The 57,671-nt window shown below is 55.3% G+C and carries 49 protein-coding genes (1 of these 49 running past the window's edge); 19 read left to right on the top strand and 30 right to left on the bottom strand.

What is annotated here, in order from left to right:
* Together DFP90_RS11185 and DFP90_RS11180 are read right to left on the bottom strand one after the other, a co-directional pair.
* Positions 1-249, bottom strand: the 5' portion of a protein-coding gene (locus tag DFP90_RS11185) for a trimethylamine methyltransferase family protein (protein ID WP_115936581.1). The gene continues 1,302 nt to the left of window position 1, outside the view; 249 of the gene's 1,551 nt are visible here — the first part of the coding sequence; it begins with the start codon at positions 247-249; the stop codon falls past the left edge of the window.
* A 108-nt stretch (positions 250-357) separates the two neighbouring features.
* The gene (locus tag DFP90_RS11180; RefSeq protein ID WP_115936580.1) at positions 358-960 is read right to left on the bottom strand and encodes a helix-turn-helix domain-containing protein; all 603 of its coding nucleotides are present in this window, start codon (positions 958-960) and stop codon (positions 358-360) included.
* A gap of 243 nt (positions 961-1,203) precedes the next feature.
* Between DFP90_RS11180 and DFP90_RS11175 the strand changes: the two genes are divergently transcribed.
* Positions 1,204-2,181 carry a GlxA family transcriptional regulator gene (locus DFP90_RS11175; protein WP_115936579.1) on the top strand — a complete coding sequence of 326 codons (978 nt, stop codon included), beginning with the start codon at positions 1,204-1,206 and terminating at the stop codon, positions 2,179-2,181.
* Positions 2,182-2,226: 45 nt separating this feature from the next.
* Here the strand turns inward: DFP90_RS11175 and DFP90_RS11170 are convergent, their stop codons facing one another.
* Genes DFP90_RS11170 through DFP90_RS11160 form a run of 3 tightly spaced genes read right to left on the bottom strand, consistent with a single transcriptional unit; the run spans position 2,227 to position 7,667 of the window.
* A complete protein-coding gene (locus tag DFP90_RS11170) occupies positions 2,227-5,427 on the bottom strand; it encodes an error-prone DNA polymerase (protein WP_115936578.1) in 3,201 nt (1,066 codons plus the stop codon).
* Positions 5,427-6,989, bottom strand: coding sequence for a Y-family DNA polymerase (locus DFP90_RS11165; RefSeq protein ID WP_115936577.1), 1,563 nt, complete (start codon positions 6,987-6,989; stop codon positions 5,427-5,429). The genes DFP90_RS11170 and DFP90_RS11165 overlap by 1 nt, the downstream gene beginning before the upstream one ends.
* 9 nt (positions 6,990-6,998) lie before the next feature.
* Positions 6,999-7,667 (bottom strand): ImuA family protein, encoded by a 669-nt coding sequence (locus tag DFP90_RS11160; RefSeq protein WP_147300993.1) that lies wholly within the window; start codon positions 7,665-7,667, stop codon positions 6,999-7,001.
* A 226-nt stretch (positions 7,668-7,893) separates the two neighbouring features.
* Between DFP90_RS11160 and DFP90_RS11155 the strand changes: the two genes are divergently transcribed.
* Complete coding sequence (locus DFP90_RS11155; protein WP_115936575.1) at positions 7,894-8,877, top strand: S1C family serine protease; 984 nt, start codon at positions 7,894-7,896, stop codon at positions 8,875-8,877.
* On the opposite strand, the gene DFP90_RS11150 is transcribed toward DFP90_RS11155, so the two are convergent.
* The 6 genes from DFP90_RS11150 to argE all read right to left on the bottom strand — a co-directional run bounded on the left by DFP90_RS11150 (position 8,874) and on the right by argE (position 15,388).
* Entirely contained in the window at positions 8,874-9,308 is a 435-nt protein-coding gene (locus DFP90_RS11150) for an acyl-CoA thioesterase (RefSeq protein WP_115936574.1), read from the bottom strand. The genes DFP90_RS11155 and DFP90_RS11150 overlap by 4 nt on opposite strands.
* 16 nt (positions 9,309-9,324) lie before the next feature.
* Entirely contained in the window at positions 9,325-10,476 is a 1,152-nt protein-coding gene (locus DFP90_RS11145) for an iron-containing alcohol dehydrogenase (protein WP_115936573.1), read from the bottom strand.
* A gap of 66 nt (positions 10,477-10,542) precedes the next feature.
* A complete protein-coding gene (locus DFP90_RS11140) occupies positions 10,543-11,313 on the bottom strand; it encodes an enoyl-CoA hydratase (RefSeq protein ID WP_115936572.1) in 771 nt (256 codons plus the stop codon).
* 139 nt (positions 11,314-11,452) lie between these two features.
* Positions 11,453-12,976 carry an alanine/glycine:cation symporter family protein gene (locus DFP90_RS11135; protein ID WP_115936571.1) on the bottom strand — a complete coding sequence of 508 codons (1,524 nt, stop codon included), beginning with the start codon at positions 12,974-12,976 and terminating at the stop codon, positions 11,453-11,455.
* 46 nt (positions 12,977-13,022) lie between these two features.
* The gene (locus DFP90_RS11130) at positions 13,023-13,454 is read right to left on the bottom strand and encodes a universal stress protein (RefSeq protein WP_115936570.1); all 432 of its coding nucleotides are present in this window, start codon (positions 13,452-13,454) and stop codon (positions 13,023-13,025) included.
* A gap of 776 nt (positions 13,455-14,230) precedes the next feature.
* The gene (argE, locus tag DFP90_RS11125) at positions 14,231-15,388 is read right to left on the bottom strand and encodes an acetylornithine deacetylase (RefSeq protein WP_245957040.1); all 1,158 of its coding nucleotides are present in this window, start codon (positions 15,386-15,388) and stop codon (positions 14,231-14,233) included.
* Positions 15,389-15,571: 183 nt separating this feature from the next.
* Between argE and DFP90_RS11120 the strand changes: the two genes are divergently transcribed.
* Together DFP90_RS11120 and DFP90_RS11115 are read left to right on the top strand one after the other, a co-directional pair.
* A complete protein-coding gene (locus tag DFP90_RS11120) occupies positions 15,572-16,507 on the top strand; it encodes a LysR substrate-binding domain-containing protein (RefSeq protein WP_115936568.1) in 936 nt (311 codons plus the stop codon).
* Complete coding sequence (locus tag DFP90_RS11115; protein ID WP_115936567.1) at positions 16,500-16,982, top strand: GNAT family N-acetyltransferase; 483 nt, start codon at positions 16,500-16,502, stop codon at positions 16,980-16,982. Before DFP90_RS11120 ends, DFP90_RS11115 begins: the two co-directional genes overlap by 8 nt.
* Positions 16,983-17,005: 23 nt before the next feature.
* Here the strand turns inward: DFP90_RS11115 and DFP90_RS11110 are convergent, their stop codons facing one another.
* Both DFP90_RS11110 and gcvA read right to left on the bottom strand, forming a co-directional pair.
* On the bottom strand, positions 17,006-18,136 hold the full coding sequence (locus tag DFP90_RS11110) for a DNA alkylation repair protein (RefSeq protein ID WP_115936566.1): 1,131 nt from the start codon (positions 18,134-18,136) through the stop codon (positions 17,006-17,008).
* 104 nt (positions 18,137-18,240) lie between these two features.
* On the bottom strand, positions 18,241-19,128 hold the full coding sequence (gene gcvA, locus DFP90_RS11105; RefSeq protein ID WP_115936565.1) for a transcriptional regulator GcvA: 888 nt from the start codon (positions 19,126-19,128) through the stop codon (positions 18,241-18,243).
* Positions 19,129-19,265: 137 nt separating this feature from the next.
* Here gcvA and DFP90_RS11100 point away from each other — a divergent pair, with 137 nt between their 5' ends.
* Positions 19,266-20,471 carry a pyridoxal phosphate-dependent aminotransferase gene (locus DFP90_RS11100; protein WP_115936564.1) on the top strand — a complete coding sequence of 402 codons (1,206 nt, stop codon included), beginning with the start codon at positions 19,266-19,268 and terminating at the stop codon, positions 20,469-20,471.
* An 11-nt stretch (positions 20,472-20,482) separates the two neighbouring features.
* On the opposite strand, the gene DFP90_RS11095 is transcribed toward DFP90_RS11100, so the two are convergent.
* From DFP90_RS11095 to DFP90_RS11080, 5 genes are all read right to left on the bottom strand, one after another.
* Entirely contained in the window at positions 20,483-21,673 is a 1,191-nt protein-coding gene (locus tag DFP90_RS11095) for an MFS transporter (protein WP_115936563.1), read from the bottom strand.
* A 15-nt stretch (positions 21,674-21,688) separates the two neighbouring features.
* Positions 21,689-22,180, bottom strand: coding sequence for a glycine-rich domain-containing protein (locus tag DFP90_RS11090; RefSeq protein WP_115936562.1), 492 nt, complete (start codon positions 22,178-22,180; stop codon positions 21,689-21,691).
* 144 nt (positions 22,181-22,324) lie between these two features.
* A complete protein-coding gene (locus tag DFP90_RS22860; RefSeq protein WP_181905306.1) occupies positions 22,325-22,465 on the bottom strand; it encodes a hypothetical protein in 141 nt (46 codons plus the stop codon).
* A gap of 141 nt (positions 22,466-22,606) precedes the next feature.
* A complete protein-coding gene (locus DFP90_RS11085; protein ID WP_181905305.1) occupies positions 22,607-23,251 on the bottom strand; it encodes a class I SAM-dependent DNA methyltransferase in 645 nt (214 codons plus the stop codon).
* Between the two features lie 117 nt (positions 23,252-23,368).
* The gene (locus DFP90_RS11080) at positions 23,369-24,733 is read right to left on the bottom strand and encodes a S41 family peptidase (RefSeq protein ID WP_115936560.1); all 1,365 of its coding nucleotides are present in this window, start codon (positions 24,731-24,733) and stop codon (positions 23,369-23,371) included.
* Positions 24,734-24,985: 252 nt separating this feature from the next.
* Between DFP90_RS11080 and bla the strand changes: the two genes are divergently transcribed.
* Positions 24,986-25,879, top strand: a complete 894-nt coding sequence (bla, locus tag DFP90_RS11075) for a class A beta-lactamase (RefSeq protein WP_218044651.1) — start codon at positions 24,986-24,988, stop codon at positions 25,877-25,879.
* 104 nt (positions 25,880-25,983) lie between these two features.
* On the opposite strand, the gene amaB is transcribed toward bla, so the two are convergent.
* Together amaB and DFP90_RS11065 are read right to left on the bottom strand one after the other, a co-directional pair.
* Entirely contained in the window at positions 25,984-27,489 is a 1,506-nt protein-coding gene (gene amaB / locus DFP90_RS11070; RefSeq protein ID WP_115936559.1) for an L-piperidine-6-carboxylate dehydrogenase, read from the bottom strand.
* Positions 27,490-27,721: 232 nt separating this feature from the next.
* The gene (locus DFP90_RS11065) at positions 27,722-28,834 is read right to left on the bottom strand and encodes a saccharopine dehydrogenase family protein (protein WP_115936558.1); all 1,113 of its coding nucleotides are present in this window, start codon (positions 28,832-28,834) and stop codon (positions 27,722-27,724) included.
* Positions 28,835-28,996: 162 nt separating this feature from the next.
* On the opposite strand from DFP90_RS11065, the gene DFP90_RS11060 reads away from it, so the two are divergent.
* The 7 genes from DFP90_RS11060 to DFP90_RS11030 all read left to right on the top strand — a co-directional run bounded on the left by DFP90_RS11060 (position 28,997) and on the right by DFP90_RS11030 (position 42,369).
* Positions 28,997-29,449 (top strand): Lrp/AsnC family transcriptional regulator, encoded by a 453-nt coding sequence (locus DFP90_RS11060; RefSeq protein ID WP_115936557.1) that lies wholly within the window; start codon positions 28,997-28,999, stop codon positions 29,447-29,449.
* 160 nt (positions 29,450-29,609) lie between these two features.
* The gene (locus tag DFP90_RS11055) at positions 29,610-30,644 is read left to right on the top strand and encodes a 2-oxoadipate dioxygenase/decarboxylase family protein (protein WP_115936556.1); all 1,035 of its coding nucleotides are present in this window, start codon (positions 29,610-29,612) and stop codon (positions 30,642-30,644) included.
* A 19-nt stretch (positions 30,645-30,663) separates the two neighbouring features.
* A complete protein-coding gene (locus tag DFP90_RS11050) occupies positions 30,664-32,082 on the top strand; it encodes an FAD-binding oxidoreductase (protein WP_115936555.1) in 1,419 nt (472 codons plus the stop codon).
* 157 nt (positions 32,083-32,239) lie between these two features.
* Entirely contained in the window at positions 32,240-36,430 is a 4,191-nt protein-coding gene (locus tag DFP90_RS11045; RefSeq protein ID WP_115936554.1) for an alpha/beta fold hydrolase, read from the top strand.
* A 21-nt stretch (positions 36,431-36,451) separates the two neighbouring features.
* A complete protein-coding gene (locus tag DFP90_RS11040) occupies positions 36,452-37,588 on the top strand; it encodes a thiolase family protein (RefSeq protein ID WP_115936553.1) in 1,137 nt (378 codons plus the stop codon).
* Positions 37,588-39,915, top strand: coding sequence for a 3-hydroxyacyl-CoA dehydrogenase/enoyl-CoA hydratase family protein (locus DFP90_RS11035; protein WP_115936552.1), 2,328 nt, complete (start codon positions 37,588-37,590; stop codon positions 39,913-39,915). The genes DFP90_RS11040 and DFP90_RS11035 overlap by 1 nt, the downstream gene beginning before the upstream one ends.
* Before the next feature lie 33 nt (positions 39,916-39,948).
* Entirely contained in the window at positions 39,949-42,369 is a 2,421-nt protein-coding gene (locus tag DFP90_RS11030) for an acyl-CoA dehydrogenase (protein ID WP_115936551.1), read from the top strand.
* Here the strand turns inward: DFP90_RS11030 and ung are convergent.
* Both ung and DFP90_RS11020 read right to left on the bottom strand, forming a co-directional pair.
* Complete coding sequence (ung, locus tag DFP90_RS11025) at positions 42,366-43,016, bottom strand: uracil-DNA glycosylase (RefSeq protein ID WP_115936550.1); 651 nt, start codon at positions 43,014-43,016, stop codon at positions 42,366-42,368. The genes DFP90_RS11030 and ung overlap by 4 nt on opposite strands.
* 93 nt (positions 43,017-43,109) lie before the next feature.
* Positions 43,110-44,210: a methyltransferase domain-containing protein gene (locus tag DFP90_RS11020; protein WP_115936549.1), complete on the bottom strand. Its 1,101-nt coding sequence runs from the start codon at positions 44,208-44,210 to the stop codon at positions 43,110-43,112.
* 316 nt (positions 44,211-44,526) lie between these two features.
* On the opposite strand from DFP90_RS11020, the gene DFP90_RS11015 reads away from it, so the two are divergent.
* On the top strand, positions 44,527-45,762 hold the full coding sequence (locus DFP90_RS11015) for a TIGR03862 family flavoprotein (protein WP_115936548.1): 1,236 nt from the start codon (positions 44,527-44,529) through the stop codon (positions 45,760-45,762).
* Between the two features lie 199 nt (positions 45,763-45,961).
* Here DFP90_RS11015 and DFP90_RS11010 read toward each other — a convergent pair whose 3' ends face one another.
* From DFP90_RS11010 to DFP90_RS10990, 5 genes are all read right to left on the bottom strand, one after another.
* Positions 45,962-46,897: a hydrogen peroxide-inducible genes activator gene (locus tag DFP90_RS11010; RefSeq protein WP_115936547.1), complete on the bottom strand. Its 936-nt coding sequence runs from the start codon at positions 46,895-46,897 to the stop codon at positions 45,962-45,964.
* A 112-nt stretch (positions 46,898-47,009) separates the two neighbouring features.
* Positions 47,010-47,588: a YceI family protein gene (locus tag DFP90_RS11005; protein WP_115936546.1), complete on the bottom strand. Its 579-nt coding sequence runs from the start codon at positions 47,586-47,588 to the stop codon at positions 47,010-47,012.
* A gap of 70 nt (positions 47,589-47,658) precedes the next feature.
* Positions 47,659-48,207, bottom strand: coding sequence for a cytochrome b (locus DFP90_RS11000; protein WP_115936545.1), 549 nt, complete (start codon positions 48,205-48,207; stop codon positions 47,659-47,661).
* A gap of 252 nt (positions 48,208-48,459) precedes the next feature.
* Positions 48,460-49,761, bottom strand: a complete 1,302-nt coding sequence (locus DFP90_RS10995) for a trimethylamine methyltransferase family protein (RefSeq protein WP_115936544.1) — start codon at positions 49,759-49,761, stop codon at positions 48,460-48,462.
* 117 nt (positions 49,762-49,878) lie between these two features.
* Entirely contained in the window at positions 49,879-50,844 is a 966-nt protein-coding gene (locus DFP90_RS10990) for an NAD(P)-dependent oxidoreductase (protein ID WP_115936543.1), read from the bottom strand.
* Positions 50,845-51,023: 179 nt separating this feature from the next.
* Here DFP90_RS10990 and DFP90_RS10985 point away from each other — a divergent pair, with 179 nt between their 5' ends.
* Entirely contained in the window at positions 51,024-51,890 is an 867-nt protein-coding gene (locus DFP90_RS10985) for a LysR family transcriptional regulator (RefSeq protein ID WP_115936542.1), read from the top strand.
* 18 nt (positions 51,891-51,908) lie between these two features.
* Here DFP90_RS10985 and DFP90_RS10980 read toward each other — a convergent pair whose 3' ends face one another.
* Positions 51,909-52,442 carry a tellurite resistance TerB family protein gene (locus DFP90_RS10980; RefSeq protein WP_115936541.1) on the bottom strand — a complete coding sequence of 178 codons (534 nt, stop codon included), beginning with the start codon at positions 52,440-52,442 and terminating at the stop codon, positions 51,909-51,911.
* A 204-nt stretch (positions 52,443-52,646) separates the two neighbouring features.
* Between DFP90_RS10980 and DFP90_RS10975 the strand changes: the two genes are divergently transcribed.
* Together DFP90_RS10975 and DFP90_RS10970 are read left to right on the top strand one after the other, a co-directional pair.
* Complete coding sequence (locus DFP90_RS10975) at positions 52,647-53,003, top strand: DUF427 domain-containing protein (RefSeq protein WP_115936540.1); 357 nt, start codon at positions 52,647-52,649, stop codon at positions 53,001-53,003.
* Positions 53,004-53,102: 99 nt separating this feature from the next.
* Positions 53,103-53,321: a hypothetical protein gene (locus DFP90_RS10970; protein WP_115936539.1), complete on the top strand. Its 219-nt coding sequence runs from the start codon at positions 53,103-53,105 to the stop codon at positions 53,319-53,321.
* On the opposite strand, the gene DFP90_RS10965 is transcribed toward DFP90_RS10970, so the two are convergent.
* Positions 53,318-54,316, bottom strand: coding sequence for an aminoglycoside phosphotransferase family protein (locus tag DFP90_RS10965; RefSeq protein ID WP_115936538.1), 999 nt, complete (start codon positions 54,314-54,316; stop codon positions 53,318-53,320). The two genes, DFP90_RS10970 and DFP90_RS10965, sit on opposite strands and share 4 nt — an antisense overlap.
* Positions 54,317-54,445: 129 nt before the next feature.
* On the opposite strand from DFP90_RS10965, the gene DFP90_RS10960 reads away from it, so the two are divergent.
* Positions 54,446-55,069: a LysE family translocator gene (locus tag DFP90_RS10960; protein WP_115936537.1), complete on the top strand. Its 624-nt coding sequence runs from the start codon at positions 54,446-54,448 to the stop codon at positions 55,067-55,069.
* 81 nt (positions 55,070-55,150) lie between these two features.
* A complete protein-coding gene (ggt, locus tag DFP90_RS10955) occupies positions 55,151-56,908 on the top strand; it encodes a gamma-glutamyltransferase (protein ID WP_115936536.1) in 1,758 nt (585 codons plus the stop codon).
* Between the two features lie 23 nt (positions 56,909-56,931).
* Here ggt and DFP90_RS10950 read toward each other — a convergent pair whose 3' ends face one another.
* Positions 56,932-57,567, bottom strand: coding sequence for a tripartite tricarboxylate transporter substrate-binding protein (locus tag DFP90_RS10950; protein ID WP_181905304.1), 636 nt, complete (start codon positions 57,565-57,567; stop codon positions 56,932-56,934).
* Between the last annotated feature and the right edge of the window lie 104 nt (positions 57,568-57,671).

Raw genomic sequence — 57,671 nt, 5'->3', positions numbered from 1 at the left:
CTCATCCACGTCGGCACCGGCTTCCTTCAAGAGACGACGGGCCTCAGGCAGCAGGAAATTAACCCCGATTTCCTCCAGCACCCTCAGGGATGCCAGATGGATATTTTCCAATTCATCGGCCGATAGGACTTCAATAAAGGGTCTGGTATGTTCCAGGTTTTGCCACGGCAACTGTTTCACACCGCAGCCCGTCACGGCTTCGCGCGCGTTACCCCTTCTGCGGGGCCGTCTGTTTCCGGCCACTGTCATCGCCTGCACTCCCAGATATCAGAGATCCGCATTCCAAAATTTCAATATAATGGAATTTAATTTAATATCCTGCGTCAATAGGGAAAATGACGGCGATGTGTTTTTTTGTCAGGATTTACCCTGATACTGGCTGGGCAGCGCCATGACCATCAACGCCTTAACGGTTTTTTTGCCCCTGTTTTCAATCTCATGTGCAACCGTCGGCCCGAATCGTATGGTATCTCCTTCCTGAACCTCCATGACCCGGTCGGACAGAGTGAGCAAAATCTGTCCTTCCTGCACCGTGATATGCTCCCAGGTGCCTTCCGGCTGTGGCACCGTATCCAGACGGCCACCTGGTTCCATGGTGACCTCATACCATTCCATAGGCAGGATTGTGCGGGCCGGACTGAGGATTTTCAGGACACATTTCCCGTCACGGCTTCTGATTTCCGGGGTCGAATAATCTTTCAGATGCTCTATTACCTGCTTGCGGCCAGCGCCTTTGCCACCCTCAACCAAATCGGCAATATCCACCCCCATGGCAAAGGTCAGGTTCCATAATACAGCAAAAGTGGGGTTCACTTTTCCGCGCTCAATTTGCGACAGCATAGATTTGGAGACACCGCTGCGGCTGGCCAACTGCTCAAGGGTCAGCTTTCGCTCCTTGCGGAGCACCTGGAGTGCCCCGCCCAAATCCGGCACATTGGGAAGCTTGAGCTCTTTGTTCATTTTATCACCGCCAGAACATCATTTCCATTATACTGAATTTTTTTAAAATACTGATCAATCAACCCGCCATCAATCTTTAACCTGCCATTCTATGATCAAGCCCCCTAGGGCCAAGCATGCCGGACCGGGCAACAGAATGGGCCAAATGGTCGTAAATTGAATGAAGAATGCGCCAAAAAGCCCTAAACGGCGGGATCATACGCATGATATGTATTTTAACCTGTACTTTATGAGGGTGGTTTGATGCCAAGTGAGATCATTCCAGAGAACAAATTGGATTGGGAATGCCGGGTCGGTTTCCTTCTGGTCCCGGGTTTTTCCATTCTTTCGCTCTCTTCCGCGGTTGAACCGCTGCGCGAAGCCAACAGGCTCAGTGGGAAACCGCTCTATGAATGGTGCCTCTATTCCTCCGATGGCCTTCCTGTCCGGTCCAGCAGCGGCATCTCCATTCCCGTGGATGCCGATATTGAAGAGGGCAGCATACCAAAAATCCTGTTTGTCGTGGCCGGTTTCACCCCCCTTGATGTGCCGGAAAAGGCCTATGGCTGGCTGCGGTCGTTGAAAGCCTATGGCACGGTCCTTGGGGGGATCAGCACCGGTGCCTTCCTGTTGGCTGATGCCGGCCTGCTCAATGGTTATCGTGCCACCACCCATTGGGAAGACGCCCCCGCCGCCGTGGAGCAATATCCCGCGGTCGACTGGACCGGTGCCCTGTTCGAACAGGACAGGGACCGGATGACCTGCTCGGGATGTTCGGCAACCCTGGATATGATGTTAAACCTGATCCTGGAAGATTACGGCAGCACACTTTGTTCCCAAGTTTCCAACCAGTTCCAGCATGAGCGGGTGCGCTCTTCCTCCGATGAACAGCAGCGCCTCGAACAGCAGCGACTGCATGTGAAATGCGAGCGTGTGCTGGCCGGGATCAAGATCATGGAACAGAATCTGGAAGAGGCGCTGCCTCTGGATGATATTGCCACCCGGATTTTCATGTCCAGGCGTCAGCTGGAGCGACGGTTCAAAACCCATACCGGCCAGTCACCGGCCGAATTTTACCGTAACCTACGACTTTCCAAGGCCCGGACCCTGCTGATCCGGACCGGCATACCGATCATAGAAGTCGCCATTGCCTGCGGCTTCACATCCCTGTCCCATTTCACCAAAAGCTATCGCCTGAAATTTGGAGTCACCCCCCGGGAAGAACGGTTTCAGGCAGTCTGATCGCCCAGAGAGTCTCCACCTTTTCAGCAGAGAGCCTAAACCTTTTTAATGGAAATCCCGACTGGGAAAGAGCCTGCGCGCACTGTCTCTGGGATGACTGCGCCCACTGTTTGAGGCCTGCGGCACCAGACGGTTGGGCCGGGGTGTCCCTTTGCGGCAGGCAAGCTCGTCCAGCATGTCGGAAAGATCCTCGACCTGGTCCGCCACCACATGGGTGACAATGCCTTCCCGCTGCAATTTACCGGAAATCCGGATCACCCGCGCGGTCAGAACCACCCGCCTGAATTGTTTGAATTTGTCCGGCCAGACGATGCAATTGGCCGTGCCGGTCTCATCTTCCAGGGTAATGAAAATGACACCGCGCGCACTGCCCGGCCGCTGGCGTACCAACACCAACCCGCACACCACCACCTTATCACCATCCTGCCGGTCCAGAAGCCCGGCCCCCGTGGTCACCCCCGGCAGGGAGGGCCGCATCAATTCCAGGGGATGGGCCCTGAGCGAAAGCTTGATCGCCTTGTAATCGGTTACCACCTCCGCGCCCAGGCTCATGGCCGGCAAAGCCACCTCCGGATCATCGCCACGCTCTGCTTCCCCCGCATTCTGAAACAATGGCAAAGGCTTGTCCCCAGCAATGCCCTTGGTCGCCCAAATCGCCGCCCGCCTATCCAGATCGAAACTGGCATAGGCATCCGCCCTGGCCAGCGCATTTAGCGCCTTGCGGCTGACACCGGCCCGCCGCCAGATATCTTCCACCCGGCGATAACCGTTGCCCCGGAAGGCCAGGATCTCTTCCGCCTCCGCCTGGGCCAGCCCCTTGATCATGCGCAACCCCAATCGCAGCGCATGGCCATGGATGCTGGGCTGCAGCGCGCAATCCCAATCGGATTCATTAATGTCAGGCGGCAACACCTCTACCCCATGGTCCCGTGCATCCCGGACAATCTGGGCGGGCGCGTAAAACCCCATGGGCTGGCTGTTCAACAGCGCGCAGGCAAAAACCGCCGGATAATGACATTTCATCCAGGCCGAAACATAAACCAGCAGCGCAAAGCTGGCCGCATGGCTCTCCGGGAAACCATACTCGCCAAATCCCTCAATCTGGCGGAAACAGCGTTCAGCAAATTCCCGGTCATAGCCGCGCTCCAGCATGCCTCGGACCATCTTTTCATGAAAGGTATGGACCTTGCCGGTATGACGGAAGGTCGCCATGGCCCGGCGCAGCTGATCGGCTTCCGAGGGCGTGAAACCGGCCGCGACAATGGCGATCTGCATGGCCTGTTCCTGAAACAAAGGCACGCCCAGTGTTTTTCCCAACACCTGCTCCAATTCCTTTGATGGGAAGATCACTGTTTCCTCGCCATTGCGGCGGCGCAGATAGGGATGGACCATATCGCCCTGGATCGGGCCCGGGCGCACAATCGCCACCTCGATCACCAGGTCGTAGAAATTCCGAGGCTTCATGCGCGGCAGAAAGGCCATCTGCGCCCGGCTTTCCACCTGAAACACCCCCAAACTGTCCGCCCGGCAGAGCATATCATAGGTCTTTGCATCCCCCTGCGGCACCATCGCCAGATTGTAATTGCGGCCATAATGGGTTTTCAGCAGCTCAAACCCTTTGCGGATACAGGTCAGCATGCCGAGCGACAGCACATCCACCTTCAGGATGCCCAGCGCATCCAGATCATCCTTGTCCCATTGCACCACGGTCCGATCTTCCATGGCCGCATTTTCAACCGGCACCACCTCATCCAGCCGGCCGCGCGTGATGACAAATCCGCCCACATGCTGGCTCAAATGGCGTGGAAAGCCCATAAGCGCGTGGATCAGGGCAATGGTCTGGCGCAGACGCCGATCCCGGGGATCCAGCCCGGCATTTTCCAACTGCTCATCAGTGATCTCATCGTCATGACCCCAACCGAAAATCTGGGAGGAAAGCAAGGTCACGCTGTCCTGCCCCAATCCCATGGCCTTGCCCACATCCCGGATCGCCCCCCGGGCACGGTAGGAGGAAACCACCGCGGTCATGCCCGCCCGGTGGCGACCGTATTTCTCATAGAGATATTGGATCACCTCCTCGCGGCGCTCATGCTCGAAATCCACGTCAATGTCAGGCGGTTCATTGCGTTCGGCAGAGATAAAGCGTTCAAACAGCAGATCCAGCTCGGCGGGATCGACCGAGGTGATGCCCAGGCAGTAACAAACCGCTGAATTGGCTGCCGATCCGCGCCCCTGGCACAGGATGTCCCGGGCCCTGGCAAAGCGCACCAGATCATAAACCGTCAGGAAATAGGGCGCGTAATCCAGCTGCTCCACCAGGGCGAGCTCATGCTCGACCGCGGCCTTAACTTTGGCCGGGATCCCGCCCGGATAGCGCCACTTGGCCCCTTTCCAGGCAAATTTTTCCAAGCTTTTCTGCGGAGTAAGCCCCTCTTCGACCACCTCGTCGGGATATTCATAGGCCAGTTCATCCAGGCTGAATCGGCAGGCCTCCATCACTTCAATGCCCGCTACCAGCGCTTCCGGCCAGTCCTCGAACAAAGCGGCCATCTCCGCCGGGGATTTGAGATGCCGTTCGGCATTTTTCTGCAACAAAAGCCCCGCCCGGTCGATCACGGTTTTTTCTCGGATACAGCTCAAGACATCCGCCAGCGGGCGCCTTGCCGCGCCATGCATCAAGACATCATTGGTGGCCAGCATCCGAACCCCCGCCTGTTCCGCCAGGACCGATATTTCGGCAATGCGGTCCCGATCCGCCCCACCCAGTCGGTGATGGGCCGCTAGATAGACCCGCGCCCCATAGACTGCCTTCAAGGCCGACAGTTGCTCTGGAAAAGCGGGTTCATCCCCGGCAGCTTCTGGCGTCAGCATGATCAGCCGCATGCCCGCGCCCCCCTCCAGGATATCCTGGAACCGCAACAGACATTCCCCTTTTTCCGCCCGTCGTCGCCCAAGGGTGATCAGCCGCGACAGCCGCCCATAGGCGGCCCGGTCTTCCGGATAGGCCAGCAGACTGATCCCTTCCTCCAGATCCAGCCTGGCACCGACCAGCAGCCGCATGTGATGCTCTTTGGCTGCCATATGGGCGCGTACCACCCCCGCCAACGTGTTGCGGTCCGCCACCCCAACAGCCGCCAGCCCCAGCGCTTTGGCCTGGATCACCAGTTCAGCCGCATGGCTGGCTCCTTCCAGAAAGGAAAAATTGGTCAGGCATTGCAGCTCGGCATAAACGGGGGCCTTTTCCATCACCGGAACAGCCCCTGAAGGAACCACCGCGTCTGCCCGGCCCTGCCCCCTTCCCGATAAAGCCAATAACGCGCACCGGTGTCATCCTCGACCCGGTAATAATCCCGCGCGCCCCGCCAGCCGGCCCGGTCCTGCCACCAATCCGGTGCGATCCGTTCCGGCCCCGCCAGCTTCATCACCCGCCGGATCCGCCCACGCCAGCGAAAGGCGGTTTCGCCCGGACGGATCATCGCCTGGTCTTCCCCCGCCAAACTGAGCAGCACCACTGGCTCTGCCGGGCTGATCAGCCGCACGGGCCGGGCCGTCTGTTGCGGCCAGCCGCCTTTAGGCAAGGCTTCCCTGGCCAGCCGGGCCCCGATCCCCACTCCCAAGGCCTGCGCCCGGTCCGGCAAATGGCTGTTGCGGGGTTCAAGGCCATAGACCGCGCCTGCCCCCAACCGGTTGCGCAACCGGTCCGCCAGTTCAATAAGCTCGGCCCCGGCCCGTGTTTTCCCCTTCTCCCCGGGGGCAGTCAAGGCCGACCCCATCGGGGCCTGGCTGGCGGCCATGGGTTCCATCCGGCTGACCGACAGCAGGAAACAATCAATGCCGAAACCGGGCTCCACCAGGGTCAGTTTTTCCTCAAACAGGCGCATTATATGCCGGGGATCACGCGCAGGCGCGCCCGTGCCGACCAGAAAATGTTGCTCGCCATTGTCGGTTTTCAAAATACGCAGGCAAAATTGTCGCGCGCCCAGCCGGTCATCCTCCAGCCGCTGGCAAACCTCCGACAGCAGATCCAGAACCGCCTGATGGATATCCTCCGCCCGACCGACCGGATCGGGAAAAGCAAGCCTGGCCGCATATGGCGATTTATGAGGCCTCGGGCTGATCGGGTCCGGCAGATCGCCCAGCATCTTGTCCAAGGCCAGGGCCGGTCCCATACCATAGCGATTGGCCAGCGCCGCCCTGGGGATCTCATAGAGATGACCCAGCGTCACCAGCCCCACCGTCATCAGACTCTCGGTCGCCGTTCTGTCCTGGTTCAAGGCAGTGACCGGCAGCGCCGCCAAGGCGGCCTTCATCCCTTCCCGCCCCAAAATCATGCCGTTGCGGCCATAGCGGGCAATCGCGCGCGCAGCCCCCGGCGTCGGCGCCATGGCCGCACAAACCAGGAACCCCTGTCCCTTCAGGCTGAGGCGGACAGTTTCCATGAAAGCCTCTTTCCCGCCATAAAGATGGGCACAGCCGCTCACATCCAACATCAGCCCATCGGGCGCATCCAGCGCCACCAGCGGGCTGAAACGATCACACCAATCCGCCATTTTTTCCAACAGGCGGGCCGTTTCCGCCACATCCTCCTCCCCATGGACCAGATCGCCGCAAATGGCGCGTGCCATGGCCAGGGGCATCTCTACGGCCATCCCTTCACGGCGGGCTTTCGGATTGGCCGCCACGATGATGGAACGGCCATGATCTTCGCGGGTCAGAACAAAGGGCTGGTCCCGGTCCACCAGACCGCGCCGATGAACATGATCCGTCGCCAGATAGGGAAACCAGAGCGAGAGGTAGCGCTTTTCCATATCCGCCCCTTATACCGCCATGCGCCAGTATCCCTGGCCACCGCCCCGGCAGCGGCGCAGATGCAGGGTCCAGGCTGCCTGTTCCCCCGTTTCCAGAGGACAAGGGGCCGCCTGCCATCGGCTTTGCAGCGCACTGGGGCTCAGCCCCTCCCCCCCGGTCTCTCCCGCCAGGATGATCCCCAACGTACGGCCACGCTCCGCCGCCAGCTGCAAACGGCGGCTGGCGGTCAGATCAACCCGTTTTCCAGGCTCGCCCACCACGGCAGCCAACAAGCCGGATCTCAGAGCCTCTTCCATGGCCCAGAGACAGTCATGGTCATCCCGCCCCCGGGCAAACAGCAATTCCCCGGTCCGGATGCCACAAAGATCAAGCCCGGGGCCATAAAGTTCACCGGTCCGGCCCGAGCGCCCCCGGCACCAGAGCACCGGTCCCGTCACCCGGGCCAATAAATGCAGCAGGAACGCATCCGCAGCTGCACCGGAAATCTCATGCACCGCCCCAATCAACAGACCTCCGTCGGGCAAGGTTTCATCAATGGCCCTCACGCCGGTTTCCAGAACGGCCTGCATATCCACCGCACCAAAAGAAGATCGTTCCAACCGCGCGACCTGCGCCCGCAAAGATGCAAGATCCACAAGATTGTCGCCACAGCCAGGATCAAGAGAGGATGATCGCACGACGCCTCCACCAGACAGTCAAAGGGAATACCAGAGCTGTTCCATATAGCATGTTCTTGTTTTGTTCTCAATGCATAATAAAAATATGGCTATGGAACATTACCAGGGCCAATAAGGATAATTTAATCATTCATCGCTAGAATCCGTTCTCACGGACCTGGGTTCCTGTGGGAGGGAACCCTGGCCCGGCTTGAAATCAACGAACAGGGCATGGAGACCGGAGGCCATGCTGTATGTGAGGATCATCTGTGGGCTGATTGCCCTATGGTTCCTGCCCGGCAATCTGCTGGCGGCAGACAGGGTGGATTGGCAATCCGCCGCCCAAGCTCACCAGAAAAAACTCATCAGCCTCTATCACAGGGGCGGTGAGGAAACGGACAAAAGCGGTAACGGTTTCATCCTGGGTCCAAACGGCCTTGTTCTTACAACCGCGCGCACTGTGCGGCATTATGGAAACATCCGGGGTCGCACCAGGGATCAGAAATGGCACAAACTCACCCTCCTGGCGGTCGACCCGATCAGCAACCTGGCCATCTTGAAAATCATATCGCCGCAATTCCCGGATCTGCCTGCACCCGAATGGATCAAAAGCACGGGATTGAAAGCCGGCACACCAGTCGCCATTGTGATACCCACTACCGGTTTGAGCGGAAAAATTGTCACCACCCTGCTCACCAACCCGGACCGGGTCATCAATTGGGGGCCACACGACCGTTTCATTGAGATATTGGACAATCTGCATGAAAGGGAACGCGGTGCCATCCTGATTGACAGGGACGGTCATTTGGCCGGCATCTTCACGGCCATGGACCTTACCGGGGATGGACACATGGCCCGGGGCGTCTTTATTCCCTATGATACGATCGAGAATGTGGTGAAGGAGCTTCGCACCTTTGGCCGGGTGCGCCGCAGTTGGCTCGGTATCGGTATTGAGCCGGTCGCCCTGGACCGGCGCCACCATCTGGGCCTCCAGAAGGAAGAAGGCGTTCAAATTTCCTATGTCACGGAAAACAGCCCCGCCGATCTTGCAGGCTTGCAAAGCGGTGATATCCTGCTGGCCTTTAACGACATTCCGCTCCTGGAAATGCGCATGCTGCCGCGCCTAGTCGCCAACAGCCAGGTTGGCAATCAATATGCGCTCTCGATCATGCGCGGGGGCAGACCGCTGACATTGACCACCACCCTTGCGGAAAGACGGCTGGAAAATTAACCGGTTTTGATCCCTTCAAGGGCCTGTCGGATCGGGGCTGGGATGTCATGCGGCTTATTACTGGCCCGATCCACGAAGACATGGACAAAATAGCCTTCGGCACAGGCCTCTTCGCGGCCCTCTTTAAAAATCCCGATGCCATATCGCACTGAGCTGTTTCCAAGATGTTCGACCCGCAAAGCGCCCGTGATCCGCTCTGGATAGGCAATGGAGGCAAAGTAACGGCAATGGGATTCAACCACCAGCCCGATGGCCGGTGACTTGGCGATATCCAATCCGCCTTTTTCAATCAGAAACTGGTTTGCGACAGTATCGAAGTAGGACAGGTAGGTCACATTATTCACATGCCCATAGATGTCATTGTCCATCCATCTGGTGGTCAGCGGCTGATGATGCGGATAGTCCGATAGCAGGCCCGGCTTATTATCCATTCTGTTGCCCCGTTTTTTATAAGACTGTTTCATAGATTTCGCGCGCCGCGCTAAAGGTCATTTTCCGCGGATTATTGACCAATAGACGCTGCTGTTTCATGGCGTCCGCCGCCAGAAGGTCGAGATCGCCTTCGCGAACCCCCACCTGGCCCAGCCGGGTTTCCAACCCCAATTCAGCCGTCAGACGCGCCAACCCGCCAATCAGATCCAGTGCCGGATCACCGGCCTCGTCCAATCCATCAGGAAAGACAATCGGCGCCAACTGGCGATATTGATCCGCGCAAGTCTCATGGTTGAAACGCATCACCGCAGTCAGCACCAGGGCATTGCTGAGCCCGTGCGGCACATGAAAATGACCGCCCAGGGGATAGGCCAGCGCATGCACACCGCCCACCGGCGCGTTGGCAAAGGCCTGACCGGCCAGCATCGCTCCCAGCAACATATTGGAACGCGCCTCGCGATTGCCCCCATTAAAGACCGCTTCGCGGATATTGCCGGACAGCAGACCCAGCGCCTTGACCGCCAGCATATCGGATATGGGGTTTTTCCGGATCTTGCTGGTATAGGCCTCAATGGAATGCACCATCGCATCAATGCCCGTGGCCGCAGTCACGGAGGCTGGCAGCCCCAGGGTCAGATCCGCATCCAGCAACGCCATATCCGGCAATAATTGTGGAGACACCACACCCATCTTCTCGTTCCGGCCAGTGGTGATGATCGAGATTGGCGTGACTTCGGATCCCGTACCGGCCGTTGTCGGCGCAAGGATCAGCGGCAGTCGCCTACCCCGCACCTGGCCAACGCCATAGATATCCGAAAGTTCCTGTTCGCTTGTCGCCAGCACGGCAACCAGCTTTGCCACATCCATGGAACTGCCGCCGCCAATCGCAACAACACCATCTGCCCTCATGTCCCGGGCCAGATCAACCGCCGCCAGAACGATCGCTTCCTCCGGATCCGGGGTCACATCCTGAAAAACCTGATAGGACAGACCTGCCGCCACCAGGCTCTGAATAGCATCCTCCAACAGACCCAGCTTCAGAATCGCCGCATCGGTGACCAGCAGGATACGCGACATGCCAGTTTCTTCCGCATGGCTGGCAAGCCCATTGGCAGCCCCCGGCTCACACAGAAATGATTTTGTCGTATGAAAGCTGAAACCACCCATCTTTCCGGCCCCTTCCCGTTCATTCTTTCGGGAAAGCTTAGACCGGAACCGGTGGCCGCGCTAGCGTCAGTTCCGGAACTGTTTGAAATCAGGCTTTCTTTTTTGCAGAAAGGCGGCCAGGGCCTCATGGCATTCCGGTGATTTCAATCCCGCCATGAAATCCTGCAATTCCACCTTTATCTGGGCCACCACCTGATCCATATCGGATTTCATCAGCTTCTTTGTCTTGCGAATGGCGGCCGGTGGCTTGGCCGCATAGAAAGCCGCATGTGTGAGCGCCGTTTCCAACAGATCGTCCGCTGGCACGATCGTATTTACGATCCCAAGCTCATGCGCCTTTTCCGCGTCAAAAGGCGCACCGCCCAGCAGCAACTCCGCCGCCCGCGCATGGCCCAGCTGACGGCTGAGCAAATAGGTTGCACCCGCTTCCGGCGGCAGCGCCAGATTGACGAAGGGAAACTGCAGTTGGGCCGAGGGCGCCGCAAAGACATGATCACAATGAAGCAGCATAGTAGAACCGATGCCGACCGCCGGTCCGTCCACAGCCGCGATCAGGGGAACCGTCGATCTGGCCAGTGCCAGAATGAACTGAACGCCCGGCGCAGTTTCATCTAAAATCGGGTTTTGCTGGAAATCAACCAGGTCATTGCCCGAAGTGAAACAATCCCCAGCACCGGAAAACACAATCGCGCCGACAGACAGATCCTCTTCGGCTTTGACCAGGCTGTCTGCCAGAATTTCATACATGGCATGGGTCAGTGCGTTCTTCTTTTCCACCCGGTTGAATTGCAGATGCAAAACCGCATCCTGCCGATCGATTGTCACAAATTCGGTCATGGCCTGCCTTGTCGCTCCCTCAATAATATTTTGAACTGCACTTAAGGTAATTTAATTTACGTATAAGGCAATATTAATTCAGCCAAAAGAAAAAGGGCGGCCATGACAGCCGCCCTTTCCCATACCATCAAATCACCCGTCAGGCTTTGGCAAATTTCTTCACCGCACCGGATTTCAAACGCGCCCGATAGGATTGAAGCTCACGCTTCACCACCGGCATCAGGAAATAGAGACCAATGATATTGGCAATGGACATGGCAAAAATCATGGAATCGGAGAAATCAATCACCGGCCCCAGATTCATGCTGGCCCCTATCACCACGAAGATGCAGAAAATCAGCTTGAAGACCATTTCCTTGGCCTTGCCTTCACCAAACAGATAGGTCCAAGCCTTCAGGCCGTAATAGGACCAGGAAATCATGGTAGAGAAAGCAAACAACACAACCGCCACTGACAACACGTAGGGGAACCACGAAATCGCACTTTCAAAGGCATGCGAGGTCAGAGCGACACCAGAAACACCTTCGGCACCAAGCGACCCGGTGATGATGATCACCAAAGCGGTCATCGTACAGATCACCACCGTATCGATGAAGGGTTCCAACAGGGCCACATACCCCTCGGTCACCGGTTCATTGGTGCGCACAGCCGAATGGGCGATGGCCGCGGAACCAATACCCGCCTCGTTGGAGAAAGCCGCCCGTTTGAAGCCCTGGATCAACGCGCCGACCATGCCGCCGGCAACGCCTTCGGCACTGAAGGCACCTTCAAAAATCTGGCCGAAAGCCCAGCCGATCATATCGTAATTCATTGCAACAATGACAACAGCAGTCGTCACATAAAGGATCCCCATGAAAGGCACCACTTTCTCGGTCACGCGGGCAATGGATTTGATACCACCGATAATAACAATGCCAACAAACACAGCCATGAGAAGGCCAAAAGCCCAGGCCATATCATTCAACACGCTATCCTCGCCACCAGTCACCGTCAGCAGAATTTGGTAAGACTGATTGGCCTGGAACATGTTGCCGCCGCCAAGCGCGCCGCCAACACAGCAAATGGCAAAGAATACAGCCAGAACCTTACCGAAACCGCCCATACCGCGCTCCGCAAGGCCCTTGGACAGGTAATACATCGGTCCGCCGGAGACAGAGCCATCCTTGTATTCATTCCGGTATTTCACCCCCAAAGTACATTCGGTGAATTTGGAGGCCATACCCAACAGGCCGGCCAGGATCATCCAGAATGTGGCTCCTGCGCCGCCAATGGAAACCGCCACGGCCACACCGGCGATATTGCCGAGCCCGACGGTACCGGAAAGCGCGGTCGCCAGAGCCTGGAAATGAGAGACCTCGCCCGCGTCATTGGGATCGGAATAATCACCTTTGACCAGGGCAATGGAATGGCCGACGCCCCGAAACTGAATAAAACCGAAATAGAGGGTGAAGATCGTCGCGGCAATCACCAGCCAGCCGACAATCAAAGGGAATTGAGTCCCGGCAACCGGCACCGAATAGAAGACGGTTGACGCGATCGCATTGGAGACCGGCGAGACAATCTCGTTGATGGTCTGATCCAGGGTCTTTTCCTGTGCCATCGCCACAGCCGGCACCAGCATAGCCGCAACCGCGGGCAGAACTGTTTTCAGTTTGCTCATCATATAAAGCCTTTAGCTTAAAGCATTGAATTCTTGAGAAGTTATCTGGTCAGGGCACAACAGTCACAGCGACCGGTGATGCCTGAACCAGAGATAACTGAACGCTGCCGAACACCCTGGACGAAAGGGCTGAATGGCCAGTGCGCCCGACAAAGATCTGCGCGGCCCCCGTCTCCTCGGCGATATCACAAATAATGTCGGCCACATGGCCGTATTTGATGACAGATTCGCATTCAACATCCTGCGCACGCACGCGCTCCACAACCGGATTAACCTGGGCTGCGGCCCGGTCCAACTCTTCCGTCCGGCGCTGATGACGTTCTTCCAATTCCTGTGGTGTCAGGAAACTATAGGCGGACCATTCCAAAACATGGACGATTTTAATCGCGGCCCCGGTGCCTTTTGCCTGCGCAACGGCAAACTCCACAGCCCGGTCCGCACCCGCGCTTGTGTCGTATCCGACAATATAGGTTTTTGGCATTCTTTTCCCTCTTCAAGAAGCTTGGCCTGCTCCGCACAGGTGAGGCGATCCTCACGCGCCGGACAGGGTTCGGTCACAAAAACAATCAGTTTTACGGGTGATTATTCTGAGTTACAGGCAGACAATGAGCGATTGGCTGCCATACCGCATCGCTGCGGCAAATGCCTCTTGAAGGAAGAAAGCCCCTTCAAACATACAGTCATTTTATTACCCCAATTATTATTTGCTATGTCACCCCGATTGAACAATGGGCAACACCCCTTCCGCGGCGGCAGCTCTTTTCGGCAAACCTTATCCAGCGGCATTCTCGCGAGCGGTGTCATAATGCCGCTGAATGTTTTTTTCCAGAGGTAAATTTCGATTGTATGGTTACAATAATTCACTGTTTCTTCGAAATATTGTTATCTCACCGCTATTTAGAACAGAAAAAAGGCCCGCCAGAAATCTGGCGGGCCCAGTGTTTTGGGTTTCAGGATTAAGAACCACAGAGATATCCAGGCCCCCTGTCACATGTGACACAAGACCAATCCTTTCCCCCGTTGCATTGGAATCGACCCTAGCCTCTTCCAATATTCTTCATACCGGTGTGGGAAACACCGGAAAGCCTTTCAAAAAATCCGCTGTCAGCCGGTATCTGGGGCTGCGAGAACAATAGGGGCGATACCGGCCGACAGGGATTTACTCATGCTATGGCTGTTTCCGGGAAGAGCCTTCCTCGATCTCACACCACAGCTATTAACCGTACACTTCCTTCCCTCCCTGGCGGGACGAATCCGTCACCGTGCCAGATGATCTATCAGGCGGCCCAGGAATTGCTCACATTCCGTGACCTGTGATTTTTCAATGAATTCATTCGGCTGATGCGCCTGGTCAATGGAACCAGGGCCGCAGACGATGGTTGAATAGCCGACTTCCTGAAACTGGCCTGCTTCTGTGGCATAGGGCACCACGGATACCGAGTTTCGGCCTGTCAGATGTTTGCACAATTCCTCTGCCGCGCCATTTTCCTCCGGCCGCATGGCCGGTGCAGAAGATGTGCGCTCCGTCGTGATCGAACATTCCGGTGCAATAGCGCGCATGCCCGGCAACAGCTCTTCATTGGCATATTGCTCAAACCGCTCAACAAAGGCGAAAGGATCATCTTCCGGGATATTACGCACATCCCAGACAAATTCGCATTTCCGGGAAATGATGTTCAAAGCGGTGCCGCCATTGACCTGCCCCACATGCAGGGTGCTGAACGGCGGTTCGAATCCGTTGCTGGCATCGGCACGCGCGCGGTTTTCCGCCATCATGCAATCCAGGAAATTGATCAGTTTTGCCGCGGTCATCACTGCGCTGACACCGCGATGCACCTGGCTGGAATGCGCTTCATGACCAATCACCGTAGTTTTGAAGCCATTCACACCCTTATGGGCATTCACGATTTCCATATTGGTCGGCTCACCGATGATGGCCGCGCGCGGCTGCGGAACCTTTTCCGCCATTTCGCGAATCATCGGCGGCGCGCCGGCACAGCCCACTTCCTCATCATAAGAAAAGGCAAAATGGATCGGGGCGGCAATGTCTTTTGAGAGCATCTCCGGCACTTTGGACAATGCAATCGCGATAAAGCTTTTCATATCGCAAGTGCCACGCCCAAACAGCTTGCCGTCTTTCTCGACAATCTTGAAAGGATCGGTATCCCATGGCTGGCCATCTACCGGCACAACGTCCGTATGGCCGGATAAGACGACACCGCCGGTCACATTTGGACCGACGGTGGCATATAAATTGGCCTTGGAGCCGTCTTCATTGGGGACAAGATGGCTTTCCACACCAAAACCGCTCAGGTAATCCCTGACAAAATCGATCAACGCCATGTTGGAATGGCGTGATACCGTGTCAAAAGACACCAATTTTTCGATCATCTCGACCGGTGAATAGGTTTTCACGGTGCGTCCCGCCTGCTCTACCCTTACTCGATGTACACAAAGTCGGTTGTTCCGGTCTTGTGTCATTTTTATGAAGACTACAACAGCACCTTTCACCCTATAGTGTCAAATCGGATTATTTGCGTATACCATGCGTTTTTGCTATGGGATATTTCATAGTTTTCTTATCAGGTGGACTCATACATGCGACTAAGACAGGTTGAGGCGTTCCGCGCCACCATGCTGACTGGCACAATTACCGGCGCTTCCAAGCTCTTGATGATCACCCAGCCTTCCGCCAGCCGGTTGATTTCCGACCTGGAGGCCAATCTGGGCTTCAGCCTGTTTGAACGATCGAAAGGACGTCTGCAGCCAACGCCGGAAGGTGTGAAATTCTTTCAGGAAGTAGAACGCGCCTTTGCCGGCATGGACCGGTTGGAACGTGTCGCCGCCCAGATCCGGGAAGAACGCACCGGCCATCTGACGGTTCATTGCGCCCCCGCCATGTCCACCAATCTGATCCCCGGTGCCCTGCGGCTGTTCGAAGAAAAACGCCCTAGCGTCAAGGTCACCATCGAAGTGCGCTCGCCCGTCACCATATTTGAAGCGTTACAGGCCCACAGCACTGATGTAGCCGTTTCCAATTCTTACGCGGAACTGCCAGGCATTGAACAGGAACCGCTGGTCAGCACAGATTTTGTCTGCGCCCTGCCTCCGGGGCATAGACTGGCGGAGAAAGAAACGATCACCCCCGAAGACCTGGATGGTGAACCTTATATCGGCCTGTCTCCCGAAGGGCCGCTTAACTGGAACACCATCGACCAGATGTTTGAGGATCACAAGGTCAGTGTGGATACACGCATGTCGACCCAACGCGCACATACCGCCTATGCCGCCATCGCCGAAGGCATCGGCTTTAGCATCCTGGAGCCGTTTTCAGCACGCGAATGGGCCAATAATGGCGTGATCATTCGAAAATTCCGGCCACGCATCCAGTTTTCCTTCTCGCTCTGCTATCCACGTCACAAGGTTCGATCACAACTGGCCCAGGAATTCGGCCAGGCGATCAAACAGCATCTTTTCCTGCATCCGCCCATGTTCAACGAACATATCGCCAATCTCGAGGCCGCCGATGATTGAAATCCGTCCAGCAGTAGACAGTGACGCAAATGCCATTGCCACTCTTTGGCATCAGGGCTGGAAGGATGGCCATCACGGCCTGGTACCGGAAGATCTCTACAAGCATCGCACCTTAGAGAGTTTCCGACCCCGCGCCCTGGAACGGGTTCCAAACTGCCTGGTGGCAATTGATGCCGACACCGGTCAGTTACTGGGTTTCGTCTCGCTGAAAGGCGAAGAGCTGGATCAGTTCTTTTTACATGCGGATGCCCGTGGAACCGGGCTTGCGAAAAGATTGATGCAGGCTGGTGAAGACAGACTGCGCGACAATGGCATACAGCGGGCGTTCCTGGCTGTGGTCGAAGGCAATGACCGGGCGATAGGCTTTTACCGCAAAGCGGGTTGGCAGGAGGTTGGTCTGATCCATTACAAAGCACAAATTGAAAGTGGCAGTTTTGATATGCCCTGCCTCAGGTTTGAAAAAGACCTGACCTAAAATCCTGCCCGCTAATCCTGGCCTTATGCCATCACCAGGGTAAAGGGCAGCCGCTTTATCGCCTCGCCATTCACCAAAATCTCAACTGCATGCTCGCCCGGATAATATTTTCGGGTCGTGATCGGCTTGATCGCGTGTTTGCGCTCAGCCCTCTCTCCGGCCCCGGCTTCCAGGGATAAATTCTTCCATTTAAAAACCTTGGGCGCGAGGCTGCCATTGGCCTTGCGATGGTGGATCGCATAATCGATCACCAAGTTTTGCGAAGCCTGACCAGTTGAGGCCAGATCAATATCAAATCTCAGTTCTTCGCCAAATTGCACAACCGGCGTCAGGATGCGGAAGCTGCGCAAATCAATCTCCGGCTGGCCAAACCCCAAAGCGGCCAAGGCGCCCGCATGCCCCTGTTTGACCAGGGTTCGGCAGGCATGCTTCACCAGTCGCACACGATTTTTCGACGCCCCCTTCATCCAGCGTGCCGCCAGCTCTGCCACCAAATCCGGGTGATCCTTGGCCATCTCATTCAGGTTATTGGCAACAGAGCGTCTGACATATTCCGATTCGTCATCCTTCAAGCTCTCCAGCAGGGGCAATACCATCTCCGGCTTTTCCCGGAACAAAGGCAGGTTCATTGCCCAGGGCAGTTTCGGACGCGTGCCCTCGCTGACCAGACGGCGAACATGATGGTTATCATCCTTCACCCAATCTTCCATCACAGCCAAGGTACGCACCGGTTCCCGGATCAGAAAATGCCGGATGGAAAATTCCGAAGAAAACCGCTTCGTCATTTCTTTCAGCAAATCCAGGGACAGGTCAAAATGATCCTGCCCGCGCGCGGCGACATATTCGGTCAGGCACATGATCCCCCAACCGCGCACGCCGTCAGCATCGCTGCCGTCGGTGGAGAGATCCGCGCCATCATCGGGATGCAGGCTGGCCCGCAAAATTTTGCCCGCATGGATAAAATCATCCGGCAGGTATCGGATCATCGCATGCGTGATAGCGTGCGCACGCTCCTTCAATTCCTGCCCTTCGAAACCGGAAACCGCCTCCCGGACAAAACCATCCCGGTCAAAATCCGGCCATTGCTTTTTGAAATGGTCAGCCATTTGCGCGACCATGTTCGGATTAAAAAAATTCTTAAAGGGTTCGGGCATTTTCTTGTCCTTGGTACAAAAAGGTTAGGCTCTGTCCCCACAGTTCCTATTCCATGTCCCCTGACAACCTTATGTCAGCAGATTTTGGTCCTCGGTTTGAATGATCAGGTCTGCGCGGTCTGCCGGACCCAATTGCAAAACTGCTGGATCGACCATTCCTCAGCACGCTGTTCCGGATAAATCAGGTAATAGGCCTGTTCGCTGGGCACCGCCAAGTCCACAGGCACCACCAGCTTACCACTGGCAACCTCGTCCTGAACCAGAAAACTGGGCAATATTGCCACCCCCAACCCCGCGAGCGCCGCCTGGATTACCATATAGATCTGCTCAAAACGCGGGCCGGAAAGACTGCCATCCTGGTCTATACCCGCCGCCTTGAACCAGTCCGCCCATGCACTGGGCCTTGTGGTATGTTGCAACAAAGTCATGTCCATTAGGTCACCGGCGCCCGGATTGGGCAGATCGGACAGAAGTTCCGGTGCGCAGACCGGCACAATGCTCTCCCCCATCAGACGCTCCGTCAACGTCCCTGGCCAGTCGCCATTGCCATAAAGGATCGCCACGTCAAAATTATCCTGTTCCAGGTCAATGGTCTCCAGATGGGTCGACAGGTTGACCTGTATATCTGAATTTTCCTTCATGAACGCACTCAAACGCGGCACCAACCAGCGCGAGCCAAAGGTGGGATGCACAGCCACATTCAAGACCCCGCCTCCGCCCTTGCGCGCCATAAGCTCAATGGTGGCCTCTTCCGCCTGGTCCAGAAGTCGCTTGATTTTCAGGGCGTAAGCTGCCCCCGAAGGGGTCAGCACCAGGCGTTTTTTGACCCTTAAAAACAACGGCTTGCCCAGGAAGTCCTCCAGGTTGCGCACCTGTCGGCTGACCGCGCTTTGGGTCACGTTCAATTCCTCCGACGCCTTTGTGAAGCTCAAATGGCGGGCGGAGGATTCAAAAAACTGCAGCGCGGTGATGGAGGGAAGGAAGCGGCGCATGGGCGACCCTGTTCTAATCTGAGTAGTTCATTCCATTTTGTCATGGATCAAGGAATAATAACTTGTTTGCTTTCCTTGCCAAGTTCAGAAATCCTCAGCCTCATCAAATCGCTATGAAACCCTCCGGAGTTGCTGTCATGCCCCTGCTCTCTTCCCGTGTTGCCAATCTGAAACCCTCCCTGATCCAGGCGGTGGTTGCCAAATCCCGGGAATTGCGGGCAGCGGGCCATGATGTGATTGATCTCTCCATTGGCGAACCTGATTTCGACACGCCGGATCATATCAAAAAGGCCGCGATTGACGCGATCAATGCCGGGCATACAGGTTATACCGCCATTGGTGGCCTGCCCGCGCTTCGCGCCGCCATTGCTGACAAGTTCCAGCGGGAAAACAGTCTGGCTTATGACGCCGACATGATCACCATCGGCGCCGGCGGTAAACAGATTATCTATAACGCCTTCCTGGCCACCCTGGAGCCGGGTGACGAGGTTTTGATCCCGGCCCCCTTCTGGACCAGCTATCCCGACATTGTCACCCTGGCGGGCGGAACCCCGGTGATCACCCATTGCCCCAAGGAAGACGGCTTCAAGCTGACGGCGGAAAATCTAGCGCGCTCCCTCACGCCCAAGACCAAATGGGTGATGCTGAACAGCCCGTCGAACCCGACCGGTGCGGCCTATAGCGCCGCAGAACTGGAAGAACTGGCCGGTGTGCTGCGTAAGCACCCCGATGTCTGGGTTCTGTCGGATGATATCTATGAGAAGTTTTTCTTTGAAGGCCATGAATATGCCACCATGGCCAAAGTGGCACCGGATCTGTTTGAGCGCACTGTCACCATGAATGGCGTTTCAAAAGCCTATGCCATGACCGGCTGGCGCCTGGGCTACGCGGGCGCACCGAAATCTCTCGCCCCGGCCATGCGCCTGTGTGAGGGCCACTCCACCACCCATCCCTGCGTCATTACCCAGCATGCGGCCATCGAGGCGCTAAACGGCCCACAGGACTGCCTGGACCACATGTTGGAGGCCTATAAAACCCGCAAAGCCCTGGTGGTTGAAAGCCTGAATGCTATTGAAGGGATCACCTGCCTGGAACCCGCCGGTGCCTTTTATGCCTATCCGGATATCGGGGGGCTGCTGGGCAAAAAAAACCCGGAAGGCACGGTAATCGAAAATGATACCGACTTCGCGCTCTACCTTTTGGAAAGTGCCCATGTGGGCATCGTTCAGGGAGCCGCTTTCGGCCTTTCCCCGAATTTCAGATTGAGCTTTGCCGCATCGACGCAAAATCTGGAAAACGCCTTGGACCGCATCGCGGAGGCTGTCGCCGTTTTAAAACCCTGACACCTCATCAATCAACGATTGCGCAGGAATAGCAGCATGGGGGCGGCTGCCATCTGGAAACAGCCGGCGGCGATAAAAAGCCATGTCAGTGGTGCCAGATCCCCGAAAAGGAACACTAACCCTCCCGCCAGAGGCATGGCCGCAAACATAAGAGCCCTGGTGACCGCAATGGTTTGAGCCTGCAGCTCAGGCGGTATTATCAATTGGCGGAAACTTGCCGCGTGAACATTAAACAGCGCAGAAAGGGCCGCTGGCACAGCCACAATCAAGGCGGCTGAAACCAAGCTCAGATTTGCGCCCATCGCCCCGAAGAGCATCCAGGCCGCCCCACTTGCAAAGGACAACAGGAACAAAAGTGATCCCAATCTTAACCAGCCGTAACGCCTAGCCGCCAGGGCTGGTGAAAAAGCGCCGATCAGGATTCTTATGGAAATCACGATGGCGATGGCCGAAAGGCTCAACCCCACGATCCTCGACAAAAACAGATACAGCAACATATCTACGATGGTGAAGGTGATGATGGCCATAGCCCCATGGAGCAGCAGAAGCCGGATGTCCCGATTGCCAAGTGCAAGCTTTGCCCCTTGCCAGAAGCCTGTCCTAGTGGCGGAAGAGGTGGTCTGCGCGATTGGCACATAGCCCCAAAAGGCAAAAAACACCCCGGCCAAAGCCGTCAGAACCACCCCGGCAACAGCAAATTTCTCGAAACCGGCAAAAGAGATCACCGAGCCAGCAATAGCCGCACCGGAAGCGGCCACAAGAGATCCCGCCATCAACAAATAAGCGTTGACCCGTTGATAGTCGTGTTTCTCAAACAGGTTTGGGATGGCCCTGGCCAGGGCCATATCCCCGAGACTGGCATAGGCACCCAGCATTCCAACAGCCAGGATCCAGCCGAAAAGACCTAGCTCTATCGAAAAGACCCCCCAGAAAAAACAGCCCGAAAACAGCAGGAAAGATAATCTCTCTTTTCCCATGCCGCGATCAACCCAAAGCCCGAGCAACAAAGGCATCGAAAGGGCAATGATGGAGGCAAATATCCGGACCAGTGACAGGTCCGTTGCTGCATAATGATAAACCTCCACCATCATTGCATTAAAGGCAAATGCCAGTGGACCACAGACCGCGCTGACACCGATGCGGGCGAAGAACAGGCTAACCGCACCCCGCCCCTGCTTAACAATGATAGAGGTTTCGATCATCAAACAAATAGCCGCTTAGTCCACCCCCGGTATCCGGGTCACATCCACGCCATATTCAGCTCGGAACAAACGCTTGGTGTTTTCAAATGCAATATCCAGTTGGCGTCTGTCTTCTTCATCTCGATTACCGAAATAGGGAAAGTGATGCAGGTAACGGCCAAATATCACCTGACAGTCCCTGACATATTTCCGGGTGTCCAGGATATGATTGTGCCATACCGCATCAATGGCCAGCGTCGGAGAAATATGTGTCTCGTATTTTCGGACCAGATACAGATATTGACGATACTGGTTTATCGCAAACTCCGCATCAGCCCGCTCCCAAAGCAGGCCCAACTCACCCGCCGATTCCTCATCCGTCATTTTGTAGAGGATCATCGACATATCCATGTTGAAAATATAGTCGCGGATCTCTTCCATATTTTGCAGCGTAAGGATATTGGGGATTCCCAATGGCAATGCCATATCATCGTGAATGTCAGCCACCGTCACATCAAGCAGTTCCATATCTCGCCTCACAGACAAAAAGATAAATTTCCACCGTTAAAACGGCAAAACCGCCCGCCCCGGCATTCAGCCCAGGCGGGCGGTCCACAGCATTTCCACCTATAGACCGGTCAAGTCATGCCAGCCCGCAGGATAGATCAGACATCAGCTGCGCATCGGCATGCAGAGTTTACCGCAAAATGCCTTGCCGCTTTTCAGGGTCATTTTGAACTGAACCGGCTTTTCTCCGGTCTTGTTGGCAGTACCAAGGGTTTTGCGCGCGATATCAGAAGTGACTTTATTCATAGTACCTGTCCTCGATAATTTATTGTTGGAATATTTGGTTAACACCGGGGATGCTATCAACACACAACTTATGTGCGCAATACTACAATAATACGTATCATTAGTTTAGTTTCTATTAATTTTATATTCGTTTTCAATGAGTTACCTTGCTAACTTTTGAAAAACAAACACAGCGCTTTCCACGTGGTTTTCGGCGCCTGAACCCGGCATGACGGGAAAGAAAGATGTCCTCTCCAACTCGTGCCAAAGCCCCTCTATCCCAAGTCCCTCAAGCTTGTCTTTAAACTTAAGCGGTTCATAAACCAGGTTGCTGAGTGAAAAGATCAGGTGACCGCCGGGCCGTGTGATCCGGATCATTTCATCAAGCGATTCCGGCGGCGCATGACCGGCCGTCAGCACACCAAACGAGATGACGGCGCCAAAATGATTTTCCGGGAAATCCAGTTTTCCGCCCAGGGCCATTTTGCGAAGCTCTTGATAGGCCCCCTTGGTACGTGCCTGCGCTAACATGCCATCAGAGAGGTCAATACCGTGAAGGTTGTCATAGCCCAGCCAACCAAGCACCTCGCCCAGCATCCCCGTGCCGCAGCCGGCATCCAGAATTGACGCCTCCTTAGCCACGTGCCGCCCAATCAGCCCCGCCGCCACGGCCGGGTTTTTGTAGCCAAAGGCGGTCAGATCCTCATCATAATGCTCGGCCCATTCATCATAGGCTTTCTCGAGGCTGCCCTGGTCTGATGCGCCATAAACCTGTTGCAGGCGCTCTGTTCGTTCCTTAGATCCCACGGTAACCAAACCTTTCGTGATCAAAGTGAATTCAAGCACATTATTTGTGACTGGGGAGCATCACAGTAGGATTATCAATCCATAGCGGCCCCGTTTACCAGTATTCCCACCCCGGCATCAGAATTGTCCAGCCTCGGTTTCTTTTGCGACCAAAAGCGCTTTTTGCATTACAGGGTCCCATTCATCTGTTGCCGGTTCTGTGATCAGGATATCCGGAACCAAAGGTTCAGACAGGCTGATCCCCTTGGCATCATAAAGAAGCGCGGTCGTCAGTTTTATCATAAAATCCCGGGTGATCGGCAGCAGTGTCTGAACCGACCCGCGCCCGTAACTGTTTTTGCCAATGACGACTGCATCACGACCATGTTTCAGGCTGCGCGCAATGATTTCAGCGCCCGAAGCTGTCATTGGCCCGGTAAGAATTATCAGCCTATTTTCAGTCTTGTATCCGGCGGACGCTTGGAAAACCCTGTTGTTATTCCGATCTCCGGGGCGGCCGCGCAAACCGGCAATAAATGTCCCTTTTGGAAGAAAGAGATCCGCAATATTTATGGAACCCTCCAGCAGGCCCCCGCCACAAACTCTTAAATCAATGATAATTGGTTTGCCGTGATGGTTGGAACCATAAAGCTTTTCTTTGACATGAGACAGGGTCTGCTCCTGAATCGATCCTAGTTTCAGAACAGGAATTCCCTCAACCATTCTAAAACTGGTGCTGGACAAGTTTTTCCTGGGGATGCGGGTCAGTTCAACCGTTTCCGTTTTCCCTTTCCCCGTTTTTTGTACTTCCAGCCGGAGTTTGCTGCCAACAGGCCCTCGAAGCGCCTCGACCGCGTCATTGAGAGACGCGTCATTGAGCTGAAAATCATCCACAGCGAGAATCAGGTCGCCCTTGCTGATGCCCGCCTGTTTCGCAGTCCCCTGATCCATAGCTTCGAGAACGCGAATCCCCTTATTGCCAGCCATCAACACCAGCCCGACACTTCCGGCGGATCCTATAGCCGATGGAAATTCCTTTCCCCGATAATCAAAATACTCGCTATCGATCAGGGCCTCACTAACGCCGTCCATAATTGAATGAGCGAAGTCCTTCGGATCTATCTTTTCGGTTTTCCCAGGATAATCGCTTGCAAGCTGCTGTTTGATTTTTTCCAGAACAGCGGGCCTATCGACTTCCTGCAGATAATCCGTTTCGACCCGTTCCATATATATCAGGGCCAGCGGCAGATGCCGGTATAATTCCTCTGCTTCGTGTAGCCGGTGCATATAGCCGAAGATAACATCGACAAACTGCCCGATGAATGCGTTTGGCAGATCCGTTTCCGCAGACAAGTCTCGGTTGGCGTCAGGTGTGGCAGCCTGTCCAACATCGCTGGAAACTGTGTGCGTTGTCACTATTGTCGCATCTGGATTGGACTCAACGCCGCCGCAAGCAGCCAAAACAGCGCTCGCAACAACCATTCCAAACAGTCTTGTGACCATCCCCCGAAACTCCCCTTCACTCGAATTATTGGTCGAATTTAGGATGCGGCAATCGGCGGTACAACCAGAATTACAATAGCGGAGCCGGTTCAACCGCCCCCTCCGTGCTCCCCCCTCTTTTTCCAAGGATCAGTCCTGGAATGACATGAACCCGACATAGAAAAGCCATAATGGGGCTTATCCTATAAGCGGCCGACACAATCCTGCCGGCACCTGCCAATAACAAACCATCATCCGAGCTGGAGAAGATCCGTGAAAGACGTCAGCAGACGCGCCTTTGCCAAGGCCGCGTTATCGACCGCCATTTTTGCAACCGTTACCGGAAAATTCGCTAACGCCACCTCCCCGGCGGCAAGCGATCCGCTCACGCTTGCCCTGCCCGATATCGAAAACCGCCTGAAGGCCAGGCTTGGGGCTTATATACTCGATACGGAAACAAACCGGGTCTGGCAGCACCGGGCCCGGGAACGGTTCCCGCTTAACAGCACTTTCAAGGCTTTTGCCTGCGCCGGCATACTGGCCAAAACTGATCGAGGCGAGGATATATTGGATACGGAGATCAGTTTCGGAAAAGCAGATCTGGTCACCTATTCCCCGGTGACTGAAGGCTTTGCCGGCGTTGCGCCAATGCCACTTTCCTCCATCTGCCAGGCTGCCATGCATATGAGCGACAATACGGCTGCCAACCTGGTGCTGGATCAATTGGGCGGCCCGGAAGGCTTTAACGGTTTCATGCAGGAAATCGGCGATCACACCACCCGGCTGGACCGCTGGGAACCCGAATTAAATGAAGCCGCCCCCGGTGACCCGCGAGACACCACCAGCCCCGAGGCCGCAGCCAACAGCCTAATGGCCCTCGCATTGGGAGATCGGTTAAGCCCGGCCTCGCGCGCGCAGCTGAACCGCTGGCTGGAAGGCAACCAGGTCAGCGGGCCATTATTCCGTTCCAGCCTGCCGAAAGACTGGCTGATTGGGGACCGCTCTGGCGCCGGCGGCCACGGGTCACGCTCTATCATTGCTGTTTTGCGCCCGCCGAAGCGGAAACCGGTTATTGCCGCTGTTTATATAACGGATACCAGCGCCTCTTTCGAGCTGCGCAATAACGCCATCGCCGTCATCGGAGAAAAGCTGATGGAAAGCCTCTGACGATGCGTTCAAAAAAGTAAGGGCGGGTGAATTCACCCGCCCTTCCCTGAACCTCCCGGCCATCGATGGCAACTTGACGATAGCCGGGATGTTTTTGGTCTCGATCAATCGATATCGAACTTAATCCCCTGCGCAAGCGGCAGTTCACGGGAATAGTTGATGGTGTTGGTCGCACGGCGCATATAGGCCTTCCAGGCGTCAGAACCGGATTCACGACCGCCGCCGGTCTCTTTTTCGCCGCCAAACGCGCCGCCAATCTCGGCACCGCTGGGGCCGATATTCACATTGGCGATGCCGCAATCACTGCCGGCATCGGACAGGAAGGCTTCGGTTTCACGCACATCGGTAGAGAAGATGCAGGATGACAGGCCCTGCGGCACATCATTCTGCATATCGATCGCATCATCCAAATCGCTGTAGCGCATCACATAGAGGATCGGCGCGAAGGTTTCGTCCTTCATCACCTGTTCCTGGGATTTCATCTCGACGATGGCCGGGGTGACATAATAGCCGTTCGGGAATTTGTCTTCCAACTGGCGCGCGCCGCCATGGACGGTAGCGCCGGTTTCCTTAGCAGCAGCCAGGGAACCCTGCATGCGGTCAAAGCTATCGGAATCGATCAGCGGCCCCATCAGGACACCCTGTTCCAGCGGGTTGCCCGCCGGAACGCCGGCATAGGCCTTCACCAGGCGCGGGATCAGTTGATCATAGACGCTGTCATGGACAAAGAGACGGCGCAGCGTGGTGCAGCGCTGGCCCGCGGTGCCGACCGCAGAGAAAACGATTGCGCGCACGGCCATTTCCAGATCCGCCGTCGGGCTGACGATCATGGCATTGTTGCCGCCCAGTTCCAGGATGGAACGGCCGAAGCGTTCGGCGACTTTCGGACCGACAATCCGACCCATGCGGGTGGAGCCGGTCGCGGAAATCACCGGCACATCCTCACTGGTGACCAGAGCTTCGCCGAGAGCTGCGCCGCCAATCACGACCTGGCTGAGGCCGGCCGGCGCATCATCGCCAAAGCGGGCGATGGCTTTTTCCAGGATTTTCTGGCAGGCCAGAGCGGTCAACGGGGTTTTCTCGGACGGCTTCCAGATCACCGGGTTGCCGCAAACCAGCGCCAGAGCCGCATTCCAGGACCAAACGGCAACCGGGAAGTTGAAAGCGGAAATGATCCCAACCGGTCCGATCGGATGCCAGGTTTCCTGCATCCGGTGGCCCGGACGCTCAGACGCGATGGTCAGGCCATAAAGCTGACGGGAAAGGCCAACCGCAAAATCGCAAATGTCGATCATCTCCTGAACTTCGCCAAGGCCTTCCTGGAAGATCTTGCCCGCTTCCAGGGTTACCAGCTGACCCAGGTCATCCTTGGCGGCGCGCAGCTCTTCCCCCAGCAGGCGGACCAGCTCGCCCCGGCGCGGTGCCGGGACCATGCGCCATTTTTTAAAGGCCGCTTTGGACGTGGCGATCACATCGGCCATTTTCTCCGGCGCCAGTTCAGGCACTTTGGCAATTTCGGAACCGTCGATCGGGGTCCGGACAGCAAGGCTGCCGCCAGCCAGGTCGGCCTCTCCGATGCCAAGACGGGTCAGGATTTCTGCATAATTCATTTCCGGCTCTCCATTTCAAGCGCGCATCATTTCAAGGATATCTGCGCCTTGTATCTTGTCAGCTATGGCGGCGGGTTGCACCCCACGGCCTGAAAAATCTTGGACCATATGTCCAATCGAAGCGGGATCGGGTCAAATGATGCTTTCGCGTATCATCATTCCATAACGTTGCCTGCCTCGAAAAAAAACAGGCCGGACAGGAAGGATCCCTGCCCGGCCCTGTCAGAGGTGATTATTCCGCAGCAGCGGCCAGCACAACCTGTTCCTCGGCTTTTGCATAATTTTTGCCGAACCGGTTAGCCAGGAAGGTATCCAGGCTGATATCTTCCTGTTTGACAAAGCCTTTTTGCGGCAGATCGCCCTTGGCAAGCATATCGACAACCGCGCAGATACCCGATGCGGTCGTGATCTGGATCGCACTGCGATGGCGGCCGTTTATGGCGCGGGAATAGACCTTGTTGGCATAGGTTTCCTGAACCAGCATGCCGTTTTTCTTACCCGAAACAGTAACAAAGATCAGGACAACATCCTGCATGGTGACCGGCAGGGCATATTCGAAGATGTCTTTGAGCATCCCACGACGCTCGTTCAGCTTCAGATCCTCGATCAACAGCTTCATCACATCCCGGTGGCCCGGATAACGGACCGAGCGGTAGTTCAAATATTTCACCTTGTCCTTGAGCGTTTCGCACAGCGTGCCCAGGCCGCCCGATGTGTTGAAGGCTTCATAGCGGATGCCGTCCAGGGAAAACTCTTCCAATTCCTCAAGCGCCGGAACCTTCTGCAACTCACCCTCAACAATGGCGTCGCAGGGATTGCAATATTCGTTGATCACGCCTTCGGTGGACCAGGTCAGGTTATAGTTCAGGCGGTTGGACGGATATTTCGGCAACGCGCCAACACGCATGCGGACAGTATCCAGCTCATCGAACTTTTTCGCCAGGTCATAGGCGACAATGGAAATAAAGCCCGGCGCCAGACCGCATTGCGGGATAAAGGTGCTGTTAGCGTCTTTTGCCAATTCCTTCACCACATCGGTGGAGGCCACATCCTCGGTCAGGTCAAAATAATGAATACCAGCGTCTTTCGCCGCTCCGGCAATGGTCTTGGTCAGGAAGAAGGGGGCCGCAGACAGAACCGCGAATTTACCTGCCATTGCCTTGACCAACTCATCCTTGCTGCTGGCATCCAACACCAGGGTGGACAGGTTCTTGTGCTTTTCAATCCGGTTAAGCTGGCTCTCGGACTGGTCTGCGATGGTCACCGCATAATCACCGGTATTGCAGAGCAGATCCGCAATAACCTCACCAATTTTACCGCTACCGATCAGCAGAATTTCTTTCATGTCCATCTCCCATGGAAACTGATGTTTTGTTCTATCACCAGCATGCGTCCGAAACCTGTCAGATCGAAGAGAGCATTATGCCAATATGGTAATTTTTTTTGAACATATCGACAAAATGACTTATCAATTCGTCATAAATCAGTCTGACGGAGCCTGAAGCCAATGAGCGATGACGGTCAATTTCCTAATCTGGACAACCTGGATCAGCAGTTATTGCAGATGTTGAATGCGGACGCGCGGGAACCCAATGCCTCTCTTGCGCGGAAACTGGGGGTTTCCCGCGCCACCGTACAGAACCGAATCGACCGTCTGCGCCACAGGGGCATTATCCACGGTTTTACCTTGAAACTGGATAAGGGCTATGAAGCATCGCGCATCCGCGCCCATGTGATGATCGTGACCGGCGCCAATCCCGGCGGGCGGATTGAAACCGCTTTGGAACGCATTCCCGCCGTGACCGGCCTCTATTCCATCAGCGGCAAATATGACTTGATCGCGATAGTCGAGGAATCACGCATGGATCTGATGGATGTGGCATTGGACAAAATCCGGGACATCCCCGGCATCACGGAAACCACCTCGTCGATTATTCTTGCCACCAAATTTGACCGATAATCATTCCTTTTCATTATTTAAACAGCACAAAAAGCCCTATATACAGCAATAATTCATTCTGTTTCATCGTGAATATCCAGCTAATCATTGTTTGGCTTTTCCTCTTGAGAGGCCTATTGATCGGCCAGATCAATCAGCCAACAAATGGAATCCTAGGATCATGACAACCGAACATAAGAGTCTGCTGTGGAAACTGCTGAGCGAAACGGTGGGCGAAGCCCAGACCGAAGAGTTATTCCACACCATCGAGATCACGCCTGCCCTCCTGCAGCAGGGAGCAGAAACTCGAATCGCATCCCGGGCTGTTGTGGCTCAAGCCATGACCATGATCCTGTTCCGCAAACTGGTGGATAATGTGCCGGAGGGCCGCCGTTATGTATCAGACAAGTTGGCAGGTGGTGAGAAGATTGTTTTTGACCATGGCGCTGTTCGCACGGTATGCGGTGTCGATTGCGGTGCGCTGCCCGAAGGCCGGGCCAGCATCGCCCGCATCCTGGAACCACTGGGTTTTGAACGGGTTGAGGAATATCCGCTGGCGCGCCTTAAGATGATGGGTCATGCCTATTGCCATGCAGACCTTCCGGAAGATATCGCGCAGTTCTTTGTCAGCGAATTGGACACCAGTCAGTTTTCCGATGATTTCCGTGCTGCGGCGGAACGGGTCATCAAAACCAGCCGGGATCCTTTGTCCGATCGGTCCAAAGCGGCATTGTCGTTGTTAGCCGACACCGGCGCGCTCCCTACCGATGAAGCTCCGTCCCTGCTGGCGGATCTAGCCCGCGCCTTTGATCGACAGCACTCCGTTCCGACCCGTCGGGATTATGAGATCCTAAAAACGGAATCCGATGAAATGGCCTGGATCGCCACCGAAGGCACTTTCTTCAATCATCTGACCGACCGGGTCGCCGATGTTGAAGGATTGGCCGATCAGCTTCGTGCCAAGGGCCAGCCGATCAAAGACAAAGTCGAGGTTTCCAAGGATAAGACCGTCTTGCAGACGGCCTATAAGGCCACGATGGTCCGCCGTTATATGATCGGAGAGGACGGCACCCTTACTCCCTATCAGGTTCCGGGTTCATTTGTTGAATTTATCACCCGACATAAATCTCTGAATACGCCCGATAAAATGGATCTTCGCTTTGACAGCTCCAATGCCCAGGGCATTTTTAAAATGACGGCCGCCGCCGCCGAGTAATCCGGGAAAGACAAAAAGCATGCATGCAGAACGGACGGAATTCTTAGATCGGCTGGAAGCCGCCATCGGCGCTAAAAACCTGATGCGGCATGATCAGGATTTAAGCGGCTACGAAAAAGGCGCGCGCTATGGCCATGGCCGTGCGCTCGCCGTTGCCCGCCCCGCCAGCACGGAAGAAGTATCAGCCGTTCTGCGTGCCTGTTTTGCCCATGATGTGCCGGTTGTCCCGCAGGGGGCGAATACCGGACTAACAGGTGCATCCACTCCTGATGAAGGTGGCCAGATGCTGGTCTTGAGCCTGGAACGGCTAAAAGCACCGATCGAGATTGATCCCATCAACCGGTCCGTTCTGGTCGGTGCGGGTGTCTCCCTCTCCCAATTGAACCAGGCCCTGGCCAGTCACGGCTTATTCTTTCCCATTGATCTTGGGGCCGACCCGACCGTTGGCGGGATGATCGCCACCAATACCGGCGGATCCAGGCTGATCCGATATGGCGATGTCCGACGCAATCTTTTGGGTGTGGAAGTGGTACTGCCCGATGCCGAGGGTACCGTGATCGATGACCTGAAGGCCTTGCGGAAAAACAATCTGGGCCTGGATCTCAAACAGCTTTTCACCGGCACCGGCGGCCAATATGGCATCGTCACGCGGGCGATCCTGGAACTGCATCCCAGCCCGAAAGACCGCGCGGTTGCACTGGTCGTACCGCGTGATGAAGCGGCCATGGATGAAATTCTGCTGCATCTGGAACATCATGCAGGCCCTTGGCTGACCGCCTTTGAGAGTCTGTCGCGTGCTACTGTTGAGGTGGTGTTGAAACACCGCCCAGCCCTGCCCAACCCGTTTGCCCAGTTCGATAATCCCCCCGATGATTGTCTTCTGGTGGAATTTTCCGCCGCTGACAGCGAAAGCCTGGGCAGCAGCCTGGAGGATTTTCTCGCCGAACAGATCATGGCGCTCTATGCCGACGATGGTTCCGGCGCGGTCGCCAATGCGGTATTCAACCGGCCGGAAGAGATTTGGGGGCTGCGCCATTCCATTTCCGAAGCTGTCGCCCAGGAAGGCAGGATCATCGCCCATGACATTTCCTGCCCCCGATCCTCGCTGGGGGAATTCCGCCGACGGGCAAAAGCCCTGCTGGCTGAAAAATATCCCTATCTCAAGATCTATGATTTTGGCCATCGCGGTGATGGCGGCGAACATTTCAACCTGATCTGGCCCCATGGCGCCCAGCCCTATTGCCCCGAGATCGCGGAAGAGATTCGCACCGATATCTACAAGATCGTCATGGAAGGCCTGAACGGGTCCTTTAGCGCAGAACATGGCGTTGGCCCAATCAACCGGCATTATTGCGAAAAATATTTGCCCGCTGCCACCCTGGCGGCACAAACCGCGTTGAAAGCCCATTTTGACCCTAAGGGGCTGTTGGGCCGCTGATCCGGTCCCATAATCATTGCCAAACCAACAGCGCCGGAATGGGCGCTGTCCGGCCTGCGACAAACTATCGGTGGCAAGAGAAAATTAACGCTATATCATTAACATAATGTACTCTTGAGACAGTTCTCCCGTTCCGTGCCCACCACAGAGGACCATCATGACGTCAGGGAGTATGGGTCATCATCAGATTAATGAAACCACCTACCAGCGATGCGTGGGCGCGTTTTCCTTCCTGCATGACCGGCTGGGCATCAACATCAAGGTGCATGATCCTGAAAACTACCTGGATTCCGGGCAGATATTCCTGTTCAACCATTTTGCCCGTTTCGAAACCATCATCCCGCAATATCTGATCCATAAACAGACCGGCGCCTATTGCCGCTCGATCGCAACCCATGAACTGTTTGCCGGCAGCGAGACGTTTTCGAAATTCCTCTGGAATGTGGGGGCTGTCCCCAACAATCATCCGGGCCTTTTGCCGTTCCTGGCTGCTGAAATCCTGCGCGGTCGCAAGATCATTGTTTTTCCCGAAGGTGGCATGATCAAGGACCGCCGCGTGGTTGATCAGGATGGCAAATACAGCATTTTTTCACCATCCGACAAAACCCACAGAAAGCATCACAAGGGTGCCGCCGCCATCGCGATCACGCTTGAAATGTTCAAGCGCCGCATCCTGTCGGTCCATAAAGCCGGTGAAGAGGACCGGCTGTACCGCTGGGTCAACGCGCTTGGTTTCGGCGATCTGGAGATGATGATTGCCGCCGCCCAAAAACCGACCCAGGTGGTGCCCAGCAATATCACCTTCTATCCGATCCGCAGCGATGACAATATCCTGCGCAAAGGCATGGAGCTGTTCGGTGGCGAACTGGGCAGTCAGGCCCGGGAGGAATTGCTGATCGAGGGCAATATCCTGTTGAAGGAAACGGATATGGATATCCGTATCGGCAAACCGCGCGTGCCGGAATTATCCTGGAACCCGCTTGAAAACATCCTGCTAAAGCAGATGTTTGAGCGTACTGAAAGCCTGGAGCAGCTTTTTTCCCTACAAACCGGTTCAGACCGCCTGGTGGATCGGATGATCGGCACCGCTCTGGCCCGGAAGACCACACGTCTGCGGGATAAATGCATGCATTCCATGTACGCGCTGGTCTCAATTAATCTCAGTCATCTTGCTTCCTTGTTGATCCTGAACCTATTGGATCGCAATATCGAAGAAATTGAGCATGACCGTTTTCACCGCCTGCTCTATAGCGTGATCAAAAATGCCCAGGCCCAGCCGGACATCCATCATCATCGATCCATTTCCAATCCTGAGGCCTATGACGGTATCCACCAAGGCAGCTGCCGGGGCTTCAGCCAATTCATTGGCCGGGCCGTTTCCTCCGGCCTGATCGAGGCCACCGCCAACCGGTATCGGTTCCTGCCCAAACTGCGCCAGGAACATACTTTCCATGAAACCAGGCTGGAAAACCCGATCATCGTCTATGCCAACGAGGCTCGTCCGGTGAAATCGGCTTGTCTTGCCGTTGAACAGGCCATGGAAAATGAATATCCCGCCGAACATCCAACATTTGCCCATAACCTGTTTGATGACGAGGTAAAAGCCTTCCACTGGTGCCGGGAAACCTATTCCAGAAGCCGCCATGAGGAAATCAACAAGCAGGAAACCGCGACAAAATCCGGTGCGCCCTTTCTGCTGATGCCGGAAGGCAGGGCCAGAAAACAGCAGGCGCGCCTGGGCATTGTGCTGGTTCATGGCTTTCTGGCATCGCCTGCGGAAATGCGATCTTTTGGAGAAAAACTCTGGGCTATGGGCTATCCCGTGCTGGGGGCGCGCTTGCGCGGGCATGGTACATCCCCCTGGGATCTAAAGGATCGCAGTTGGCAGGAATGGCTGGGCTCCGTGCGCCGCGGCTATGAAATCATGTCAATGTTGGCGGACGAGGTCTGTCTGATCGGGTTTTCAACCGGCGGCGCGCTGTGCCTGCGGCTGGCCGCTGAGAAACCGAAACGGCTGGCTGCGGTGGTCAGCGTGTCCGCCCCGGTGAAATTCCGGAATAAAAACCTCGTTTTTGTTCCTTTGATCAACAGCTTGAACAAACTGACGGAGATGGTCACTCCGGCGGAAGGGATCATGACATTCCGGGTGAATGAATCGGAGCATCCGGACATCAACTACCGGAATATCCCGCTTGCCGGCCTGCAAGAGCTCAGGTTACTGGTCAACGATATGCGTGACCATTTGGATATTGTCACCTGCCCGGCCCTGATCTTGCAGGGAAAGGATGACCCTGTGATCGATCCTGTCAGCGCGACCATCCTTCACGAGAAAATAGCTTCTGCAAACAAAAAGCTGAACATTCTTCCCGCCAACCGGCATGGAATTCTGAATGAGGATCTTGGCGGTTGCCAGGACATTATTGCGGATTATGTGGACAAACTATCATTGGAATTATCCGTGGCCCTCGGCCATGTCGCAGAACAAAAAAACCTGTCCCAGCCTCACAAAGTCGGCACACCGGTATTTTCCCTGGATGCAGTCTTTCAGCATCCGCTCAAGGTTCTAAAAACTGGCCTAAAGCGCTTTCAAATGCTGCGTAGTCCAGGTGAGCCGCCGGAAATACAGACGGAAACGGAAAAATATCCCTGGGAGAAATCCTATCCCGACGGTACAAATTGGGACAGCACCATCCCCATCGCACCATTGACGGATCTGCTTGATGAGGCCGTCACCAAATATTCGGATAAGCCGTGCACCCATTTCCGCGGCAAGCGTCTGCGCTACAGGGAAATCGGCAAATTGGTGGATAAAGCGGCCAGGGGTTTTCAGCAGCTTGGGGTTACCAAGGGCTCGGTTGTTGCCATGATGCTGCCCAACTGCCCTTATGCTGTCATCTGTTTTTACGGCATCCTGAAAGCCGGTGGCACGGTGGTGCAGATCAACCCACTCTATTCCCGTCACGAAATCTCCCATCAGGTCCGGGATTCCGGTGCCAGATTGATGGTGACGCTGGATATGAAGGGTATGTATGAAAAAATCGCGCCGGAAAAAGGCAAAGATACGTTGCCCATGGGATTGCGCAAACTAATCGTCTGCCGGGTGAGCGGGCTTTTGAAACTGACCGACAAAATCCTGTTTGATCTGATGAAGTCAAAAGAGGTGGCGAAGATCCCGGAAGATGATCGCCATGTTCCTTTTGCCGCCCTGGTCAATAATGACGGTCTGATTGATCCGCCCATTCTCGATCCGATCAATGATATTGCCGTCCTGCAATATACCGGCGGCACAACCGGTCGTCCCAAAGGGGCCAAACTCAGCCATGCGAATCTTTATGCCAATGTCATCCAGTTGACCCAACTGGCCCGGAACGCGGAAAAGGGGCATGAAAAGGTTCTTGGCATCCTGCCGCTGTTCCATGCCTTTGGCATGACGGCCGTGATGAATTTGGGAATCTATCTCGGGGCGGAGCTAATCCTGCTACCCAATTTCCAGCTTTCCAAGGTCATGGAGACACTAACCAAGCTGAAACCAACCATCTTTATCGGCGTGCCAACCATGTATTCCGCCATCAATGGGGCCATGAACCCGGAACAGCACGACCTTTCCAGTCTGACTTTGTGCATATCCGGTGGTGCGCCATTGCCGCGCGCCGTGCAAGACCATTTTGAGATACTCGCGGATTGCCCGATTTTTGAAGGTTATGGGCTTTCAGAGACCAGCCCGGTTTGCACCGTCAACCCGCTGACGGGTGGCGGGAAACCGGGATCCGTTGGCCTGCCACTGCCACGCACCATCATCAGCATCAGATCCATAGACGGGAACGGGGTTCAGATGCCGGCCGGCGAAATCGGCGAGATCTGTGTGTCCGGCCCGCAGGTGATGTCAGGTTACACCTCGAATTCCGATGAGGGATCTGATGTATTTTATGATACAGCGCTTCGAACCGGCGATCTCGGTTATTTGGATGAAGATGGCTATCTGTTCATTGTCGACCGGATCAAAGAGATGATCCTCAGCGGCGGTTTCAATGTCTATCCGCGCATGGTGGAAGAAGAGATTTACCAGCATCCCGCCGTCGCCGAAGCCGCAGTCATCGGGCTGCCGGACGAACATCGTGGTGAAACCGTCATGGCCTTCATCCAGCTCAAGGCGGGTAAAGAACTAACCGCTGGTGCCTTGCGGCAATATCTCAAAGAGCGCCTGGCCCCTTACAAGATACCGCGCCGGATCGAATTTCGCGATGAGCTACCAAAGACACCCATTGGCAAAATATCCAAACGCGACCTGATCGCGGAACTGACCGAACCAGCGGGCCCCGCACCGACCGTGGCCTCAGCCGGAGACTGACTTCAAACAAGGAGAAGCGACATGAGAGAAGTGGTTATCTGCGGATATGCGCGTTCTCCCTTCACGCAGGCAACCAAAGGAGCGCTCGCCTCTGTCAGGCCGGATGATCTGATGGCCCAGGTCATACGCGGTCTTCTGGAAAGAACCGGCGTTGATCCTAATGATCTGGAGGATTTTATTCTGGGCTGTGCCTTCCCCGAGGGCGAACAGGGCCTCAACATGGCTCGACTGGCAGCATTTAATGCAGACCTGCCGCTGACGGTCGCCGGCGCCACCGTCAACCGTTTTTGCGGATCGTCGATGTATGCCATCCATATGGCTGCCGGTGCCATTCAGATGAATGCCGGCGAGGCTTTTTTGTGTGGCGGCGTCGAATCCATGTCGCGCGTCCCCATGATGGGTTTCAACCCAATGCCCCATCCGGGACTGTATAAGAGATTTCCAGCCTCCTATATTTCCATGGGTGAAACGGCGGAAAACGTCGCCCAGAAATACCAGATTTCCCGAGCAGAACAGGAAGGTTTCGCAGTCCAGTCACATATTAAGGCAGCAAGAGCCGATGAGCAATCAGCCTTCAAGGAAGAGATCATTCCGATCACCTCAGAGGATGGCATGGTGGTGAAAGACGGCTGCATCCGCCCGGATACCAACCTGGAAGGGCTTGCTGCCCTTAAGCCTGCTTTCGAGCGGACAGGCACCGTCACCGCCGGCACCTCTTCACCCCTGACCGACGGCGCCAGCATCACATTGGTTTGCAGCAAGGATTATGCAATAACCAACGGTCTTACCATTCTTGCCCGGATCAGAGGCATCGCGATTGCGGGTTGTGCCCCGGAGATCATGGGCATCGGCCCCGTGCCTGCCACCAGAAAAGCCCTGGAACGCGCAGCGTTAAAGGTCGAGGATATCGACATTGCCGAGGTAAATGAAGCCTTCTCCTCCCAGGCCCTGGCTTGTTTGGGAGATCTGGGCCTCAGCCAGGAGAAGGTCAATCTCCATGGCGGCGCGATCGCCATCGGGCATCCGCTCGGCGCGACCGGTGCCCGCATTACCGGCAAGGCCGCCAGTTTGCTCGCCAGGGGCGGCGGGCAGATCGCGCTGGCCACCCAATGCATCGGCGGAGGTCAGGGTATCGCCACCATTTTGGAGGCCGCGTAATGAAAAAGATCGGCAAAGTCGCCGTTTTCGGATCGGGAGTGATGGGGGCCAGCATCGCCGCCCATATCACTAATGCCGGCATACCGGTCATCTTGCTCGATATCGTGCCCGAAGGTGCAGAAGACCGGAATATTCTGGCCAAGACAGCGATAAAAAAGCTGCTAAAATCTGACCCGGAAGCTTTCATGCATCCTTCGAATGCGGCATTGATCACGCCAGCCAATATCGAAGATGACATGCACCGGCTGGCTGAATGCGACTGGATCCTTGAAGCCATTATTGAGGATATCAAGCTTAAACGCCGCCTCTATAAACAGATCCAGTTGGCCCGAAAACCGGGCTCTATTGTCTCCTCCAATACCTCAACCATCCCGCTGGGTGATCTCGTGAAAGGGATGCCGAAGAAATTCTCGCAGGATTTCCTGATCACCCATTTCTTCAACCCGCCCCGCTATCTGCGGCTGTTCGAGATGGTGGCCGGACCGGATACCAAATCCGATGCGTTGGAGATGATCCGATCCTTTGCCGACCGTAAGCTCGGGAAATCCGTCGTGAATTGCCACGATACACCAGGTTTCATCGGCAACCGGATCGGGATTTTCTGGCTGCAATGCGCCGTTGCCAAAGCATTGGATGACGGGGTGCCGATCGAAGCGGCCGACGCTGCATTGTCACGCCCCTGCGGCATCCCAAAGACAGGGGTTTTCGGATTGCTTGACATGGTTGGCCTGGACCTGATGCCGCGCATTCTCTCGAGCATGAAGGAAAGCCTGCCGCCGGACGACCCGTTTCATTCGGTCAACCGGGATTTCCCTTTGCTGGATAAAATGATTGCCGATGGCTATACCGGTCGAAAGGGAAAAGGCGGTTTTTATCGGTTGAAACCGGACACGGATAAAAAAATCAAGGAAGCGATAAACCTAACCACCGGTGACTATGCCAAGGCGCAAAAACCGAAACTGGAAAGCGTTCAGCTGGCCCGGAAGAAAGGATTGAAGGCCTTCATCGGCCATCCTGATCAGGCCGGACAATATGCCGGATGGGTTTTGTTGCGGGTTCTAGCCTATGCTGCCAGCCTGGTGCCGGAAATTGCTGATGACATTCTGTCTGTCGATGAGGCCATGCGCCAGGGGTATAACTGGAAATACGGACCGTTTGAACTGATCGACCAATTAGGTACCGGTTGGTTTCGGGAGCGCCTGCAGGCAGAAGGGATCGATGTCCCGCCCCTGATCCAGACCGCGGGTAATCGCTCCTTCTACCGAACTCACCGTGGACAGAGACAATATCTCGACCTGACCGGTGATTATCGCGATTTTCAACGGCCCGACGGGATTTTGTTGCTGGCCGATATCAAACACGCCTCAAAACCCGTTGCGCGGAATATGTCCGCCAACCTCTGGGACATCGGTGATGGCGTGCTTTGCCTGGAATTCACCAGCAAGATGAACTCCCTAAACCCGTTCACCCTCAGCATGATCCGCAAAGCGATCAAGCTTTGCCAACGCCGTTATCGAGCCCTGGTGATCTATAACGAAGGCAGCAATTTCTCTGTTGGCGCCAATGTGGGCCTGTTATTGGGGGCGATGAAAATCCGGGCATGGTTTGCCGTGCGCTATTTGATCAAACAAGGCCAGGAAACCTTTGATGCCTTGAAACATGCCCCCTTCCCGGTTGTCGGCGCGCCCTCCGGCATGGCCCTTGGCGGTGGCTGCGAGATCCTGCTGCATTGTGACGCTATCCAGGCCCATGCGGAAACCTATTCCGGCCTGGTGGAAACCGGAATCGGCGTCATCCCCGGCTGGGGCGGTTGCAAGGAAATGTTATTCCGCTGGTCCCAGGACAGAACCAAACCCCGCGGTCCGATGCCGCCTGTCATCAACAGTTTTGAGATGATCGCAACCGCCAAGGTCGCAAAATCCGCCGCACAAGCACAAGAGATGCTGATCCTGCGCGACGGTGACGGCATCACCATGAACCGGGACCGTCTGCTGGCCGATGCCAAGGCACGCGCGCTTGCCATGGTTGACGATTACAGGCCACCGGAACCGGCAAACATCTATCTTCCCGGCGAGACGGCCCGCGCCGCCTTGGAAATGGCCGTTGAAGGCTTCAAACGAATGGGCTTGGTGACAGCCCATGATAGTGTGGTGGCAAAACATCTGGGCATCACATTGAGCGGCGGCGATACCGATCATCTGAAACCTGTCTCAGGCAACCGACTGTTGGAATTGGAGCGGGATCAGTTCGTCTCCCTGGCCCGTATGCCGGCCAGCCAGGACAGAGTAAGCCATATACTGAAAACCGGCAGGCCGCTCAGGAATTGACCCATCAGCCAATAATGAAATGGAAACCGTGAAATGACAGCCCTATTGATCCTCCTGGCAGTTGTTCTTTTGGTTTTGTTCTGTTTCTTCGGTTACGGCTATGTCGCCTGGACCGTATCAGCAGTGCTGCTTCTTGCGGCCTGGGCGCAACAAGGGGGAACAGACGGATTTCTGCTCCCTCTCTTAGGGCTGATCATGGCGGCAATTGCCGTTGTAACCGGCCTTGGCAACCTGCGCCGCCAAATGGTGACAAAACCCCTCATGAAATTTGTTAAAGGCCTGCTGCCCCGCATGGGGGAAACCGAGCGTATAGCGCTGGAAGCCGGAACCGTCTGGTGGGATGGCGATCTATTTTCCGGCCAGCCGGATTGGCGCAAACTGATGGATTTCCCGATCACCCCCCTGTCCGACGAAGAGCAGGCATTCCTGGATGGACCGGTTGAACAGCTCTGCAAAATGCTGGATGACTGGGAGATTCAGCAAAAACGTGACCTACCGCCGGAAATCTGGGACTTCATGCGGAAACATGGCTTCTTCGGCATGATCATTCCCAAGATCTATGGCGGTCTGGAGTTTTCCGCCATTGGACATTCTGCCGTCGTGGTGAAACTGGCCAGCCGGTCTATCACCGCTGCGGTTACCGTCATGGTGCCAAACTCGCTGGGGCCCGCGGAATTGCTGTTGCATTACGGCACGGACAAACAGCGCAAACATTACCTTCCCCGCCTTGCCGACGGCCGGGACATTCCATGCTTCGCCCTGACCGAACCCCATGCCGGCAGCGATGCCGCAGCCAGCCGCAGCATCGGTACAATTGTTGAGAAAACCATTGGCCGCAAAAAAACGCTCGGCATCCAGCTCAGTTGGTCGAAACGCTATATTACACTGGCACCGGTTGCGACCTGTATCGGCTTGGCGTTCCGTCTATACGACCCGGACCATTTGCTCGGCGACGACGAGGATCTAGGCATCACCTGCGCTCTGATTCCCAGGGATGTGAAGGGCATTACCATCGGGGAACGGCATGATCCCATGGGCATCCCCTTTCAAAATGGGCCGATCCTGGGCAAAGATGTTTTCATCCCCCTGGATCAGGTGATCGGCGGGCGTGACGGTGTCGGTCGGGGCTGGATGATGCTTATGGATTGTCTGGCAGCGGGCCGATCGATATCGCTGCCCTCGCTCTCGGTTTCCGCCGTCCAGACCGTCTGCCGCCATTCCGCCACCTATGCCAGTGTCCGCGAACAGTTCAACATGCAGATAGGTCGATTTGAAGGTATTCAGGAACCCCTGGCCCGCATGGCCGGAAACGCTTATTGGATGAACGCGGCCAGACGCATGACCTGTGGTGCGGTCGATGCCGGAGAAAAACCGTCAGTGGTTTCTGCTATTGTGAAGGCATATCTCACCGATTCAATGCGCCAATCAGTCACTGATGCCTTGGATATCGCTGCCGGTTCCGGCATTTGCAGAGGCCCCGGGAATAACTTGTCGCGGGCCCATAACGCGGTCCCGATCGCGATCACAGTGGAAGGGGCCAATATCCTTACCCGATCCATGATCATTTTCGGCCAGGGTGCCATTCGCAGCCATCCCTTCATCCAGCGTGAGATGCACGCCATAGCCAAAGGCGATATAAAATCCTTCGACGACGCCTTTTTCGATCATATCAATTTTGTCAGCCGGAATGCCGCCCGCAGCCTGGTTCTAGGCATGACAAACGGCCACGGCTCTGCCACGCCCTCGTCCGGGCCGGAGGCCAGGTATTTCCGGAAACTCAACCGGTATAGTGCCGGTTTTGCCCTGCTCACGGATATCGCCCTTGCCAGCATGGGCGGCGCTCTGAAACGGCGGGAAAAGCTGAGTGGCCGCTATGCGGATGCGCTTTCCTGGATGTATATCGCCTCTTCCGCGCTGAAACGCTTCCATGATGAAGGGTGTCAGGCAGATGACCGCCATCTCCTCGACTGGTCCTGCACGCAAGCTAACTATCACATTGAAGAAGCGTTTGACGGCATCCTGGCCAACATGCCCAACCGATGGCTGGGGTATCTGCTCCGCCCCCTGCTCTTCCCGCTGGGCCGTCGGCAAAAACCGCCCTCCGACCGGATCGGCGCAAAAATTGCCAATGCCATTCTTGATAGGGGGCCAACGCGGGAGCGAATCTGTGGCGACATGTATCTACCCGATCCGGAGGAAGAAGGTCTGGGGCAGATGATGGCAGCCGAGGCGGCCTTGATGAAATCCAAACCGGCCCGCCAGAAAATCCGCGCCGCCCTGAAAGTCGGTCAGATTCCGGCAGAGCCTCTGGCCACCCAGGCACAGCGTGCTTTTGATGCCGACATCATCACTTCGGATGAATTTACTGATCTGCAGGCCGCTCTGAGCTTACAGGATCAGGTGATCCAGGTCCGTGCTTACAAACCAACAGCCCACGCCCGGTTAAAGGGTTAACCCCATCTGATCGGGTTTCGGCCCTGGGCCTTGAGATACTGGTTAGCGCGCGAGAATGGCCTGCTGCCGAAAAAACCGCGCGATGCCGACAGGGGCGACGGATGGGCGGATTCGATGATCAGATGGTTTGATAGATCAATTAGATCCTTCTTCTTGCGGGCATGACCGCCCCACAGGATGAAAACCACATGTTCGCATTGGCCGCTAAGATGGCTGATCGTCTCATCCGTGAGTTCCATCCAGCCATATTTGGCATGGGAACCGGCATTACCAGCCTCGACAGTCAAGCTGCTGTTCAACAGCATCACGCCCTGCCGCGCCCAATGTTCAAGATTGCCATGCTCCGGTCGGGCGATCCCCAAGTCGGTCTCCAACTCCTTAAAAATGTTGTTCAGCGACCGGGGCAAAGGGCGGACATTCGCCTCCACCGAAAAACTCAAACCATGGGCATGTCCCGGCGTCGGATAGGGATCCTGTCCCAGGATTACTACCTTCACCTCTTCCGGCGTCATCTCGTCATAGGCACGAAAAATTTTATCCCAAGCGGGCAAGACCTCTTTACCGGCCTCGACCTCGGCACGGACACGCGCCATTACCGTGTCACAGCGGCCATCTTTAAAAAATGGGAGGGTATTTTGCCAAGTCATGGGCGGCTCCGGAAACTGTCTGGAAAACGGTTCGAACCCGCTATGTAACAAACTGGTGCGGCTGTTCCAATCCGTCATTCGGATGAGAAGGCCTTATTTGGTCAATTCAAGCCGCATGATCTTGGCATGGCGTTCATGCAGCGATTTCAACCGGTCGAACTGATGAACGGATTGCTCTTTGAGAATATCACGCGATCTTTCATCCATCCGGCGTGTCCGGAACAATTCCGCTGCCTTAGCCCATCCCATTTTCAACCGATGCTGATAAATCTGGGTGATATTCTCGGTACCGATCAGTTTAAGCCCGCAATCGGCCAAAATTTTTTTGTAATAGCGGGCCGACAGCACCGGGGCCTCAAACCCGTCATGACGGGCCAGATAAGGCACTTTGCCGTTAGGCGCATCACCGATTGCATCCACCAACAGCATCTTGCCGCCGACCTTCATGGCATCCGTCGCGGCCTTTAGGATCTCTTCCCGGTCCTCTTCATCCTGCATGCCTTCCAGCGCACAGACAAAATCAAACCGTTCGGCCCCGAAATTAGCCCGTCGCGGCGCATAGTTTCGCACCTCCCCACGCGACTGGTCACATAACAATTCACTGGTGTCATAGGCCACGGTAACCGCCTGATGATGCTCACGCAGATAATCCATCACTTGGCCGTCTCCGGCGCAAATATCCAACACCTCCTTGAACGGTTTCAGATTCTGGATAACCGGCTCTAGCAGGTCAACGGCCCCCTTTATGCCGCCCGGTGTCCGCACCGGTGCATCCCACATAACCTCCAACAGATCCGCCATATCCATATCCCGGATCGGTGACGCACTGTTGCGGATCATCTTGTCACTCTTGCGCGTGGCAAGCCCCGCCGGGTTTTCTTTTTTCTTCGACGATTCTGCAGTTTCTTCCCCAGCCCCTGCCTGAGCCTTGGCCTTTTGAACAGACGGGGCATTGCGCGATAGGTCGTTGGTGGGTTTCCCAACGCGCGGTCCCTTGGCTTTTGGTCTGGCGCGCTTTGTCTTGCCAGACCGTCTGGACGCAGATGAACGGCCGGCCCCCGTCTGGGTGACCAGATCCCGTCCCTGCCACCAGGCCATGAGACGCTTCCCCAAATTGATCTCACCGCGCTCGACAATGATGGCATCGTCATTCGTTTGCAGCGATGAAACGACTCTTCGCAATATCTGTTTCATGGTTGAACGACACTAAAACCGGCTTGGGCTGCCGGTTCGGAAAATCAATAACGGCACAAGATTTCCCGATTGCCCCCGGTACGTCTACCCATTGAACGGCCGGGACCCAAACCACCTGTATGGATTAGAAAATAGCATTCAATCGAGAGGCCCGTAAACGCCTAAAAAGCCTGCAAATATTTAACAAATAAAGATAAAATTGCGCCTACCGAACTGATCAGGACAACATTGCCAATAACATCAATTCATTGCCTCCCCATCCAGGCTCCGGTAGAACCAAAAGGGAAATGAATAAAAAAACTGGTTCCCAATATCCATGACCGAGCAAGGTAACCCGGTAGTCTCCATCATCGGCGGCGGCCCGGCAGGTCTCATGGCTGCCGAGGCCCTGACGGACTATCCATGTGAAATTCACGTTTACGACGCCATGCCTTCCTTTGGTCGAAAATTCCTGATGGCGGGAAAAAGTGGTCTGAACCTGACGCATGCAGAGGCATATGAGAGTTTCCTGAAACGCTATGGCGCCCGGCAGGAAAAACTGAAGGGCTCCATTGATCGCTTCCCACCCAAATTGCTGCAGGAATGGGCCGCAGGACTCGGCATTGAAACTTTTGTCGGGAGTTCAGGTCGCATATTTCCCACCCATTATAAGGCTTCCCCCCTGCTGAGAGCCTGGCTTGAACGGCTGGACAGGAATGGTGTCCAGTTTCACCGGCGTCATCGTTGGGTCGGTTGGTCGGATCACAATACCCTCTGTTTTGAAACCGATGGCAGCAGACAAGAATACCCCACTTCCGCAACCATTCTGGCCATGGGCGGTGGCAGTTGGTCCAAGCTTGGTTCAGATGCCGCATGGATCCCTGTTCTTGAAAGATCTGGGATTGCAATCCAACCGCTGCGCCCCAGCAATTGCGGTTTTGGGGTCGATTGGTCCGATCATTTCCGGGGCAAATTCTCCGGCGAACCAGTTAAGACCGTTTGCCTCTCGACAAAGGATACGCGGTTACAAGGCGAATTTGTCATCTCCCATCGCGGCATCGAAGGCAGCGCGGTTTATGCGCTGTCGGCCAGGCTGCGCGATCAGATCGCGCAAGACGGCAAGGCTGATCTTTATCTCGATCTCCTGCCCGACATTGACGAACAAGAAATATTCCGGCGCCTGGAACGCCCAAGGGGGGCCGATTCCAAAGCCAATCATCTGCGCAAGACCCTGCGGCTCAAAGGGGTGAAAGCCGGCCTCCTGCGGGAATTGACCGATAAACAAACCTTCGAAGATAACCACCTTCTGGCGCAGGCAGTAAAGGCACTGCCAATCCCGTTGACCCAACCTCACCCCATTGATGAAGCCATCAGCACCGCCGGTGGTGTCTGCTTCCAGGAACTGAATGATAATTTGATGATCAGGAAACGCCCCAGTGTCTTTTGCGCTGGGGAAATGCTCGATTGGGAAGCGCCCACCGGGGGCTATCTCCTCAATGCCTGCCTGGCGACTGGTCTGACCGCCGGTCTGGGAGCGGCGAATTGGCTGCATCTTGATTTCAAGCCGCACTAATAATCGCTCTTATCGATTTCTTAAAAAGAAATAACCCATTTCCCTGATTTATCGAAATCGGCCATGCTGATCTTCGAAAGGCAGCTCTTTTAACAGACCTCCCCCAGATGCTGCTGTATTTGCCTTTTAAGTCAGCAGCACATCCCGGCAGGCCGCCACCCAACCGGCCTGCCGGGATCCGAAGGATCCACCACAATTGCTATTTCGGTTTTCGTCCGGTTGGGGGCACAGGCGTTGCCAGCTCTTCACGCAGTATGTCCCCTAGCATTCGATATTCGTGATCCCGGCTGCTGGATTTTCGCCAGGCCAAACCGATTTCGCGGGAAGCAGTGCGACCTTCCAAGGGTCTGATCTGCAATTTCGTTCCCTGCAAAAGCCCCGCATCCACCGCCATTTTAGGCAAAAGGGTCAGCCCGAGGCCGCTTTCAACCATTTGTACCAGCGTATATAGGCTGGTCGCTTGGAAACCGTCTTCCCGGCGCGGCGCCGTTATCAGCTGACAGGCGCTCAGGGCATGTTCTCGCAGGCAGTGGCCTTCTTCCAGCAATAAAAGCTCTTCTTCAGCCAAGGCTTCAGTTGGTACCATCTCCCGGTTTTCAAACCGATGCCCCTTGGGAAAGGCAACAAAGAAAGGGTCATCGGCAACGGTCAGCGTTTCGATGCCATCCATCGGATAGGGCAAGGCGATCAACACCAGATCAAGATCACCCTGGCCGAGTTTTTCAAGGATCCGGGCCGTCTGGTCTTCGCGCAAATAGAGCCTGAGTTCCGGATGGGCCCGACGCAAGGTCGGCATCACACGGGGCAACAGGAACGGGCTAATCGTCGGGATCACCCCCATGCGCAGATTGCCGGTCAGCGGCTCGCCCTTGCCCGCCACAAGGTCAACGATATCCTCGACATCCCGCAATACATTGCGCGACCGCTCCACCACCTCAAGACCCAGCGCCGTGACCATGACCGAACGTTTGGTCCGCTCAATCAGGGTGGATCCCAAGATGGTCTCCAATTCCTTGATGCTGGCGCTGAGCGTGGATTGGGTCACGAAACAAGCTTCCGCCGCCTTGCCGAAATGCTCAAATTCTGCAACTGCCACCAGATGGCGCAGCTGTTTCAATGTCGGTAGAGCCTTCATGACACTTGATCGCCCTTTTCAATTTTTTCCCCGATTAATACAGATACAATCGATCAGGGACAAAAAAAAGCCCTGCAGACAGCAGGGCTTTTAAAAACCACATACTTAAGTGTTATTGCTTGATTCCCTCCACTTCCAGGGTTAGTTCAACCTCTTTGGAAGCCGGGCCCAGATTGAAATCAATGCCATAATCGGCAAGTGCAATGGTGGTGGTGCCGGTGAAACCCTGGCGATGGCCGCCCCACGGATCCTGTCCACCACCAACATGACTGGCAACGATATCAATGGAACGGGTCACCCCATTCAAGGTCAGGTCACCAGTGATCACGCCCTGACCGTCACCATTAACGGTAACTTTCGTGCTTTTGAAAGTGGCGGTCGGGTATTCACTCACATTCAGGAAATCAGCACTGCGCAGGTGATTATCACGCTCCGCATGGTTGCTGTTCACACTGCTGGTGTCGATGGTAACCAAGACACTGGATGCTTCCGGGTTCGCTTCGTCAAAAGTAAACTCACCTTCAAACTTGTCAAAGCGGCCGCGCAGGTTGCTATAACCCAGGTGCTTGATATTGAAATTAATCGAAGCATGAGCACCTTTTGTATCGATCACATAGGTATCAGCCTTTGTCACCCCGCCGGTTACAATACCGGCCATCAAAGCAGCAGACAGAATAAGAGCCTTTTTCATCGTTCGGTTCCTTGTTAAATTACAATTCTAGTTGGACAGGTTGGTTAGGGTAAAACCGATCGCACATCGGTTATTTTTTCCGTTCCGGTAACATGCGCAGCAACGTTCGGTCTTTGTCGATCACATGATGTTTGAGAGCACCGATCACATGGAAAACGGCAAGCCCGATCACAGTGAAGGCCAGGATTTCATGGATCTCGCCAGCGGTTTTCTCCAACCCGGCCTGCTTGATGACAGAGGGAATTGAGAAAAGGCCAAAGACATCCATAGAGCGGCCATCTGCTGTGGAAATCAGAAATCCCGCAATGAAGAGCGCAAACAGCAACACATAAAACAGCCCATGGGTCCAGGACGCGACAACCCGCTCCCACCGGGCATGAGCGGGATCATGCGGCTGCGGATTCATCCACCGCCAGACAAGGCGCGCCAGAATCAAAACCGCCAGAACGACACCGATGCTGCGATGAAGATCGGGCCCATCCTTGTACCAGGGATCATAATAAGAAAGACTGCGCATCCACAGGCCCAGGGCAAACAGACCAATGATGGTCAGCGCACTGATCCAATGCATCCATTTGGCAACAGAGCCATATTGATCTTTGGTGTTTTTAAGGGCCATGCCCAAATCCTCGTTACTGTGATGTCACGCCGATACACATAAGGCCAACTTCAGCGTTTTTTTAGCCAGCTAGAATGAAACAGATTGTTTCGATCCAAGAAACAATCGTGCCAGACTGGTGAGGATAAACACATAATCCGGAACCTTTATTCCAAGGAACATGTCCAGCCATTTTGAACGAGGCCGCAACGTCCCGGTCCGATAGCGCCCAATTGTGACAGGATTATTTTTATCGATATTCCGCCCGATAGATCATTCAGACCGGCGGTGCCGGAGTTCCTTCAACAAGGCTGACAAAGACTGTTCTTGTGATTGCGTCAAAGGAACGGGCGGTTTTTCTGAATGGTCCGGATGGCCGATCACCGTCGACAACCAATCGGATTCGCGTTCGAATTTGTCGATCGAAATTGTGCGGCCGTTTTCCAACCAACCAACGGAATGGAGTATGAAATCCGCACCGGCATGAAAACTTGCAGTCATATTGAATGCGCTCTCAGCGGCTGCCTGCCCGTCAAAAGTATTTGAAGAAGTTATTCCCCCCTCACCCCTTGTCGGCAGTCCCAGCCTGCGAACAAGCTGGCATCCGGCCATCTGGGCCAGTGCCGCGACGGGATCGCCAAAAACCGGGATCATGGAACGCATGGAAAAGGGGATGGCATAGATCCCGCCAATGACCGGTGCGCCCGGCCGCACCAATTGGGACAACGCCGCCCCGGCCATAACTTCCGCATAAAGCTGGGCGAGTGTCCCCATCAGGCTGACAGAGGAAGAGGCCCCCATCATGGCATAGGCGGTCACCAGGCAACCCTGATTGCGGATGGCCGCAGTCCGGAGTGTCTTCAAGGCCTTTTCCACATAGACCAGCGGCGGATTAGAATTGATCAGATGCATCAGGTAACAATGGCGGTCCATTTCGTCATCCCCGACCACCGCTGCGGTCAGGTCAATCGCATCCGCACAACCATCCGGGGTCAGAACAGAACCCATGAACGGTTTGTCGGACAACTTAAGATGTGCGGCGACCACCTCCAATGGGCGATGCCCTTCTGACAGGTCATGGGGGAAACAAAGCAGCGTTCCAGTATGATTGATAATCGGCATGTCATGGGCCAGACGCACCAGCATGTGATAATCCGCCAGGCTTCCCAGGCCATAGCTGCCATCAAGATGCCGGACATTGGGCGTGCCATAACTGGGCACAAAAACCCGCTTTCCGGTTCCGACCATGAGATCCCGATCCGGGTTCCGGCTTTTAATCGCAAAGCTTGATGGCGCGGACGATATCACACGGCGTAATGCCGCACCGTCCATTCGGGCGATATCGCCGTCAATTTTCGCGCCCATCCCATCTAACAGCGCCAGGCTTTCGGGATCATCCCGGAAGGCGATGCCAATCTCGGCCAGGATCTTGTCGGCGTCGGCCTCGATCGCTGCAAGCTGATCTTGAGACAGGACCGGTACGGATACAGTTCCGGCCAGAGGCTCAGGAAACGCTCTCAATTGCAAATCGGATAATGCCGCCACGATCACTCTCCAGACTGGGGTCTGTTGCATTCTCTATCCTGTCTATACCCGGACAGACAATCCACGTCGTCATAAAGCGACCGCATTTTCTCTAAACGCACCAAAAAAGGCGGCCAAAGACCGCCTTTTCCGAAACATTATAAACAGTTACTGATCTTTTCTATGCTCGACGACCACCTCATAGCCAGGCTCTTCCGGCTCGTCATCGACCATATAGGCCGGAAAGCCCGGTGCCAGCACTTTGGAGCCACATGCCTCTTCCAGCCTTCTGATAATATTGGGCGATAATTCCCTGGGACCATATTTTTCGACACCATCCTTGAAAATGCCAAGCACCAGCGGAGAAACCTCCAGCGGCACATCCAGGCGTTTGGCAATATCGTCGAAAATGCCAACATCCTTCACCACGAGATCCATGGTGAAATTAATATCACGGCTGCCATTCAAGATCACCTGGCTCTCGGTTACATGGGAAAAAGAATTGCCCGACGAGATCTTAATCGCCTCATAGGCGACATTGAGGTCCATTCCCGCTTGCTTGGCCACTGTCAGCGCTTCGCAGGAGGCCACAAGATGAACAGTCGCCAGAAAATTGGTGATCACCTTCAAGACCGATGCAGAACCCAACTCACCGGTATGAAGGACCCGCCGCCCCATGGTCTTCAATACCGGCAGAACTTTTTCAAATGCCTCCCGGCTGCCGCCGGCAAAGATCGAGATATTCCCCGTATCGGCCCGATGACAGCCACCCGAGACAGGGGAGTCCATGGCCATGGCCCCTGTTTCCACCACCAGGCGGGCCAAGCGGCGCACTTCCGCCTCATCAGTGGTGCTCATTTCCAGCCAGACCTTGCCCTCAGACAGACCGGCCAGCACGCCATCGACTGCTTCCATCACGTCCGCACTCGCCGCCGGGGACGGCAGGCACGTAATGACGATATCCACTTGCTCCGCCATTGCCTTCGGACTTTCGGCCCAATGGGCCCCTTTATCCAGGAAAGGCTTTGCCAATGACTTATCCAAGTCGCGGACAGTCAGGTCGAAACCATTGCGCAAAACACTTCCCGCCAGTTTCGAACCCACATTGCCCAATCCAATGAAGCCGATTTTCATATTCCCGATCTCCCAAATTCGATCCGCTATTCTCGCGGTCTCTTTTTCCTGTTATGTGTTCAACAAATGCTGGTTCCGATTATCGGTGCCGGCCAAAGAAGCACAAACAATCAATTCAGCCACTGAGGCCCCTGATTGGTTTGTGCCAGATCCAGCCTTCTTCCATACGGTTTTCCATCATGGCCTATAAGCTTCCCCCCTTATCCTGGCTCCGCTCCTTTGAAGCATCTGCGCGCCATTGCAGTTTCACGGCTGCCGCCGAGGAATTGAACCTGACCCAGGCGGCGGTCAGCAACCAGGTACGCTCACTGGAAAAGCATTTGGGCTATCCGCTGTTCGAACGGCTATCGCGCAGCTTGAAGCTCACCGATATGGGCCGGGCTTACTTACCCCCGGTCCGTAAGGCTTTTGAAGACCTCTCCATGACCACCACCGGTCTTTTTGGCAGCCAGGCCCATTCAACGGTCACTGTCCGCGCTCCGATATCCTTCGCCGTTTCCTGGCTCTCCCCCAGGATCAAGGATTTTCGTGCCGATCACCCCCATATCGATGTCCGATTATGTTCTGCCATTTGGGCAGAGAATTTGGCCGCAGACCGAACCGATATTGATATCCGGTTTGGTGATGGGAAATGGGCAGGCTTTGATGCCCATCTGTTGAAAAATGATGATGCTATCCTGGTCTATAATCCAATTATTGCAGCAGCCCCCGCGGCTGGTGAATTGATCCATGTGATGGGGCTGGAGGATATGTGGAGCCGGTATTTCAAGCTTGTCGGAGAGGCAAGGAAAGAGATTCCAAACCACATCAATGTCGACACCTCCCTGGCGGCCCTGGAAATGGCAGCCAGTGCACCGGCCGCCGCCATAGTGCTTCGATCCTTTGCGGAACCCTATCTGAAAACCGGGCGGTTGCTGACAAAGGAGGATGTTGCGATCCCCGTTAAACAGTCACATTACATCCTGCAACCTGAGCAGGAACCCCAGCACAAGCCCGAAGCAGTTCTTTTCAGGAATTGGCTGTTAAAAGAAGCGGATCAGATTTGATCTTTTGATTTTGTCCAACTAAATACCCAAACGGTATTTCAAACGGGTGATAGCCTGGTAATGCCTCTCATGGGCCGTCTGTCCCAGCGAGGCAGCGAAATGGAGCATCTCCAACAATTGGATCTTTTCTTCAGGACTGCATCGCTGATGAATGACAAAACCCAAACGGTTCAGGCAATCCTCCACACTATGCGCCGAACGCATCGTCCAGCGTGCCAATGACAGCAAATCCCCCGCTTCAACGGCGGAGATCGAGAAAAGTTGCGCGATATACGCCTGTATTTTATCCAGTTGAGCCGGTTCCAGACCCCGCCCCCGATCCGCTATCGCACACATCATCGTGGTCGCGGCAACACAGGGGTCATCGACACAGTCGATGGCGTCCCGGGCGATCTGGTTCAAATAGACAGCTTTCCGGTCCAGTTCATGGGGCATGCGCTGCGCCTCGCGGGCTTCCTGCATCTCCCGGTTGGCCTTTGCGGCACTGTAAGATCTGTATGCATGAATGAGAAGGTCACCAAGAATATCTACAATGCCAGTCAGAACGCGCATGGTTTTCCACCTTGTTAGTCGCCGCCCGTTTCGGGCCGTTCTCTGCCCGTTAGGGCCGGGCAGTCTTCGATCAAACCTTCCCTGGATTTTACACGGCAGTTCTTAGCATAATCTTAATCGGTGTCCGCCCCCTTCCATTCCTGATCAACCATCCCATATCAGTTGTTCAGTTTTAATGACTGATCCCCGGAGGATTATCGCTTCATGCCCGAAACATCCGCAGCCAACCCCGCCCCCGGTTTTTTGAAACATCCCGATCACAAGATCACCATTGAGCCCTGTGACCAGGAAGTCATTGTTGAAAGAAGGGGCCATTCCCTGGCCAAAAGCCGGAATGCCCTCATATTGAGGGAAGCCAGTTATCCGCCGGTCCTCTACATCCCCCGACAGGATGTTGCGCTAGATCGTCTGACCCGCCTTGAAGACAACACATATTGTCCTTTCAAGGGTTACGCCAGCTACTGGTCTCTGGACGGTGATAAAGCCGCCTGGAGCTACGAAAAGCCCTATGACGAAATGTCGACGATAAAAGGACATATCGCCTTCTACCCTGAAAAATAAGCAATCTATTCTTTGGCATCGATTTTGCGTGATCTAAACCAGCTCTGAAACTCTCATAAACCAGGATGTTTCAGATCAACAGAATGTTGGTGAAAGATCATGAGCAAGAGAATCAGAATAGAACGGATTTGCGGCCTGTTTCTTCTGGCCCTCGTTTCACTCGGTGCCATCGCAGAGAGCTATTTGACCACCGGCCATTATTGTCTCTCCGACCAGAACGGCTACCGACGGTGCAGCAAAGTGATGAAGGACCCGGTCGACCCGACGCTGGATAATGCACTCTATGCACAGGAAATCCCTGTCGCCGGCAGTCATTAATCCCAGATCACGGGAAAATGGTCACGGAACCAGGCCTCAAGCGGCCTTAGCGCCGGTTTGGCCAGTTTGGCTGCCAACTGGCGACGGACCCGAGGCATGAATTGCAGATAGCCGTCCTTGCCATCCCGCTTCCAGGTGCGCATGAACCCGCCCAAAATCTTCGCATGACGCTGGGTACCCAGCAGATCAAACCAATGAAGGAAGCTATCAACATCCAGTCCCGGACGCTGGTCCAGATATCTGGCCATCATTGCCTGCGCCAGCGTTTCCGGCATATCCCGCCTGGCATCTTCCAGCAGGCTCATCAAATCATAGGGTGCACGCCCCATCAAAGCCCCCTGGAAATCGAGAATACCGCAGGCAGCAATGCCTTCGCGCCCTTTCAGGATCATCAGGTTATCGACATGGAAATCCCGGATCACCAATTCCTGATCGATATCCGGTGCCCGGTCAAACAGCCCTTTCCAGATTTCCAGATAGGATTGCTCGATCTCATCCGGGCAAGCATCGCCCCGTTCCACCGGCCAGTACCATTGGGTCAGAAGCCCCACTTCCATAAGCATGAAATCAAGATCATAGGGCGGCACCTCCACTTTTGCAGAATCCGGGTGGTTATGCAGATGCGCCAGGACATCCACCGCCAACGCATAGAGCCCCTCTTCCGGTTCTCCCTGGCGCAAGAGCTTGTTGTAGCTCTCGGTCCCGAAATCTTCGACCAGCAAGAAGCCATTTTCCAGATCGCGCTGATGGATGGCCGGCGTGCTCAGGCCTAGCGCGGCCAGATGCTCGCCGATGCGGATGAAGGCTGCTGAATCCTCAGTTGCAGGCGGCGCATCCATTAACATGACCGTATTGTCGCCCTGGCGAAGACGGTAATAGGTTCGGGCGGACGCATCCGCAGGCAAGGCTTCCACCACCGCATCACCATATCCATGTGCCTTGATGAAGGCCTCCCGAAGACTTTTCCGGGCTGAGTTTTTATCTTTCCTGTCCATTTTCGCCTTATAGCAACCCTTGCCTGCTGGATGCACGATCTTTTGTGCTTCACCCCCGCTATTCCTCTTGTCCCCGAAACAGCTTTCACAGATGATAGCGGGAATAAGCGAACAAACGGGGGTATCATCATGTCAGCGGAATTCTGGATCGCCTATTGTGCGACCATCTTCATTGCCTCAATCATCCCGGGGCCCAGCATGCTGCTCGCCTTGACACATGGCATGCGGTTTGGCCTGCGCCATTCGCTGATGACTGCTGCCGGCAATACCGTCGCAAGCGGCATCCAGGCCTCACTGGCTTTAACCGGGCTCGGCGCTGTCCTGTTTGCCTCGGAATGGGTTTTCCAGATCATCAAATGGTGCGGAGCCGCTTATCTTCTCTATATCGGTTACATGATGTGGCGCCATCCGATGCCCGCCCCCGAGGTTGAAGCCAAGTTGGGAAAAAGCCAATCCGGATGGAAGCTGTTTTACCAAGCCTTTGTCGTAGCCATGGGCAATCCAAAGGCGATCGTCTTTTTCACCGCCCTCTTCCCGCAATTCATACAGGGTGAGAATGGCAGCTTCCTGCTTTATATGGAAATGACCCTGGTTCTTTCCGTCATCGCCTTTCTCTGCATGATGATCTATGCCACCGGCGGCAAGAATCTCTCGCGCCTGATCCGCAGGTCTGGTGTTAGGAAATGGCTCTCGAAAGGTATTGGCGGGCTCTTCATGGGTGGCGGTGTCGGTTTGGCCTTATCCAGCCGTTAAACGCAATCGGGAGTTGCCTGCTGGCAATCATCTCCCCATATGCTCTAGAATGTTAAAAAACAATTTCGGGGAGAGAGTTTCATGACTTGGTGGACCGGCATACGCCGCACGGCAGCCTGTATGGCCGCATTGCTCGCGGCTACCCCCTTATTGGCGCAGGATATCCAGCCCGAGGAAACCTATGGCCGACAAGACCGAACCCAGTCCGTTTCGGCAAACGACTTCATGATCGCTGCCGCCCATCCGGCAGCAGTAAAAGCGGGTTATGACGTACTCAAGGATGGCGGCACCGCCGTCGATGCCGCTATTGCCGCGCAAATGGTGCTCAACCTGGTCGAACCACAATCCTCCGGCATCGGCGGCGGTGCTTTCCTTCTCTACTGGGACGCTAAAAGCCGCAGTCTCCAGGCTTTTGATGGTCGCGAAACCGCTCCCTTTAAAGCCTCTCCCGGTTATTTCCTGGGTCCGGATGGCCAGCCAAAAGGCTTTTGGGAGGCGGTGATCGGTGGCCGTTCTGTGGGGGTGCCGGGCACCGTGCGCATGCTGGAAACGGCCCACCGGATTCATGGAAAACAGGCATGGAAGGGTCTGTTTGAGCCAGCCATCACCCTTGCCAAAGACGGATTTGAGATCTCCCCGCGCATGGCCTCCTCAATCGCCGGGTCAGCAGGCGAAAAACGCCAGCTTGACCGGTTCCCGGAAGCCCGCGCCTATTTCTTTGAAGCGGATGGCAGCCCCAAAAAGGCCGGAACCCTTCTAAAAAACCCGGAATTTGCCGATACGCTTCAATTGATCGCTGAACGCGGGGCCGATGTATTCTACAAGGGCGAAATTGCCCGCGATATCGTCAAGGCTGTCAGCATACCGGCAGAAAACCCGGGCATTCTTACCCTGCTTGATCTGGAGCGCTATCAGGCCAAGATCCGAACGCCGGTCTGCCTGCCCTATCGCGGTTACGAGGTGTGCGGCATGGGTCCGCCGACCTCTGGTGGGTTAAGCGTCGGCCAGATCCTCGGCGTATTGAGCCATTTCAATCTGCCGGGCCAGGGGCCCAACAGTGATTCCGTACATCAATTTGTCGAAGCGGCCAAATTGGCCTATGCAGACCGGGCGCTTTACATCGCTGATGCCGATTATGTCTCGGTGCCGTCCTCCGGGCTGCTTGACCCCGCCTATCTCACGACGCGCGCGCAGCGGGTCAACCGCAACAAGGCAATGGAAAAAGCCATCGCCGGTAATCCTCCCTGGAAAGAGGCTTCCCTGCGGTCCCCCGATACCGATCCCGAACGCCCCGGCACCAGCCATCTTGTCATCCGGGACAGCTATGGCAACGCGCTTTCCATGACGACCACCATTGAAACCGGCTTCGGCAGTCGGATCATGGTGCGCGGGTTCCTTTTGAATAATGAACTGACCGATTTCTCACGCGCACCGGAGGCCGATGGACGCCCAATTGCCAATCGGGTGGAAGGTGGCAAACGCCCGCGCAGCTCCATGGCCCCGACCATCGTGATGAAGGATGGTGAACCCTATCTGCTGGTCGGCTCCCCCGGCGGCAGCCGCATCATCAACTATGTCGCTAAGACCATTGTTGCGATCCTCGATTGGGGCATGCATCCACAGCAAGCAGTCAGCCTTGGCCATTTCGTCAACCGCAACGGGGCGACCGACCTGGAAGAAGGCACAGAAGCGGTTCAGTTCAAGGGAATATTGGAAGCCATGGGCCATGAAGTAAAAATCCGCAACCTGAACAGCGGTCTGCACGCGATCCTGATCCACGAGGGTGGATTGTCCGGCGGCGCTGATCCCAGGCGTGAAGGCACGGTAATGGGGGATTAATGGGTTGGATTGGAGGCTGCCTTTTAACTATCCGGCCGGAAGCCCTGATAGGTTTTGATGGTGGTCTCCAACAATTCCAGAGCCTGTTTTCGGTTCCGATAGCCGTCCACGACCTTCATATATTTGGATTGGTTGAATTTTTGCAAATCGGGATGTTTCCATGCACGCGAAAATATATCTTCCAATATGGCAATTCGGTATTCCGGCACTCCGTTTTGAACGAAGAAGGTACGATAGCGCAGCAGGGTCTCTCCCTTAAGCCCCGCCTCCGACATGGATGTAACATCAGGAAATGCGGGTGCGCGTTCGGATAGAAAGGTCAGTACAGGCCGAATGCGGTTGGAAGAAAGCAGATCCTTGACGTCGCCAGGCTGCTCAACGAGCAAATCAACTTCTCCATTCAGCAAGGCCTTGTAACGGATTTTTGGTTGGTCCAGGGGCAAACGGCCAAAAGCGGTATCAAATGTTCTTTCCAAACGCCGAAGCAGGATATCCTCCAGACTTCCGGGTCTGCCAACATAGGCAATCTTCAACGGCCTGGCGGCCTCGGTCATTAAACCTGAGGCCAGGGTCCAGGTCGCAAAACGCGGGTCATCATACCTGGCATATAGTTGAGAGAAAGTAATCTGGGCAACAGCGATCGGCACCCAGTCCGTCATGGGATTATATGTAGTAGTCGAGACTCCGTCTGACAGTTACCGGCTTTGACGCGGTGTTCTGTCAGGTCAGGTTCAGTCTACGAACTTTTCCTTCCAGATTGGTT

It is taken from the genome of Aestuariispira insulae (genome assembly GCF_003385955.1).
Lineage (GTDB): Bacteria > Pseudomonadota > Alphaproteobacteria > UBA8366 > Aestuariispiraceae > Aestuariispira > Aestuariispira insulae.
Note: the sequence above shows the minus strand (reverse complement) of the source record. Positions and strands in the feature narration are given on the sequence as shown.

What these genes read in the sequence shown, in the direction of transcription:
- DFP90_RS11180 (WP_115936580.1), bottom strand. Translation starts at nt 960, where the DNA reads ATGAACAAAGAGCTCAAGCTTCCCAATGTGCCGGATTTGGGCGGGGCA.
- DFP90_RS11175 (WP_115936579.1), top strand. Translation starts at nt 1,204, where the DNA reads ATGCCAAGTGAGATCATTCCAGAGAACAAATTGGATTGGGAATGCCGG.
- DFP90_RS11170 (WP_115936578.1), bottom strand. Translation starts at nt 5,427, where the DNA reads ATGGAAAAGGCCCCCGTTTATGCCGAGCTGCAATGCCTGACCAATTTT.
- DFP90_RS11165 (WP_115936577.1), bottom strand. Translation starts at nt 6,989, where the DNA reads ATGGAAAAGCGCTACCTCTCGCTCTGGTTTCCCTATCTGGCGACGGAT.
- DFP90_RS11155 (WP_115936575.1), top strand. Translation starts at nt 7,894, where the DNA reads ATGCTGTATGTGAGGATCATCTGTGGGCTGATTGCCCTATGGTTCCTG.
- DFP90_RS11150 (WP_115936574.1), bottom strand. Translation starts at nt 9,308, where the DNA reads ATGGATAATAAGCCGGGCCTGCTATCGGACTATCCGCATCATCAGCCG.
- DFP90_RS11145 (WP_115936573.1), bottom strand. Translation starts at nt 10,476, where the DNA reads ATGGGTGGTTTCAGCTTTCATACGACAAAATCATTTCTGTGTGAGCCG.
- DFP90_RS11140 (WP_115936572.1), bottom strand. Translation starts at nt 11,313, where the DNA reads ATGACCGAATTTGTGACAATCGATCGGCAGGATGCGGTTTTGCATCTG.
- DFP90_RS11135 (WP_115936571.1), bottom strand. Translation starts at nt 12,976, where the DNA reads ATGATGAGCAAACTGAAAACAGTTCTGCCCGCGGTTGCGGCTATGCTG.
- DFP90_RS11130 (WP_115936570.1), bottom strand. Translation starts at nt 13,454, where the DNA reads ATGCCAAAAACCTATATTGTCGGATACGACACAAGCGCGGGTGCGGAC.
- DFP90_RS11120 (WP_115936568.1), top strand. Translation starts at nt 15,572, where the DNA reads ATGCGACTAAGACAGGTTGAGGCGTTCCGCGCCACCATGCTGACTGGC.
- DFP90_RS11115 (WP_115936567.1), top strand. Translation starts at nt 16,500, where the DNA reads ATGATTGAAATCCGTCCAGCAGTAGACAGTGACGCAAATGCCATTGCC.
- DFP90_RS11110 (WP_115936566.1), bottom strand. Translation starts at nt 18,136, where the DNA reads ATGCCCGAACCCTTTAAGAATTTTTTTAATCCGAACATGGTCGCGCAA.
- gcvA (WP_115936565.1), bottom strand. Translation starts at nt 19,128, where the DNA reads ATGCGCCGCTTCCTTCCCTCCATCACCGCGCTGCAGTTTTTTGAATCC.
- DFP90_RS11100 (WP_115936564.1), top strand. Translation starts at nt 19,266, where the DNA reads ATGCCCCTGCTCTCTTCCCGTGTTGCCAATCTGAAACCCTCCCTGATC.
- DFP90_RS11095 (WP_115936563.1), bottom strand. Translation starts at nt 21,673, where the DNA reads ATGATCGAAACCTCTATCATTGTTAAGCAGGGGCGGGGTGCGGTTAGC.
- DFP90_RS11090 (WP_115936562.1), bottom strand. Translation starts at nt 22,180, where the DNA reads ATGGAACTGCTTGATGTGACGGTGGCTGACATTCACGATGATATGGCA.
- DFP90_RS22860 (WP_181905306.1), bottom strand. Translation starts at nt 22,465, where the DNA reads ATGAATAAAGTCACTTCTGATATCGCGCGCAAAACCCTTGGTACTGCC.
- DFP90_RS11080 (WP_115936560.1), bottom strand. Translation starts at nt 24,733, where the DNA reads ATGGTCACAAGACTGTTTGGAATGGTTGTTGCGAGCGCTGTTTTGGCT.
- amaB (WP_115936559.1), bottom strand. Translation starts at nt 27,489, where the DNA reads ATGAATTATGCAGAAATCCTGACCCGTCTTGGCATCGGAGAGGCCGAC.
- DFP90_RS11065 (WP_115936558.1), bottom strand. Translation starts at nt 28,834, where the DNA reads ATGAAAGAAATTCTGCTGATCGGTAGCGGTAAAATTGGTGAGGTTATT.
- DFP90_RS11060 (WP_115936557.1), top strand. Translation starts at nt 28,997, where the DNA reads ATGAGCGATGACGGTCAATTTCCTAATCTGGACAACCTGGATCAGCAG.
- DFP90_RS11055 (WP_115936556.1), top strand. Translation starts at nt 29,610, where the DNA reads ATGACAACCGAACATAAGAGTCTGCTGTGGAAACTGCTGAGCGAAACG.
- DFP90_RS11050 (WP_115936555.1), top strand. Translation starts at nt 30,664, where the DNA reads ATGCATGCAGAACGGACGGAATTCTTAGATCGGCTGGAAGCCGCCATC.
- DFP90_RS11045 (WP_115936554.1), top strand. Translation starts at nt 32,240, where the DNA reads ATGACGTCAGGGAGTATGGGTCATCATCAGATTAATGAAACCACCTAC.
- DFP90_RS11040 (WP_115936553.1), top strand. Translation starts at nt 36,452, where the DNA reads ATGAGAGAAGTGGTTATCTGCGGATATGCGCGTTCTCCCTTCACGCAG.
- DFP90_RS11035 (WP_115936552.1), top strand. Translation starts at nt 37,588, where the DNA reads ATGAAAAAGATCGGCAAAGTCGCCGTTTTCGGATCGGGAGTGATGGGG.
- DFP90_RS11030 (WP_115936551.1), top strand. Translation starts at nt 39,949, where the DNA reads ATGACAGCCCTATTGATCCTCCTGGCAGTTGTTCTTTTGGTTTTGTTC.
- ung (WP_115936550.1), bottom strand. Translation starts at nt 43,016, where the DNA reads ATGACTTGGCAAAATACCCTCCCATTTTTTAAAGATGGCCGCTGTGAC.
- DFP90_RS11020 (WP_115936549.1), bottom strand. Translation starts at nt 44,210, where the DNA reads ATGAAACAGATATTGCGAAGAGTCGTTTCATCGCTGCAAACGAATGAC.
- DFP90_RS11015 (WP_115936548.1), top strand. Translation starts at nt 44,527, where the DNA reads ATGACCGAGCAAGGTAACCCGGTAGTCTCCATCATCGGCGGCGGCCCG.
- DFP90_RS11010 (WP_115936547.1), bottom strand. Translation starts at nt 46,897, where the DNA reads ATGAAGGCTCTACCGACATTGAAACAGCTGCGCCATCTGGTGGCAGTT.
- DFP90_RS11005 (WP_115936546.1), bottom strand. Translation starts at nt 47,588, where the DNA reads ATGAAAAAGGCTCTTATTCTGTCTGCTGCTTTGATGGCCGGTATTGTA.
- DFP90_RS11000 (WP_115936545.1), bottom strand. Translation starts at nt 48,207, where the DNA reads ATGGCCCTTAAAAACACCAAAGATCAATATGGCTCTGTTGCCAAATGG.
- DFP90_RS10995 (WP_115936544.1), bottom strand. Translation starts at nt 49,761, where the DNA reads ATGCAACAGACCCCAGTCTGGAGAGTGATCGTGGCGGCATTATCCGAT.
- DFP90_RS10990 (WP_115936543.1), bottom strand. Translation starts at nt 50,844, where the DNA reads ATGAAAATCGGCTTCATTGGATTGGGCAATGTGGGTTCGAAACTGGCG.
- DFP90_RS10985 (WP_115936542.1), top strand. Translation starts at nt 51,024, where the DNA reads ATGGCCTATAAGCTTCCCCCCTTATCCTGGCTCCGCTCCTTTGAAGCA.
- DFP90_RS10980 (WP_115936541.1), bottom strand. Translation starts at nt 52,442, where the DNA reads ATGCGCGTTCTGACTGGCATTGTAGATATTCTTGGTGACCTTCTCATT.
- DFP90_RS10975 (WP_115936540.1), top strand. Translation starts at nt 52,647, where the DNA reads ATGCCCGAAACATCCGCAGCCAACCCCGCCCCCGGTTTTTTGAAACAT.
- DFP90_RS10970 (WP_115936539.1), top strand. Translation starts at nt 53,103, where the DNA reads ATGAGCAAGAGAATCAGAATAGAACGGATTTGCGGCCTGTTTCTTCTG.
- DFP90_RS10965 (WP_115936538.1), bottom strand. Translation starts at nt 54,316, where the DNA reads ATGGACAGGAAAGATAAAAACTCAGCCCGGAAAAGTCTTCGGGAGGCC.
- DFP90_RS10960 (WP_115936537.1), top strand. Translation starts at nt 54,446, where the DNA reads ATGTCAGCGGAATTCTGGATCGCCTATTGTGCGACCATCTTCATTGCC.
- ggt (WP_115936536.1), top strand. Translation starts at nt 55,151, where the DNA reads ATGACTTGGTGGACCGGCATACGCCGCACGGCAGCCTGTATGGCCGCA.
- DFP90_RS10950 (WP_181905304.1), bottom strand. Translation starts at nt 57,567, where the DNA reads ATGACGGACTGGGTGCCGATCGCTGTTGCCCAGATTACTTTCTCTCAA.